Origin of the sequence: Bacillus sp. S71, assembly GCF_016625265.1 — a bacterium.
Classification (GTDB): Bacteria; Bacillota; Bacilli; order Bacillales; family Bacillaceae_G; genus Bacillus_A; species Bacillus_A cereus.
Genome location: NZ_JACVUW010000007.1, coordinates 57,021 through 114,691 on the forward strand (window position 1 = coordinate 57,021; position 57,671 = coordinate 114,691).

Genomic DNA, 57,671 nt, shown 5'->3' on the forward strand with positions numbered 1-57,671 from the left:
GGTTCAGTCGGCACGACAATATTACTGGCTAGAGCATCTAAACCTGAGCAAGATTCTTTTATCGGTAACCAATCAGGCGGTAGAGTTTTTCTTTTCTTAAATACTGACGATTTTTGGAGAGATTATAATGAAATGATCTCAAGAGGAATAGAATTTGTGAGAGAACCGCAAGAGCAAGAATATGGAACAGTTGCAGTATTCAAAGATTTATACGGGAATTTATGGGATTTGTTACAATTAAAAGATGACCATCCAATCGCTCAAAGAATTAAGTAGAATACAGTTTAAAGTTTATTAAATAATCAATTGGAAAATGGGGATTTTGAAGTGTTCTTTGATTTTGTGGAGTGGATTGATATTTTAAAATCCATACAAGAGTAGAGAAAAACAGAGAAGATTTATTCCTATGAATAAAAATAAAGGCATGTCGTGAAAAAAGGAGTGGATTTCCCACCCCTTTTTTAGTTTATTATCATTGTTTAACAATATGTGTTTATTGTTCATTCGAGCCTCGAACTTAATTTTCCTTATCCTTCGGTAAAATATGTGGACTTGGTGTTTTATCTGTAAATTAAAGATCACCTTGCTCCTCATCACCACGAACAACAAGGACATCGCATTTCGCATAGCGAATAATATGTTCAGAGACGCTACCGATTAGGAAGCGTTCAACAGCATTTAAACCAGTCGCACCACACATAATTAAATCTACTTTATGGTTTGGAGCGATTTCTTTTGAAATTTTAGATTTAGGATTACCAAATTCTAATACAGTTTCAATTTTTTCAAGACCAGCTTCAAGCGCAGTTTTTTTGTAGTCTTCTAATAAGTCTTCTGCAAATAGATTTGCACGTTCAGCAATTGCACGGCTATAAGCCTCTACTGCTGAGTACGCTTTTACATCAACGATATGAGCGATTGTTAATGTTGCATTGTTGCGCTTTGCGACTTGAATTGCTTTTTTAAAGGCTTTTTCTGCTTCTTTAGAACCATCCACCGCGATTAAAATATTTGTATATGTATTATTCATAGTCAATTCCTCCCAATCTGTTTTATAACTGTTTACAACTTAATTATAAAACAAATTTTGGTAACGTGCTTGCCAGAAACGTTACAGAATTTTGAAAACTCTGTTTCAATTCATTTTAGTTGTAATTGGAGCGAGAACTTGTTACATATGAAGTATAGCAATTTAAAAGGGGGCAGTTTTGTGAGACATGCGCTCATTACAGCCGGTACGAAAGGTTTAGGAAAGCAAGTAACAGAAAAGTTATTGGCTAAAGGCTATTCAGTAACAGTAACGTACCATAGCGATATCACCGCTATGGAAACGATGAAAGAAACATATAAAGATGTGGAAGAGCGTCTACAATTCGTGCAAGCAGATGTCACGAAGAAGGAAGATTTACATAAAATAGTAGAAGAAGCGATGAGCCGTTTTGGCAAAATTGACTTTTTAATTAATAATGCTGGTCCATATGTATTTGAACGAAAAAAGTTAGTTGATTATGAAGAAGATGAATGGAATGAAATGATTCAGGGAAATTTAACAGCGGTATTTCATTTATTAAAACTTGTCGTTCCGGTCATGAGAAAACAGAACTTTGGCCGTATTATTAATTACGGATTTCAAGGGGCGGATAGTGCACCGGGATGGATTTATCGTTCAGCTTTTGCAGCGGCGAAAGTAGGACTTGTTTCATTAACGAAAACAGTTGCTTATGAAGAAGCGGAGTATGGTATTACTGCGAACATGGTATGTCCTGGTGATATTATTGGCGATATGAAAGAGGCGACTATTCAAGAAGCACGTCAGCTAAAAGAGCATAACACACCGATTGGTAGATCTGGAACAGGTGAAGATATTGCAAGAACCATTTCGTTTTTATGTGAGGACGATTCCGATATGATTACCGGTACAATTATTGAAGTGACTGGTGCAGTGGATGTTATTCATAGACATCGATAGAATAAAATAAGATGAAGTTTCAAATAATTGGACAGTTTATCCATTGTGCTGAGAGGTGCGGATAATACTGTCTTTTAATATAAAATTAAATCTATCGGAAAACTTGTATTATTTTTTGTCAAATATTGAGATATTATGTTAAAATATAAGAGCGTAGAAAGCGCTTTAAAAAATGATTCAGGGGTCATTTCATAACTCAAGGGGGAACTAATCATGCGTATCGGTATTCCAACAGAAATTAAAAACAATGAAAACCGTGTGGCAATGACGCCAGCGGGAGCAGTACATTTAGTACAAAATGGTCATGAAGTTTTTGTTCAAAAAGGAGCAGGTTTAGGATCTGGTTTTACGGATGAAGAATACGTACAAGCTGGTGCGAAACTTGTAGAAACTGCTGAAGAAGCATGGAATCAAGATATGGTTATGAAGGTAAAAGAGCCAGTAGCAAGTGAATACGGCTATTTCCGTGAAGGTTTAATTTTATTCACATACTTACACTTAGCTCCAGAACCAGAATTAACGAAAGCATTAATCGATAACAAAGTTGCATCAATTGCATACGAAACAGTACAATTAGACAATCGTTCTTTACCATTACTTGCACCTATGAGTGAAGTAGCTGGTCGTATGTCTGCACAAATCGGTGCACAATTCCTTGAGAAAAACAAAGGCGGTAAAGGTATTTTACTTGCAGGCGTTCCAGGGGTAAAACGCGGCAAAGTAACAATCATCGGCGGTGGTCAAGCTGGTACAAATGCAGCTAAGATTGCAGTAGGTTTAGGTGCAGATGTAACAATCATTGACTTAAGTGCAGAACGTCTTCGTCAATTAGATGATATTTTCGGTAACCAAGTAAAAACATTAATGTCTAATCCATACAACATTGCAGAAGCTGTTAAAGAATCTGACCTTGTTATTGGAGCAGTATTAATTCCAGGTGCAAAAGCGCCAAAACTTGTAACTGAAGAAATGATTCAATCAATGGAACCAGGTTCTGTCGTTGTAGATATTGCGATTGACCAAGGTGGTATTTTCGAAACAACTAATCGTATTACAACTCATGACAACCCAACTTACGAAAAACATGGCGTTGTTCATTATGCAGTTGCTAATATGCCAGGTGCGGTTCCACGTACGTCAACTCTTGCATTAACAAACGTAACAGTACCATATGCAGTACAAATTGCTAACAAAGGCTATAAAGATGCTTGCCTAGGCAACTCTGCATTATTAAAAGGTATTAACACATTAGATGGATATGTAACATTCGAAGCAGTTGCAGAAGCTCACGGCTTACAATACGCTGATGCGAAAGAGCTACTTGAAAAAGCTCCTGCTTTATCATAATAGAAATACATTTGAGACCTTCCTTTTCATAAGGAGGGTCTTTTTTATATGGGGAAATAATATGTGAATAATTGTTATTTACTGGTGTAAATCGATTTTTATTATGATAATTTAGAATTATATAATAAAAAGGGGGATTCAATGGGGAGTAAAAAAAGGAAGTAAAAGCAAGCTAAAAGACAAAAGTACATAAAGAAAAAACAGGAACAGAACATACCTTTTTCACAAAAAGTAGTCATTATGATAGAAAAAACATTCCGGTATATTTGTATGGCTCTGTATGTAATTTTGTGTATGTATTCATTTGGAGTGTTTTACAGTTTTGGGATAACTCCCAATATTATTGAGAGCATTCTAGAATTTATACTTGTTGTAATAGAATTAGCCTTATTCGTTATACTCTTTGCTACAGTATGGCCTAGTCATGAAAGTAAAAAAGATAGAAAAAGAAGCAAAAAATCTTCATACGCTTCAAGCTCATCAAGTGGATTCGGTCACTACAGTAGTAGTGATTGTAGTAGCTCAAGTGATGGTGGAGGAGATTGCGGAGGTGGTGGAGATTAAGTTAATTTTTCAGAAGAACGACTAACGAAAGGATGGGATGAAATATGGAAACTGTGAACTTAATAGAATTAACAAAAGACATTCAAGATCAACATAAAAACTTCGTCGTTTCAAATATAAACAGTCATTGTTTACGAATCGCTGTATTTACTGGTGAATATGATTGGCACTATCATTCTAATTCGGATGAATTATTTATTGTGCTAGAGGGAGAATTACTTATTGATTTTGAAGATGGAGAAACAGCGGTTTTAAAGCCAAATGATTCTATTTTAATTCCAGCATGTACGATTCATAGAACGAGAGCGTTAAAGAGAACGGTAAATCTTTGTTTTGAACATATAGAGGCTAATACGATTAAAGTGGAGCAATTATGAAAAAATTATCTGTAGCCGATTATAGAAAAGTTCTTCCGGTTTTAGAAGGTAATACAAGAACGACGACGTTTGCTTATGCGGTATGTGATCAAATGATAGATGGCGAGGTTTTTATAAACGGGCAATTAACAGCAGGACTAATCCGTACAGCTAACGGTATCTATTATTTATTTGGTGATACGGATGATCAAAATTATAACGAAGAGTTATTTTCATATTTAAAAACGGCTATTGAAAAAACAGAGAAGAGATTTACACTGTTCACTTCGAGTGAAGAGTGGGAAATGATGATAGAAGAGCGTTTTAGTAATGTACTTCGGAACATCCCGCGAATGAAATTTCAAAGCGTAACCTTTGAAGAGAGTCAACGAGATTTTAACAAAAATACATATGAAGTGAAGCGTATTGATAGAAGAGATATAGAGCGCAGCAGTGAATTTAAAGAGGAGTACTACAAAGAGTATTGGGGATCAAAAGAAATGTTTTTGAACAGTGGTTTTGGATTTTGTATAGAACAAGATGGGATAATTGTAGCTGAATGTGTCTCAATATTTAGCGGGAATGGTTTTGCTGAAATAGATATTGCAACACATGAAGCGCATCAAGGGAAAGGATTAGCTCAAGCTGTTGCAACAAGGTTCATTGAACATTGCATGCAAAATGACATTATACCGAGCTGGGATTGTTATGTAGACAATATTCCTTCGCGAAAATTAGCTAGTAAATTAAGTTTTTATCATCCAATAGAATATAGTTTGTTTGTACGTAAGAAAACGGGGGAATAAAAATGAATGTAGAATTAACAAGATTTAAAGTTAAGCCTGGTAAGAGTCATCGAGTAGATGAATGGATGCAGCTTCTTAATGGCAATTTGAAAGAAGTGCTTTTGACATTAAACGACGAAAAAATGTACGTTGAGACAATTTTCCGGGAAATAAGAGATGGAGAAGAGTACTTATATTGGTATTCTGTGCAAGGAGAAGGTGGTATTTTTGTCGAAAATTCGCATCATGAAATTGATAAAAAGCACTTAGCATTTTGGTATGAATGTATCGATGAAGAAGCACCATCTATTGATATGAAAACAGAAGTTGTTATGATTCAAGATGTTGTGAAGGAAGCGATGAAATAATAGATTGTTATTTTATAACCGTAAAATGATCTTCTTTTTTGTTGGAATATATATTATTGGAGATGCTGTAGGATGAAAATTAGTAATAAATATATCACTCTCGGTGAAATAGAAATAATAAGAGAACCTTTAAATAAATTGCATGAATATCATAATAATAAATCAAAACATTTTTCTGGTGATTATCCAAGAATGACATTTGAGGAACGTATTGAAAATTATAAACAGAATTCAAATTACGGAGAATATAGAATTGAATTATTAGTTGAGGCGGAAACAGATGATATATTAGGGTTTTGTATAGCGTATAGTAAAAGTGTAAGCGGAAAGATTGAAGTTTTATTCGTTGATGAAAAATACCGAAGAAACGGATTTGGCTTAAAATTAATGAATAGTGCAGTGGAATGGTTTAAAGCGAAGAAGATAGATGAAATTGAATTAACAGTAGTGTATGGAAATGAAGCTGTATCGTTTTATGAAAAGTTGGGGTTCTATCCTCGTTCAATTATTATGGCAACTAAGTCATAACGATAGTATGGGGAGAGAGGAGTGGGAGTTTTTGCTTCAAAAAAATGATTCATATTTTACTAAAATATATGTGAAAAGCGCATCAAAATGGATGTGCTTTTTATTATGAAACAATTTATAAAAGCTGCATTTGGATGTCTTTAAGTGAAAATAAAGAGGGATACTGAGAATATTTTAGGATAAACTATAAAGTGAAACTTTAATCAGTGTGGGGTTCATCCCCCATCTAACTTCTTGCTTCCGCTGAATTTTGATGTGAGGTCTTACTGCCCGTTAATGCGGGATAAAGAAATAAAAAACACCAAACCAAAAGACTTACCAATATACGGTATAGTCGTAACAGGAAAAATAGAGGATTTACAAAGTTTACAAGGGTCACCGTATATTAAGGCTGCTGTAAGAGGTGTAACAGTTGAGAAATATTGATTACAAGTAATTAATGTGAATAATCAGAAAATTTATGTTATAATATGGGAAAAGGAGGTTTATATGAGGCAAATACATGGAGCAATTTATATTTACATAACAATGTTTTTCGTGGCGATATCCTATGGATTGGGGCACGTGTATTCGCATCCTATACTAACTTTTTTAAGTGGAGCATGTATGGCGTTTGCGCTTCTTGTCCACCTTTTCTCAGTTTGGATCGTGAAATTTCAATTAAATATTAGTGAAATAGAAGAAGGCACTTTTTGAGTGGCCTTCTTTTTTAATAATATTTTGGAAGCTCTTGTAGCAATTTTTCAATTTCGAATTCGGTTTCTTCACATATAGAAAGTGTGCGTAGTCTGAAAAATAAGCTACGTAAGAAAGATTTTGTATTTCCATATAAAAACTCGTACGATTCAATAGGTAGTGCTTGTTTTTGGACCAGTAATTGAGCTACTAAGTCACGAAGGGCTAATATGAGTATTTCTTCTTTTAGGCCATTTTGCAGCATTGCGACAATCGGATAAACGAGACGCTCGTCTTCTTCATATTTGTAGTAAATAGAATGGACACAAACTTTGTTTAACAAAGTTTTTAATATCTCTTCGTAATGTAAAGTTTCTAGTTTAGGACTATGAACAAGCGCCTCAAATGTATCGGAAGCATGTGCGATACTATGTGCCCAGCCGTGGCCTTGCACATATCCGCGGAAATCATGTTCATTGTGCATATATAGAATTAATTGATCTTTTACAGTTAAAATATCATTCTGTGATAAGAAATTATGAGTTGTATCTGCATCTATAATGAGCGCAATTAATAAGGTCGTAAATGCACGAGTAAATACAGCATCTTCATCATCTGAATGAATCTTATACAATAAATATTTTTCACCGATGCTTTCTAATAATAGTTTCTGTAATTGTGTGTGTGAAAGGTAGCGATTTTTGATGAGATGATAAAAAGTAGAGTAGATGAGTTTGTCCCTTAAGTAGCTATCAGTAACACCGATATGTTCAAGCATACTGGAACTTAAAGAATCAATATGAAGTGTGTTATCTATGATGTAATTATTATTACGAATTTTTTCTAACTGTTGTTGTAACATATAAACCTCCTGTTTTAGAAAATTCTGTATTTTTATAATATAATAAGAGGAAGAAATAGACAATAAATAAGTGCATTTGAATGGAGAGGGCATTATGAAGAGAGCATTATTCTTTTTTATTAGTATTTTCTTTTTAGGAAGCTGTTCCATTTCGTATGTTAATTTTTCTAGCGAGAGCAAAAGTTGGACTGGACAATATAAAGGGCATATTAAGGATGACAGTGAAGATGGAATGTTTACGTTTCAGTACAAGGGCGGAGATGGGAATACAGAATTTAAAAACTTAGAGATTGCTATTAATGGAGCCTTTAGTACAATGACACAAACGTCAGAAGTTCATAAAGGAGCAAGGGTTGAAATAAAATCTTCTTGTGTAAGTTGTGCACCTCTATCTAAAGATGAACCGATAGAAGTTGTAATTAAATGGAATGATAAGTATGAGGAGAAGATGGTGTTAAATTTGAAATAGCCTAAAGTAAGGAGTTAAAAATGAATAGGCATATGAAAATTGTTATGTTTTTAAGTGTATTTCTAGTCATATTATCAGCTTGTACTACAAAACAAGTAGAGCAGGTAACGGTAAAAGAAGTCCCTAAAGAAGGGTATATCATATTAAGAAATGACACGGTATTTTTTGCCGATGATAAAACGTTTAACATAAAAGTAGAGTTGCAAAATTATATAGAACAACAAATGAATAAAGAGCATCCATCACATATAGTCTTGAGCTTTAAGGACAAAGACGCATATAAACAGTTAAAAACAGGGGATAAAATAAAAGTATGGTTTTCTCAAATACTTGAAAGCTATCCAGCAAGAATGATTGTAGAGAAATTTGAAATAGTAGAGGAATAAAAAAAGGCAGCATTCACGCTGCCTTTTTATTATTTTACAAATTGTAATTCTTTCGGGAATTTCGTTAAAATTTCTGATCCGTCTTTTGTAATGTAAATATCATCTTCAATACGAACGCCACCTACGTTTGGTACGTAAATACCAGGTTCGATTGTGAAGACCATACCTTCTTTTAATGGAGACTCGTTACCAGCTTTTACATCTGGATATTCGTGTACGCTAATTCCAAGTCCATGACCAAGTCGGTGCGGGAAGAAGTCTCCGTAACCTGCATCTGCGATAACAGAACGAGCAGCGTTATCGATTGCGCCAAGTGTAACACCTGGTTTACATGCTTCAACTGCTTGTAGTTGTCCAGCAAGTACAGTGTTGTAAATGCGAGTTTGCTCTTCAGAAATCTCACCGAATGCTACTGTACGTGTAATATCAGAGCAATAACCTTCAATGATTACACCTAAATCAAATAGTACGAAATCACCGCGCTTCATTTTGTTTGCGCCAGGAATACCGTGTGGAAGAGCAGAGTTTGCACCCGCTAATACCATCGTATCAAATGACATCTTATGTATGCCTTTTGTTTTTAATTCGTGTTCAATAATTGCTAATACTTCTAGCTCGCTACGGTTTTCTTTAATTGCATTTACACCAACTTCAACAGCGTAGTCCGCCATTTTAGCTGCTTCGCGTAAAATAGAAAGTTCTTTTTCATCTTTAATTAAACGAAGTTCGCGAACTTTCTCCTCAGCTGATTTGAAAGCTGCATTTGGGAATAATTTCGTTAATTCTTCGTAGCGCTCTACGTTTAAATGTTCTTTTTCAATTGCAACTGCATTTGCATTGATGCCGCGGTCTTTAATTGCTTTTGCAATCATATCCCATGGTCTGTCAGTATCAGTAAATCCAATAATTTCATGTGCCCAGCCAGCGTTACGTGCTTGACCTTCTTCCATTTTAGGACAAATTAAAATAGGTTCTTTTTCTTGGAATACAAACATACCAAGTAATCTTTCATGCGGTTCACAGTGGAAGTTCGTCATGTAGAAGACGTTCGGTGTAGAAGTTAAGAACGCAGCTTCTACGTTTTTTTCTTTTAGCCATTGCATTAAATTTTCTAATCTAGCATTCATCGATTGGCACCCCCGAGATATTTAATTACAAATATAACTTTAACTCGGAAGAAAGCGTTATGACAAGTAAATAGATGTTAGAAAAGACAGGGAATTGAAAAATCATGTAGAATAAAAAGTGAGAATGTGAATAGGGGAGGAATGTAATAATGAAAGTATCTTATCATGGGCATTCAGTTGTGAAAATTGAGGCGAATGGAAAAGTTATTTTAATTGACCCGTTTTTAACAGGTAATCCGAAAACAGATTTAAAAGCTGAAGATGTAAAAGTGGATGCAATCCTTTTATCGCATGGACACGGTGATCATGTTGGAGATACAGTAGAACTTGCGAAGAAAAATAATGCAGTTGTTGTAGCGCCATTTGAACTAGCAACATTTTTAAGTTGGCAAGGTGTAAATACACATCCGATGCATATTGGTGGTTCACATGAATTTGACTTCGGAAAAGTGAAGTTTACACAAGCATTCCACGGCTCTAGTTATATTGATGAAGCAAATAAGACGATTACATATACAGGTATGCCAGCAGGTATTTTATTTACAGCAGAAGAGAAAACAGTGTACCACGCAGGAGATACTGCACTATTCTCTGATATGAAGTTAATTGGGGAATTAAATAAAGTTGATCTAGCATTTTTACCAATTGGTGATAATTTCACAATGGGACCAGAAGATGCTGTACTAGCGGCAAAATGGATTAATGCGAAAACTGTTGTACCGATGCATTACAATACGTTCCCAGTTATTGAACAAGATCCATATCAATTTGTAGAAAAGCTACAAAATTGTACAGGGAAAGTATTAGAAGCTGGAGAAAGTATTACACTATAGAAAAGAAACCCTTCATTTGAAAAGAAAAGTGAAGGGTTTTTACGTGTGTAGGACAGCTTTTAATGCTTGTATTTGTTTTGGTGATTCTTTTCTTTTTGTACGTGGTTGTTCAGGTGTTTCATTCAATTCCATTGCAACTTTTTTCCCATCTACGAAAGCTAAAAATACAGCACCTACAACCTCTAAAAATTTTTTCATCATGTGTACGCTCCTTTGTTTTATTTCTTGTCTTCATTGTATAGGGAATCAAGTGGGCGAACTATCGAATGAGATGACAATAGCATTACATTGTTGTAATAGAATGACTGGTGGAATGTAAGAGTCATTTTGTTATAAAAAAAATAGTACAGGTATGCAAAGAGAGAGTGTAACAGTTTTGAAAATATAGTATACTGAAAGTACAACACATGAAGAATTTAGGGAAAAGAAAGTATGGTGAAACCATTTGGCTACCAAGCATAACCAAATTTTAGAACATATTAATAGCCTGCCAGTAGGCCATAAAATTTCTGTAAGACAAATTGCGAAAGATTTGAGTGTAAGTGAAGGGACAGCTTACCGTGCAATTAAAGATGCAGAAAATAAAGGGTATGTTAGTACAATTGAACGTGTCGGAACAATTCGAATTGAACAAAAGAAGAAAGAAAATATCGAAAAACTGACATATGCAGAAGTCGTTAACATTGTCGACGGTCAAGTACTTGGGGGCAGAGAAGGACTACATAAAACATTAAATAAATTCGTAATCGGAGCTATGAAATTAGAAGCGATGATGCGCTATACAGAAGCTGGGAATTTACTCATTATTGGTAACCGTACGAATGCACATCAATTAGCGCTAGAAACTGGAGCTGCTGTATTAATTACGGGTGGATTTGATACGGAAGATCATGTGAAGAAATTAGCAGACGAATTAAAGCTGCCGATTATTTCAAGTAGCTACGATACATTTACGGTCGCAACGTTAATTAACCGTGCAATTTATGATCAACTGATTAAGAAAGAAATTGTACTTGTTGAGGATATTTTAACACCAATTGAAGAAACGTTATATTTAAAGCCACATGATACAGTACAGCAATGGCATGCATATAATGAAGAGACAATGCACGGAAGATATCCAATTGTCGATGAAAATAAAAAAGTGCTAGGAATCGTAACTTCAAAAGACATGATCGGTGTAGCGAAAGAAACACCAATTGATAAAGTAATGACAAAACACCCAATTACAGTGAATGGTAAAATGTCTGTCGCAGCTGCGGCACGTATGATGGTGTGGGAAGGAATTGAATTACTTCCTGTCGTTGAGGAAGGAAATAAACTGCAAGGTATCATTAGCCGTCAAGATGTACTTCAGGCACTGCAAATGATTCAACGTCAGCCACAAGTTGGAGAAACAATTGATGATATTGTAACGAATCAATTTATGACGCCAAAAGAAGCGAAAAATGAGCATCTATATCAATTTTCAGTGACGCCGCAAATGACGAACTCAATCGGAACGTTATCGTACGGTGTATTTGCAACAATTGTGACAGAAGCGACAAATCGCGTCATTCGTGCGCAAAAGAAAAGCGATTTAATTGTTGAAAACTTAACGATTTATTTCGTAAAACCAGTTCAAATTGATAATGTTGTATCCGTTCATCCGAAAGTATTAGAAATTGGACGTAAATTTGGTAAGGTTGATGTAGAAGTGCATCATGAAGGTAATGTTGTTGGAAAAGCATTACTTATGGTGCAGTTAATCGATAAATAAAAAGATGGAACAAATCGTTTTGATTTGTTCCATCTTTTTTTGCTAAAAGGATAGAACTAGTAAGAAGTTTGAAAATATGGAAATGAGAAATCAAAAAACTAGCAGGATATGTATAAGAGTGGGTAGAAAATGGTTTTTGAGTCGGGAAAGTTTACGCTACGAATCATTAAGGGATAATATGCAGCACTATATGAACTAGGGGGAGCAGAATGGATTTTTACATTAAAAATCAGTTATGTAAGCAATATAATTTAAATAGTTGTACGAAAGTTTCATTATTGCATGGGGGAGAAAATCAAACATATATATTCGAATCGGATAAAAATAAATTTGTAGTTAGGCAGTATAGAGAAGGACGTTATAAAGTCGAGCAAATAGAAGCTGAAATACATTGGTTAATAGCGTTACAAAAACAAATGTTAGTACCAGAAGTAGTTGTAAATAAAAATGGTGAATGGATCACATCTGTGATGAAAGCTGAGGGGAGTATTCAGTATTTTGTTGTCTTTCGGTTTATAAACGGAAGTGAAGTCTTAGAACCGAAGAATAGGGATTATGAAAAACTTGGATCATTAATGCGAATGTTTCATGAAAAAACGAATGGAGTTCTCAAGGAAGTGCCGCAAGATTGGATAGGTTATGTAAGGCCCATATATAGTGAACAAAAGACAATTCAAGAGCCTTTGCAACAATTATTAGATGCGTCATTTCTGTCTCATGCGGAGAAGAATAAGTGCTTGAGAATCGCACAGAGAATACAAGAACTTGCAGGCTCAATTTCACTGGGAGAAAAGCAATTTGTTCATGGAGATATGCATTTTGGAAATATTCTTGTAGACAAAGAGGATTGGTATTTACTCGATTTTGATGAATGTGGATATGGATATAAAGAATTTGATATTGGTGTTCCTAGATTACATTTAATTGCTTCAGGACAGTTAAACGAGTGTTGGGAGTATTTTATGATGGGATATGGGGAAAATGTTTCGGAAGCAGTTATCCGACTTGGAACTGCTTCAAGACTTTTTTATATGGCAGGAAAGATTCCAGCAAGGCTTGATATCGATCCTATTAGAAAAAATCCTGGTGCCTTTATTCAGCGGTATATTCAGTATACTGAAAAAGAATTATGTGGAGAGACCGTTATATAAAAAGACAGAATATTGATTTATCTAGATTGCAGACTGTGCTATAATTACATTGTAAGAAAATGGATTTTGGGAAGGTGGTATACATTATGTCGTCAGCCGTACTCTTTTTTGGTAGTATCGCACTATTTTACTTTCTTGTAATGATACCGATCCAATATTTATATTTACAAGGTTTACATGAAAAAAAGGAAAAGACAGGATTATCTCAGCGAGAGCTATATGAAAAAATGTCTTTTGGAGAAGAACAATTACATTTTCACGTACAAGGTAACCCATTTAATATACCATCTGCGTTTGTCGCATATATGATTTTAAAAGTTAGAGGACGTAAAAAAGCATCACAATTTTGATGCTTTTTTACGTTGTTTCATAGACTTCTGCTTCTTTAACTGCTAATGGTAAGAAATGTTTGTATTGGCGAAATCCATTAAATACACTTGCACTACCAAATAGAACGAATAAGATACCAACGATAATACGAGCGGTTGAAAGTTCTAAAAAGAATTGGTTTATCCCGAAGAATAAGACGAATGAACCGAGTGCCATTGCGGATTTTCCAGAGAGCCAACCTTTCTCCATTGGGCGGTTTGTACGAAAGTATTTTGTTTTGTAGAAGAGATACAACATAAATGAGACGATAATACAGAAGACTAATACTGGCATAATGAACACTCCCATCGTTTTATGAAAAAAATAGTGGAGAAAAAAGAAATATCTAAACTTTCTAACTTTTATTATAAAGCAATTGTTCGCATGTATGAAATACTTTCCGTTATAATGAGAGATAAAGTGAAGAAGTTGATTAAAAAGGAGATTATACATATGCATGAGCAAATTTTAGGAGCAATTAAAGAGTTTGATACAATTATTATTCATCGCCACGTGCGTCCGGATCCAGATGCATTAGGTTCACAGGGTGGCCTTGGTACAATTCTAAAAGAATCGTTTCCAGAGAAAAATATTTATACGGTTGGGTACAATGAACCGTCGTTAGCATACTTACGAGTAATGGATGATATTGAAGATAGTATATACGAAAATGCGCTTGTTATTGTTTGTGATACTGCGAATCAAGAACGTGTTGACGATCAACGCTATACAAAAGGGAAGATGTTAATTAAAATTGATCATCACCCAAATGAAGATCCATATGGAGATATTACGTGGGTAGATACGACAGCGAGTTCGACAAGTGAAATGATTTATGAGTTTTATAACTATGGAAAAGATAAAGGATTAAAAATAACAAAAGAAGCAGCCCGCCTTATTTTAGCAGGAATTGTTGGAGATACAGGTCGTTTCTTATTCCCAAATACGACAGCAAAAACACTTCGTTACGTAAGTGAGCTTGTTGACATGGGTGTGAAATTCACAGATTTATACAATGAAATGTATAAGACAAAAGAAAAAATTGCTCGTTTAAACGGTTATATTTTACAAAACTTTACGATGGTAGAAGAAGGAGCAGCTTACATTAAATTAACGAAAGAAGTATTAGAAGAATTTGATGTACTTCCTTCTGAAGCATCTGGTGTTGTTGGAGCGCTTGGCAATATTGATGGATTAAAGGCGTGGGTTCTATTTTTAGAGGAAGACGACGTAATTCGTGTTCGTCTTCGTTCAAAAGGACCAGTTATAAACAAATTGGCAATGCAATATAACGGCGGAGGACATCCGATGGCTTCTGGTGCCAAGGCATCTTCTTGGGAAGAAGCGGATCGTCTTTTTGCTGATTTACGTGAGATTTGTAAATAAGGGACTATATGTTAGAACGAAAAGAAGGAGCGGCGCTAAAGCCCTCCTTCTTTATTTTTCCTTTTCTATAGTAATGCTAATTTCAAGCACTGTATCAAAAGATATTGTATCGACTTTAAAACGGTATAGTCGATCGTAATGTTTGTACGTTTTGTTTTCGATTACCTTTTTGAGTAGATCTTTATTTTTTGCGATACTTTGAATGTTTTTCGTTAAAAGATGCTGGAGATCATTATGGATAGATGTAGTCATATTTTCGAGTGTAAGATTGTCTAAATCGTATTTTTCTCGATTGATAAGTTTTATTTTAATCTCTTGAATGGTTAAGAGCCGTTTATTTTCAGTGTTCAATTTTTCTTGATCTTCGAGAAGGACGTGGAGTTTTGCTTCTTGTTTTTCTATAATTTCTCTTTGTTCTGCTATTTTACTAGCTTGTTCTTCTTGAAAAACACCGTATATGTACAAAAAAATAAACCAGCTCAACACGCCTCCAACAGCAGCACCAGCTAATACTAAGTACCATCTTTTTGCTGTATTGGCACTTGGTACTCTCATACATGTTCCTGCGTTAGCCATTTAATAATAATGAGACCTGTTTGCATACCACCAGTCGCGAAAAAAATAAGGAGAATTTGTTTTACGATATCTTTCATATCTCCGCCAAAGAAACTTCTTTCAAAGCTATAAAAGGTATCGAATGTTCCACCAATTGCTGCAACGAGTGCCCAAATTCTTAAATTTTGGGCGAATTGATTAATGTAAGTTAGAGCTGGTTTTCCGATAAGAAACGCACCAAATCCACCAATTAATGAACCGCCAAGTATAACCCCAAAGGCAATAAAATAACTAATAATAAGCAGAGAGAAAAAAGTATGTTCTCTTACATCCATCGTCATTCCCCTTTCTTCTTCATATATATGGACAAAGTATAAGAAGTATGTTTTGATTTCCGCTTTCCTCATCACCTATAATAAAAGTAGTCAAATAGGTAAAGAGAGGGTACAACAGTGAAGTTTGTGCATTTACAATGTCAAACCGTTTTTAGTTTATTAAAAAGTGCTTGTAAAATTGATGAGCTTGTAGTCAGGGCGAAAGAACTTGGTTTTTCATCGCTGGCTATTACGGATGAAAATGTTATGTATGGCGTTATTCCGTTTTATAAAGCATGTAAGAAACATGGTATACAGCCTGTTATTGGATTAACCGCTTCTATTTTTAGTGAAGAAGAAGAAAGGTCTTATCCGCTTGTATTACTTGCTGAGAATGAAATAGGCTACCAAAATTTATTAAAGATTTCTAGCAGTATTATGACAAAATCCAAAGAAGGTATTCCTAAGAAGTGGCTTGCGCATTATGCGAAAGGATTAATTGCTATTTCACCAGGTAAAGATGGCGAAATTGAGCAATTATTACTAGAAGACAATGAGAGTCAGGCTGAAGAAGTAGCTCGCACATATCAAAATATGTTCGGCCATTTTTATATGAGTTTGCAGCATCATGCGATTCAAGATGAGTTGCTTTTACAAGAGAAACTACCTGAATTTATTAGTAGGGTTAATATTCCAGTCGTTGCAACAAACGATGTGCGCTATATCAATCAAAGTGACGCACTTGTTCACGAATGTTTACTATCTGTTGAAAGTGGAACGAAAATGACTGATCCAGATAGGCCGAGGCTGAAAACAGATCAATATTATTTAAAGTCATCGGATGAAATGGAAGCACTATTTTCCCATGCGCCGGAAGCAATCCAAAATACAATGAAAATTGCAGAGCGTTGCCAAGTAGAAATACCGTTCCATGTAAATCAACTTCCGAAGTTTCCTGTTTCGTCTAATGAAACGAGTGATATATACTTGCGTCGTGTTTGTGAAGAAGGTTTACGGAAACGATATGGTGCGCCGAAAGAAGTGCATATAAAGCGTTTAAATCATGAATTAAATGTTATTTCTCGTATGGGATTTAGTGATTATTTCCTCATCGTATGGGATTTTATGAAGTATGCACATGAAAATCATATTTTAACAGGACCAGGTCGTGGATCGGCAGCTGGTTCACTCGTCTCATACGTATTAGAAATTACAGATATTGATCCGATTGAATACGATCTATTATTTGAAAGGTTTTTAAATCCTGAACGTGTGACGCTTCCCGATATTGATATTGATTTTCCAGACGTAAGACGTGATGAGATGATTCGCTATGTGAAAGATAAATACGGTCAGCTCCGTGTTGCGCAAATTGTAACGTTTGGTACGCTTGCAGCAAAAGCGGCAATTAGAGACATTGCCCGCGTAATGGGGCTTCCGCCGCGAGATATTGATATATTTTCAAAACTTATCCCATCAAAGCTTGGTATAACGTTAAAAGATGCATATGAAGAATCACAATCACTTCGTGAGTTTATACAAGGGAATCTTCTGCATGAGCGTGTGTTTGAAATCGCAAAACGTGTAGAAGGTTTACCACGTCATACGTCTATTCATGCGGCTGGCGTTATTATGAGTCAAGAACCGCTAACAGGCAGTGTAGCAATTCAAGAAGGACATAACGATGTTTATGTTACGCAATATCCAGCCGATGCGCTAGAAGAACTTGGGTTGCTTAAGATGGACTTTTTAGGATTACGTAATTTAACGTTACTTGAAAATATTATAAAATTTATCGCGAACAAAACAGGGAAAGAAATCGATATAAGAAACTTACCTCTTCAAGATGAAAAGACGTTCCAATTATTAGGGAGAGGGGATACAACAGGTGTATTCCAGCTTGAGTCAGGTGGTATGCGAAATGTACTTCGCGGGTTAAAACCGAATGAGTTTGAAGATATCGTAGCTGTTAACTCATTATACAGACCGGGACCGATGGAACAGATACCGACCTTTATTGAATCGAAACATGGAAAAAGAAAAATTGAATATTTACATCCGGATTTAAAGCCAATTTTAGAAAGAACATACGGCGTCATTGTATACCAAGAACAAATTATGCAAATTGCATCGAAGTTAGCAGGGTTTTCGCTTGGTGAAGCAGATTTACTGCGCCGTGCAGTGAGTAAAAAGAATCGTGATATTTTAAATCAGGAACGTAAGCATTTTGTCCAAGGTTGTTTGCAAAATGGTTACGATGAGACGTCTGCTGAGAAAATTTACGATTTAATTGTAAGATTTGCGAATTACGGTTTTAACCGAAGTCACGCTGTAGCTTACAGTATGATCGGATATCAACTTGCCTACTTAAAAGCGAACTATACGCTGGAATTTATGACGGCACTATTATCAAGTGCAATTGGAAATGAAGATAAAATTGTACAGTATATACGAGAAACGAAGCGAAAAGGTTTTCATGTTTTGCCGCCGTCTCTTCAAAAAAGTGGTTACAACTTCCAAATAGAGGGGAATGCGATACGTTACAGTTTACTTTCGATTCGAAATATTGGAATGGCTACAGTGACGGCATTATTAGAAGAACGAGAGAAAAAAATGTTCGAAGATTTGTTTGAATTTTGTCTCCGTTTGCCGTCAAAGTTTGTAACGGAGCGCAATTTAGAAGCTTTCGTCTGGTCGGGATGTTTTGATGATTTTGGTGTTTCGAGAACGAATTTATGGAAAAGTATTAAAGGGGCATTAGAGTACGCAAATCTCGCACGTGATTTAGGAGATGCTGTTCCAAAATCAAAATACGTACAAGGAGAAGAGCTATCTTTTATTGAACAACTAAATAAAGAGAAAGAAGCACTTGGCTTTTATTTATCAAGTTATCCGACAGCGCAGTATGTAAAGTTAGCAAAAGAATTAGAAATTCCATCTCTCGCTCAGGCGATGCGACACAAGAAAAAAGTACAAAGAGCTATTGTGTACATAACAAGTGTGAGAGTGATTCGTACGAAAAAGTTTCAAAAGATGGCATTTATTACATTCTGTGATCAAAATGATGAAATGGAAGCAGTCCTCTTCCCGGAAACGTATATACATTTCTCGGACAAGTTACAAGAAGGAGCAATTGTTTTAGTTGACGGCATGATTGAGCTAAGAAATCATAAGCTGCAATGGATTGTAAATGGGCTATATCCGCTAGAGGAAATGGATGTTTATGAAGAAAAGAAAGACGCATCTGTTTACGTGAAATTGCCGTCTCAGTATGAGAAAAAGCTTTTAAATCAGGTTACGAAAATATTGTTCGACTATTCAGGTTTTGCGAAAGTACTAATTTATTATGAAAAGGAACATAAAATGGTACAATTATCTCGGAGTTTATCGATTCATCCAAGTGAAGAATGTTTAGGAGCACTTCGTGAAATTGTCGGGGAAGAAAATGTAGTTGTGAAAATATAATGGACAATTTCCCTACACTTCGATTATTATAGTAGTAGTGTTCGTGGTCAGACCACTTGGAGAAATTGATATCAGCAAGAATAATTTGAGGAGAGTGGATAGTTTGTCAACACTTCGTGAAGAAGCACTTCACATGCATAAAGTGCATCAAGGAAAATTAGAAACTGTATCAAAAGTAAAAGTAGAAAATGCAAAAGATTTAAGTCTTGCATATTCTCCAGGGGTTGCAGAACCTTGTAAAGAAATTTATGACGATAAAAGTAAGGTATATGAATATACGATGAAGGGAAATATGGTAGCAGTTGTGACAGACGGAACGGCTGTACTTGGTCTTGGTAACATTGGACCTGAAGCATCTCTTCCAGTAATGGAAGGTAAAGCTGTATTATTCAAGAGCTTTGCTGGTGTAGATGCATTCCCGATTGCCTTAAATACAAACGATGTAGATAAAATTGTTGAAACTGTAAAATTAATGGAGCCAACTTTTGGCGGCGTTAACTTAGAAGATATCGCAGCACCAAACTGCTTCATTATTGAAGAGCGTTTGAAAAAAGAAACAAATATTCCTATCTTCCATGATGATCAACACGGAACAGCTATCGTAACAGTAGCAGGTCTTGTAAATGCACTGAAATTAGTTGGAAAGAAAATGTCTGACATTAAAGTTGTCGCAAATGGCGCAGGTGCAGCAGGTATTGCAATTATTAAACTTTTATATCGCTATGGTGTACGCGACATTATTATGTGTGACCGTAAAGGGGCAATCTATGATGGTCGTCCTACAGGTATGAATCCGGTGAAGGATGAAGTTGCAAAATATACAAATAAGAATCGTATAGAAGGTTCTTTAGCTGATGTTGTACAAGGTGCGGACGTATTCATTGGTGTATCTGCAGAAGGTGCATTAACAGAAGAGATGGTTCGTACAATGAATGACAATGCGATTATTTTTGCAATGGCAAATCCAGTTCCAGAAATTATGCCAGAATTGGCAAAAGCAGCGGGCGCAGCTGTTGTTGGAACAGGTCGTTCTGACTTCCCGAACCAAGTAAATAATGTACTGGCGTTCCCTGGTATTTTCCGCGGTGCACTTGACGTACATGCGACACAAATTAACGAAGAAATGAAGATGGCAGCTGTACAGGCTATTGCTGAGCTTGTAGCAGAAGATGAGTTGAATGCAGACTATATCATTCCAGCACCATTTGACGCGCGTGTAGCGCCTCAAGTAGCGGCTTACGTTGCAAAAGCAGCAATGGAGACAGGAGTAGCTCGCCGTCAAGTAGATCCAAATGAGATCGCTGAAAAAACAAAACAATTAGCGCTGATTGGTAAAGAATAAGCGAGGAATTTCCATTGACATCATCAAATACAAAAGTATATCTCGAAATTGTAAAAAAAATCCGTTCCATTATGGAAGAGGATGGATTGGTAGCGGGGGATCGTTTGCCGTCTGAGCGCGAGTTAAGTTCACGCTTAAACGTAGGACGTTCCTCTGTAAGAGAAGCATTGCGTGCTTTAGAACTGGTAGGATTGATTGAAACGAGACGTGGTGAAGGGACGTTTATTCGAAACTTTTATGATAACGGTCTTGTACAATTAATTGCTCCGTTCTTACTGCAAGATGAGAAAACAATTCGTGATTTATTACAAACAAAACGATTGCTTGAGAAAGATATGATTCGAATTGTATGTAATTTACCGAAAGAAACGTTTTCTAAAGTACTAAGTAGATTACACCAAGTACTTGAAGAAAATGAAAGCTCAATCCCAACGCTTCATCAAACGTTCTTTAAAACACTTATTGAACAAGTCGATAATTATTTACTATATCGCATTTGGATGATCGTAAATGATTACGTAGCAACTCTTTCTTGTAAAGTTTCAAGAGATTCTATTGATATGTATAGAAAGCTTTATGCTACTTTGGAAGAAAAACAAGAAAATGATGCACTAAAAATTTACGATGAATTAGTAGAGAATATACAGTTTCACTCGTAATGTATAAAATTTGTCGAAATGACCATGACACGTTATGACAAACATTCTACCGCGTAGCGGTTAAAGTTAAACGTAAAGAGTGAGGTTATTAGACAGATTGAGAAGATAAGGCTAACATCAAACTTTGGTGTTAGCCCCATTTTCTTCTTACGCTAACCTTAGCTCTCAACGAAGGGGGTCAAATTGTGCTAAGAGATTTATTCGTGAAAAAGAAAAAGTACGCTGCAATACCTTCAGAACAAGTACGAAAAGATGTGCCAGATGGCGTTATGACAAAATGTCCGGAATGTAAAAAAATCATGTATACGAAAGAACTTCTAAAAAATTTAAAAGTATGTGTGAATTGTGGATATCATCATCCTATGAATGCATGGGAACGTCTTGATAGTATATTGGACGAAGGGTCATTCCGTGAGTATGACAAAGAAATGGTTTCATTAAATCCACTCGAGTTTCCAGGTTATGAAGAGAAACTAGAGAGCGATCGTAAGAAGACTGAATTGAACGAAGCGGTTGTAACTGGTGAAGGAACAATTGATGACATGCTTGTTGTTGTTGCAGTAATGGATTCTCGTTTTCGAATGGGGAGCATGGGCTCTGTAGTAGGAGAAAAAATCGCCCGTGCGGTTGAAAAGGCGTACGACTTACAAGTTCCATTTATTATCTTTACTGCTTCGGGTGGTGCCCGTATGCAAGAAGGGATATTAAGTTTAATGCAAATGGCAAAAACAAGCGTAGCTTTGAAAAAGCATAGTAATGCAGGAGGGTTATTTATTTCTGTTATGACTCACCCAACGACGGGCGGGGTTTCAGCGAGTTTCGCTTCACTTGGTGATTATAATCTTGCAGAACCAGGTGCACTTATCGGATTTGCTGGTAGACGTGTAATTGAACAAACGGTGCGTGAGAAACTACCGGAAGATTTCCAAACGGCAGAATTCTTACTAGATCATGGTCAATTAGATGCGGTGGTGCATCGTGATGATATGAGAGAATCGCTTCGCAAGATTTTAGAAGTTCATCAAGGAGGGGAAATGGCTGTATGGCAGAGCTAGAATTTGAAAAACCAGTTGTTGAGCTAAGAAATAAGATTCGTGAACTGAAAGACTATACGAAAAACAGCCAGATGGACTTCAGTGAGGAGATTCGTATTTTGGAAGAAAAGCTAGAAAATTTAGAGGAAGATATATACGGCAATCTAAAAGTATGGGACCGTGTTCAAATTGCTCGTCATGCAGAACGACCGACAACGCTCGATTATATTGAGCACTTATTTACTGATTTTTTCGAATGTCATGGAGATCGTCTATTTGGCGATGATGCAGCGATTGTCGGCGGCATTGCGAAATATAAAGGGATGCCTGTAACTGTAATTGGGCATCAGCGCGGAAAAGATACGAAAGAAAATATTCGCCGTAACTTTGGAATGCCTCATCCAGAAGGATATCGAAAAGCACTGCGTCTCATGAAACAAGCGGAAAAGTTTAATCGTCCTATTATTTGTTTCATCGATACGAAGGGAGCTTATCCTGGTAAAGCAGCTGAAGAACGTGGACAAAGTGAAGCTATTGCCCGCAACCTATTTGAGATGGCAGGTTTAACGGTACCAGTTATTTGTATCGTTATCGGTGAAGGCGGTAGTGGTGGTGCGCTAGGTCTTGGAGTAGGAGATTACATTCATATGCTAGAAAATTCCACTTATTCTGTTATTACACCAGAGGGTGCAGCGGCAATTCTTTGGAAAGATGCAGGAAAAGCAAAGGAAGCTGCAGAAGCAATGAAAATTACAGCAGCAGATTTGAAAGAATTAGGTGTAATTGATGAAATTATTCCAGAGGCAAAAGGTGGAGCTCACCGTAATCTTTTAAAACAGTCAGAAAATATAGACTTAATGATTAGAAAAACTTTTGAACAATTAAACGGAATTTCGAAAGATGAATTAATCGAAAAACGTTATGAAAAATATATGAAAATTGGGCAAGTTTCGTTTTCAAACGCTTCCATTGGGATAAAATAAGAAAAGCGTGCGTTCCTCTTCGCGAATGCACGTTTTTATTATGAAAAGACACATCTTCTCCATTGTGTTTTTATATTTTTTCGTGTTATTTTATTATAAGGCAAATAATCTTTATGAGGTGAGTACAAATGAAACGTATTGGTGTATTAACAAGTGGTGGAGATTCACCTGGTATGAATGCTGCCATTCGTGCAGTTGTTCGTAAAGCGATTTTCCATGATATTGAAGTATATGGTATTTACCATGGATACGCTGGATTAATTTCTGGTCACATTGAAAAATTAGAACTTGGTTCTGTTGGCGATATTATCCACCGCGGTGGTACGAAATTATATACAGCAAGATGTCCTGAGTTTAAAGACCCAGAAGTACGACTAAAAGGTATCGAGCAATTAAAGAAACATGGTATCGAAGGACTTGTTGTTATTGGTGGAGATGGTTCTTACCAAGGCGCTAAAAAATTAACTGAACAAGGATTCCCATGTGTTGGTGTACCAGGTACAATCGACAATGATATCCCTGGAACAGACTTCACAATTGGTTTCGATACAGCTTTAAACACTGTTATTGATGCAATTGATAAAATCCGTGACACAGCTACATCTCATGAACGTACATATGTTATCGAAGTAATGGGACGTCACGCTGGTGATATCGCATTATGGGCTGGTTTAGCTGATGGTGCAGAAACAATCTTAATTCCAGAAGAAGAGTATGACATGGATGATGTTATCGCTCGTCTGAAGCGCGGTAGTGAACGTGGTAAAAAACACAGTATTATCGTTGTAGCTGAAGGTGTTGGAAGTGCAATTGACATCGGTAAGCACATTGAAGAAGCAACAAACTTTGATACTCGTGTAACTGTATTAGGTCACGTACAACGTGGCGGATCACCAAGTGCACAAGACCGTGTATTAGCAAGTCGTCTTGGCGCAAGAGCAGTTGAATTATTAATTGCTGGTAGAGGTGGACGTTGTGTAGGTATTCAAGATAACAAACTTGTTGATCATGATATTATCGAAGCGTTAGCTCAAAAGCATACAATCGATAAAGATATGTATCAATTATCTAAAGAATTATCCATCTAATCGGCGTAATGTCAGATATTTGGGAACGGTTTCATAATTTTCGGAGGTGCAATATGCGTAAAACTAAAATTGTATGTACTATAGGTCCTGCTAGTGAAAGTATTGAAAAATTAGAGCAATTAATCGAAGCAGGTATGAACGTTGCTCGTTTAAACTTCTCTCATGGTAGCCATGAAGAGCACGGAGCTCGTATTAAAAACATTCGTGAAGCTTCAAAGAAAACTGGTAAAACAGTTGGTATCTTACTTGATACAAAAGGTCCAGAAATCCGTACTCACGACTTCGTAGACGGACAAGCTGAGCTTGTAACAGGTGCAGAAGTAGTTCTTTCTACTGAGCAAGTATTAGGTACTGCAGAGAAGTTCTCTGTATCTTATGCTGGTCTTTATGACGATGTAGACCCAGGTTCTCGCATTCTAATCGATGACGGTCTTATCGAACTAGAAGTAATCGAAAAAGCTGATGGAAACATCCGTACAAAAGTTCTTAACAGCGGAACTGTAAAAAATAAAAAAGGTGTTAACGTACCAAACGTAAGCATTAAGCTTCCTGGTATCACTGAAAAAGACGTAAAAGATATCATCTTCGGTATCGAGCAAAAAGTTGATTTCATCGCAGCTTCATTCGTACGTAAAGCGTCTGACGTATTAGAAATCCGTGAATTATTAGAAGAGCATGGCGCTCAATACATCCAAATCGTACCGAAAATCGAAAACCAAGAAGGTATCGACAACATCGATTCAATCTTAGAAGTTTCTGACGGTTTAATGGTAGCTCGTGGTGATATGGGTGTAGAAATTCCACCAGAAGAAGTACCATTAGTACAAAAACGTCTAATCAAAAAATGTAACGTGTTAGGTAAACCAGTTATTACTGCGACACAAATGTTAGACTCTATGCAACGTAACCCACGTCCAACTCGTGCTGAAGCAAGTGACGTAGCTAACGCAATCTTCGATGGTACAGATGCAATCATGCTTTCAGGTGAAACAGCTGCTGGTCAATATCCGGTAGAAGCAGTAACAATGATGGCTAACATTGCAGTACGTGTTGAAAAATCATTACAATACGAAGATATGTTCAAAAAACGTATTAAAGAGTTCACTCCAACAATTACAGATGCAATTAGCCAATCTGTTGCGCATACAGCACTTGCTCTTGATGTAGCTGCAATCGTAGCTCCAACAGAAAGTGGACATACTGCGAAAATGATCTCTAAATACCGTCCAAAATCTCCAATCGTAGCTGTAACATCTGACGAGCAAGTAGGACGTCGTCTTGCACTTGTTTGGGGTGTACAAGCATTTATGGCTGAGAAGCGCGCAGCTTCAACTGACGAAATGTTAGATACAGCAATTCAAACAGGTATGGATGCAGGTCTAATCGGCCTTGGAGATACTGTAGTAATTACTGCTGGTGTTCCAGTTGCTGAAACTGGTACAACAAACTTAATGAAAATCCACGTTGTTGGTGAAGAAGTTGCTAAAGGACAAGGAATCGGTCGTAAAGCTGCAAAAGGTAAAGTAGTTGTAGCAAAAACAGCTGCTGAAGCTGTAGCGAACGTAAACGAAGGTGATATCCTTGTTACAACAAGCACTGATAAAGATATGATTCCTGCAATCGAAAAAGCTGCTGCTTTAGTTGTAGAAGAAGGTGGCTTAACAAGCCATGCTGCTGTTGTAGGCGTATCAATCGGTATTCCTGTTATCGTTGGTGTAAACGGCGTAACAGCAACTTTAAAAAATGGCCAAGAAGTAACAGTTGATGCAGCACGCGGAATTGTTTATAATGGACATGCGGAAGTGCTATAAGTAATACGGAGAGAAGGATCGGAGTCCTTCTCTTTTTTTTTACACAAAAACGAGATAGAGTTAGCTTAAAGCGCCTAGAATTGCTTTTAAAAGCTGTTTGTTATGGGTTTTAATATGAAAGGGTATTATATTTCATATGATGTATATAGGCGTTGTGAGGGCGTTAAAAGTGAGTTGTGAGAGAGGTGTAGAACTATGAAGTGGTTACTATTCTTGTTTATTTTAATACCGGCGATTGAGATTACGGTCTTAATCGGATCAAGTCATGTAATAGGTTTATGGTCTACGTTCGCTATGATTGTATTTACAGGTGTAGTAGGTGTGTATTTGGCGAAAAGACAAGGATTTAAAGTGCTTGGAGAGATTCAATCTAAGTTGAATAGAGGGGAAATGCCAGGTGAGGCAGTACTAGATGGTATTTTTGTATTTGTAGGAGGTATTCTCTTAGTGCTTCCTGGTTATGTGACAGATGTGCTAGGGTTTATCTGCGTGATCCCTATTACGAGAGCTTTATTGAAGCCGCTTGTTATGAAGTGGATGGAATGGAAGTTTAGAAAGAACTCTACTATTATCATTCAGAAGTAGCGCTTAGATTATAACGATCTAAGTGCTATTTTTTGTCTTGTAAGAGGAGGGGAGCTTTCTGATTGAGGCTTTGCTTTACCGCACTATTTGTGGGGGGGATGATGAGTGGGGATGAACAAAATGTCCGCTTATTATATTTGCTATATAATTTTCGTTTGAACTCTTGTTGTGCTTCGATTAAACGTGTGATTTTTTAGTGCTATTAATTTGGATGAATAAGATGGTGCGAAATGCAGCCAAATTAAAGTTTTGCTTTTGTATATAAAGGAGCGATTGGTGTAAAGAATTCATATAAAAGGTGGTGATTGTTAGTTGAAGCCTTATTTTATGCCATTTTGTATATTTATTCATTTACATAAAAAGTAATAAATGTAAGTAATAATTATAGAGAAAATAGAATAAAAATGTATTTTTAGCTAGAATATGTGTTTTTTTATACAAAAAAACAAGAGGATTATCCTGTTTCTGGGTAATGCTCTTGTTGCGTGTGAGTAGTGTGAAAAATAGGTAAAAGGAATAATCAGTGGGAATTTCCCACTGATTATAGCTTGATTTTTTGTATGAATTAGAAACTGTTATTTTGAAGGTGAACCTTTAATATATTTCCACAAGTCATGGAAGACATTGGCTTTGTGTAATGTATTAAGTAGTACTAAGGTGACTGGACCGATGATTAATCCTAAAAAGCCAAAAAGTTTAAAGCCGACAAATAGAGCGACGAGTGTTGCTAATGGATCGAGACCGATGTTAGATGAAAGTACTTTCGGTTCCATAATTTGTCTTTGGACAATCACGACGATGTATAAAATGAGAAGACCAATGGCGAATGCGGTATCGCCAGTGAAAAATACGTATATAACCCATGGAACGAAGACTGCGCCTGTTCCTAAATATGGTAGTAAATCTACAACTCCTGTAATAATCGCAATAGTAATGGCGTATGGTACGCGTAATATTAAAAGTCCGATCAGTACAATAACGGTTGTCATAGATACGAGTGTAAGTTGTGCTTTCACAAAACCAAATAAAGCTTTTTTTAAGTCGACAAAAATAGTTTTTCCGTAGCCGTGTACACGATTTGGTAGTAATTTTCTTGCTTTTTGAGCAAGACGGTGCCAATCGTAACTAATGAAGAAAGTGGCTAATAAAATGAATACAAGGACAGTTAAAGTTGTTGGCAGTGCACTAATGAAATTCGTTAACCCGCTTATAATGGCGGTTAAAATTTCTTTCATTTGTGTTGTTGCCTCTGTTCCTAAGTTTTGAATGTTTTGTGTAATTGTATAGCGCTGTGGTTCTCCAAGATGATTAAATTTAGAGATTAAATCATCGTAGAGAGGCATAATATGATTAAGTGCAAATTGCTGAGCGAATGTAACGATATCTGGAAACTTTACTGTAACAAGTTGTAGTAAGTATGTTGTGGCAGATATTGCTTCAGTCACAAGATATGTAACAAGTCCAACGATAGCTCCAAATACGAGAATTAAGCTAACGAGTACTGCTAGTGCGCGAGGAAATTGTAGTTTTTGATTAAGGAAATTGACGACAGGATTAATCAAATAAGCAAATGCAAAAGCGATAATAAAAGGATAGATAAGCCCTGACATGTATAGTAATACATAGAACCCAGCTACCGTTGCTACAATGACAAATATGAGTCGCAATATCATATATAGTAAGTTTCGGTTCAAAGATGTATACCTCCCATTCCAATTTGGATTATCCTAATTCGTTCAACTTATAACGAGTGTGCCCCACTGATTAAAGTTTCACTTTACCCCGCATTAACGGGCAGTAAATCTCCTACCCGAAGTGCGGCTGGATCAAAGGAGTTAGATGGAGATAAACTGCCCGTAAAAGCCCGGTTGGTTCAACTAATAATCAGTGGAAAATGCCCCACTGATTAAAGTTTCACTTTATGTTATAGTGGAATGATGGATTTTTCCTGCTTTTTCAGTATGTGAGTGACTGTGAAAGCTTGGTGTTGATGCTTCTACTATATGGTAAAAACTTCATTTTCTCTTCTTTTTATTTTACCTGTTTCTAATTAGAAAAGAAAGAAGAGACGCCTGTTTTTTAAAATGTATACATGCTTAAATTTTTATGGTGAAAGTCTCAATTTATCATTTTAAAATACATAAAAAATGAAGTGATTCATGTTGAATAGGCATCGATATATCATGTATAACGATAGGTTTAAAGGTATTTTTGTTTGGAAATGAGTTCATTATTTTCAGAAAGGAAGTGCAAACATGATTAGTCAGTCAACGTTATTTTTATTCATACTACTTATTATAGGACTTATTGCTAAAAACCAATCGCTTACTGTAGCTATTGGTGTGTTATTTTTATTGAAGTTTACGTTTTTAGGAGATAAGGTCTTTCCTTATTTACAAACGAAAGGAATTAACCTAGGTGTAACAGTCATTACAATAGCGGTGCTCGTACCGATTGCGACGGGGGAAATAGGTTTTAAACAACTTGGAGAAGCGGCAAAATCTTATTATGCGTGGATTGCTTTAGCTTCAGGTGTAGCGGTCGCTTTGTTAGCGAAAGGCGGCGTACAATTGTTGACAACGGATCCTCACATTACAACTGCGCTTGTTTTTGGGACAATTATAGCGGTTGCGCTATTTAATGGGGTTGCTGTTGGTCCGTTAATTGGGGCTGGAATTGCCTATGCGGTTATGAGTATTATACAAATGTTTAAATAAGGAATTTTATAGTAATATAAAATTTTTGAATTCTTTCTGTTCACAAAAGTCAGATAATTGTTTATAATAGGATTAGAAACTTTGAAAAGTTACATAACAGCAGAGACTTTACACCAGATAAAATAAAAACAACATAAAACAATTTTATAATGATATTGTTTTATGTTGTTTTTATCATAAAACTCTTCGGAATGTATTTTCCTCACTAACTTGTTGTTTTGAGCGTGAGGATTCGGGGAGACATTCACGCTCATGCTTTCCATGTAAACAATGGACAATAAGAGGGGAACATCGCAACAAATTTGCATGATCGTGCATTTTGCTTGCCTAAAGAGTGAACGGGCGTTCATAATTCATAAGGGGAGCAAATAGATATAAGGAGCAAGGTTGGGAGAATTTTCAGGAAAAGGAGAGAATGTCATGACTGTTATTCGAGGTTTAGAAGGGGTAGTAGCAACAACATCATCTGTGAGCTCTATTATTGATGATACATTAACTTATGTTGGGTATAATATTGATGATTTAGCTGAGAATGCTACGTTTGAAGAAGTAGTGTACTTATTATGGCACCGCAAGCTTCCTAATGAAAAAGAACTAGCGGAATTTAATGAAATTGTATCTGAATACTATAAAGTTCCAGGTGAGATTTTAACATATTTGAAACAAGTAGATTTAAAAATTGCACATCCGATGTCTGTTTTACGAACTGCAATTTCCATGCTATCATTATACGATGAGAGCGCTGAAATTATGGATGAAAAGTCTAATTATTTGAAAGCGGTTAAATTACAGGCTCAAGTGGGAACTTTAGTTGCTGCTTACGCGAGAATCCGTAAAGGTTTAGATATTGTTGAGCCAAGAAAAGATTTATCATTAGCTGCAAACTTCTTGTACATGTTAAATGATCGCGAGCCAAATGAAGTTGAAATTGAAGCTTTTGATAAGGCGCTTGTACTTCATGCGGATCATGAGTTAAACGCTTCTACATTTACTGCACGTGTTTGCGTGGCTACACTTTCAGATGTATATTCTGGTATTACAGCAGCAATCGGTGCATTGAAAGGTCCTCTTCACGGTGGGGCGAATGAAAATGTAATGAAGATGTTAACTGAAATTGGCGAAGAAGAAAATGTAGAATCATATATTCATAATGCTCTTCAAAATAAAGTGAAAATCATGGGCTTTGGTCACCGTGTGTATGAGCAAGGTGATCCGCGTGCAAAACACTTACGTGAAATGTCTAAGAGATTATGCGTGCTTTTAGGAGAAGACAAATGGTATAATATGTCTATCAAAATTGAAGACATTGTAACAAAAGAAAAAGGTCTTCCACCAAATGTCGATTTCTATTCAGCTTCTGTATACCATTGTTTAGGAATTGACCATGACTTATTTACACCTATTTTTGCAATTAGCCGTATGTCAGGCTGGTTAGCTCATATTCTAGAACAATATGAAAATAACCGTTTAATCCGTCCGCGTGCTGATTATAATGGACCAACGCATCAAGTGTATGTTCCAATCGCACAAAGATAAGCGAAAAACACTATTTCGATAGTGAAAATACGCTTTCAAAAGTCTGATTTTTTCGGAAAGATGTAATGATTAGAATATTTTAATTTGACTAACGGTTTGAACTGAGGGGTTATTCCCTCAGTTTCATACATATGAAATTTCAAACATGGGGGTTATCACATTGACGACAGGTGAAAAAATTACTGTAACTAATGGTGTTATGAATGTACCGAACAATCCGATTATTCCATTTATTGAAGGAGATGGAATTGGTCCTGATATTTGGGCAGCTGCATCTCGCGTAATAGAAGCAGCAGTTGAAAAAGCTTATGATGGTGAGAAGAAAATCGTTTGGAAAGAAGTGCTTGCAGGGGAAAAAGCATTCAACCAAACAGGCGAGTGGTTACCAGAAGAAACTTTAAATTTAATTCGCGAATATTTAATCGCAATTAAAGGTCCACTTACAACTCCAGTTGGCGGTGGTATTCGTTCTCTAAACGTAGCACTTCGTCAAGAATTAGATCTATATGTATGTCTACGTCCAGTTCGTTATTTTGAAGGTGTTCCTTCACCTGTAAAACGTCCGGAAGATACTGATATGGTTATTTTCCGTGAAAATACAGAAGACATTTATGCTGGAATTGAATATGCACAAGGATCTCCAGAAGCAGAAAAAGTTCTTGCTTTCTTAAAAGAAGCAATGGGTGTTAATAAAATCCGCTTCCCAGAAACATCTGGTATTGGTATTAAACCAATCTCAGAAGAAGGGACAAAGCGTCTTGTTCGTGCTGCAATTCAATATGCAATTAATGAAAAACGCTCTTCTGTTACATTAGTTCATAAAGGAAACATTATGAAATTTACAGAAGGTGCTTTCAAAAACTGGGGTTACGAAGTAGCGGAACAAGAATTCGGCGACAAAGTATTTACTTGGGCTGAATATGATCGCATTGTTGAAAAAGATGGTAAAGATGCAGCAAATAAAGCGATGGCAGACGCTGAAGTGGCTGGAAAAATCATCGTAAAAGATTCTATTGCAGACATCTTCTTACAACAAATTTTAACTCGTCCACGTGAGTTCGATGTTGTTGCAACAATGAACTTAAATGGTGACTATATCTCTGATGCACTTGCTGCACAAGTAGGTGGAATTGGTATTGCACCTGGTGCAAACATTAACTATGTGACTGGACATGCTATCTTTGAAGCTACACACGGTACAGCTCCAAAATATGCAGGTTTAGATAAAGTAAACCCATCTTCAGTTCTTCTTTCAGGTGTATTATTATTAGAACACTTAGGATGGAATGAAGCAGCGAAATTAGTAACAGATTCAGTTGAGAAAACAATTGCATCAAAAGTAGTAACATATGACTTCGCTCGCCTAATGGAAGGCGCAACAGAAGTGAAGTGTTCTGAGTTTGCTAATGAGCTTATTAAAAACATGGATGTAGCGATAATCAAAAACGCATAATTAAAGCGGGGGGTAAATTATGACAATCAAACGCAAGAAAGTTTCAGTCATCGGTGCAGGATTTACAGGAGCAACAACGGCATTCTTATTAGCACAAAAAGAACTTGCAGATGTTGTATTAGTGGACATTCCACAACTGGAAAATCCAACAAAAGGGAAAGCGTTAGATATGTTAGAAGCGAGCCCAGTACAAGGTTTTGATGCTAACATTATTGGAACATCTGATTACGCAGATACTGCTGATTCTGACGTTGTCGTTATTACAGCAGGTATTGCACGTAAGCCTGGTATGAGCCGTGATGACTTAGTAGCAACGAACTCTAAAATTATGAAAAGTATTACGCGCGACATTGCAAAACATTCACCAAATGCAATTATTGTTGTGTTAACAAATCCAGTTGATGCAATGACATATTCTGTATTTAAAGAAGCAGGATTCCCGAAAGAGCGTGTAATTGGCCAATCGGGCGTATTAGATACAGCTCGTTTCCGTACATTCATCGCACAAGAATTAAATCTTTCTGTGAAAGACATTACAGGATTTGTTCTTGGTGGACACGGTGACGACATGGTACCTCTTGTGCGTTATTCTTATGCAGGCGGTATTCCGTTAGAAACGTTAATTCCGAAAGAGCGTTTAGAAGCAATCGTAGAACGTACACGTAAAGGTGGCGGTGAGATTGTAGGCTTATTAGGAAACGGTAGTGCATATTACGCACCAGCAGCTTCTTTAGTTGAAATGACAGAAGCAATCTTAAAAGATCAACGCCGTGTATTACCAGCTATTGCGTACCTTGAAGGTGAGTATGGTTATAGTGACCTTTACTTAGGGGTACCAGTAATTCTAGGTGGTAACGGAATTGAAAAAATTATTGAATTAGAACTTCTTGCAGATGAAAAAGAAGCGTTAGATCGCTCTGTAGAATCTGTACGTAACGTAATGAAAGTTCTTGTTTAATAATTGAATAGTAGTGAAAAAGATTCGGGATTCCGAATCTTTTTCTACTATTTACCGAATTGTTTTTTTGAAATAATATGAAAACGCTATCATTTGTAGTATCCTATAATGAAACTATAGATTTATACTATACATTGCCCTCATCATAGTAAATTTCGGATAAGGTATCGCTTTTAGTAGGATAATAAGGTGAAAAAATCGGAGGGGGTTGTAACATGTTAAAGAAAAAAGTTCAAATTGGTCGTAAAATGGATGAAATTACAGTAGGAGAGAAATTATCTATCACTGAAAAAATTGAGGATAAAGATTTGTTATTGTACTTAGGGTTAACGAATGATGCCAATCCATTATATATTCAGCATGATTACGCATCCCAAACTCCGTATGAAAAGCCGATTGTACCAAGCATTATGCTAACGGGAATGATTACAACGGCAGTTACGAAATATTTACCGGGTCCAGGAAGTCATATTACTAGGAAGGACCTTACGTTCGTGAAGCATGTTCACCATTATGAAACGTTACAAATCCACTTTGAAGTTGTGGCTGTTTCTGAGGAGGAACATACAATTGATATGCTTGTATCTGCTCATGATGAAAAAGGAGAAACTGTTGTAAAAGGTTCATTAACAGTCACGCCGCCTTTTAAATCTGTTTCCATTATGGAAAAAGCATTAGATAATTTTTAAAAGATGAAAATATGAATAGCGCTAGCATACCTTGAATAAGGATGCTAGCGCTATTTTTAGTTGAAAAATCCTTCTTTGAACCCTTCAGCAAATTCTGAGCACCCCGTTTTAATCGTATCCCAGCTCGGTACGTTAAAAGTAAGGAAACATGTTACTACTAAAGTTAAAATAGGTAGTAATAGTCGCATAATAGACCCCTTTTTATATTCGGATTATTGGATTAACAATATTTACTATATTATAATTTGATAATTTAAGTCAATGGAAGGAGTGATTCTTTAAGATGAGATGGAAAGGAGAAAACGTTATCTTTGAAACGGTAAGAGAAGCTGAAGTGTGGGCAGACGGGGTTGCGAATGAAATGTACGGGAGAGTATTTGATGGATATGAAACACCGGATTATAAAATAGCGTATGCTCTTTCGTTTTTCCTAGCACAAAATCAAGATTTTATAGTTCATACGGAAGTGAGCTTTAAAGAAGAGAGAGTAATCTATAAAGTTTGGCAAAATCCTGTGTAGTTGCAGGTGAATCGTAATTACTTCTATTTTCTCAATTCTACACAAACGATCTCCATGAATAGACAATTATATTGAGAGGGACCTTGTTTTCTAGTATGATGAGAATAACGGGGAAAATACTAGGATGAAGAAGGTTTCAAGTCTATAACTTGGAGGAAAAGAATGAACAATCGTATTTTAGTAGTTGATGATGAGGAATTTATCTTAACTTTAATCGAATTTAATTTACAACAAGCTGGGTTTGAAGTTATAACAGCGATGGATGGAGAAATGGCGCTTCAAAAAGCGACAACAGAACGCCCAGATTTAATTATATTAGATTTAATGCTTCCGAAAATGGATGGTATGGAAGTGTGTAAAGAATTACGATTGCAGCGCGTTATGACGCCGATTTTAATGTTAACGGCAAAAGATGATGAGTTTGATAAGGTGCTAGGCCTTGAACTTGGGGCAGATGATTATATGACGAAGCCATTTAGTCCAAGGGAAGTTGTTGCTCGTGTGAAGGCGATTTTGCGCCGCACGAAATTACAACAAGAAGAACAAGTTGCAGAAGCGCCAGATGAAGATAGCATCACAATTGCAGAACTTAAAATTTTACCGGAGTTTTATGAGGCTTATTTCCAAGGAAGAAAGCTTGAATTAACACCAAAAGAATTTGAACTACTTGTGTATCTTGCGAAAAATAAAAGTCGCGTGTTGACGCGTGATCAATTATTAAGTGCTGTATGGAATTACGATTTTGCTGGTGATACACGAATTGTTGATGTTCATATTAGCCATTTGCGCGATAAAATTGAACAAAATACGAAAAAACCGACGTACATTAAAACGATACGTGGTTTAGGATATAAATTAGAGGAGCCAAAAGGGAATGAATAAATTTCGTTCCAGGCTTCTTTTTACATTTGTTTCTCTTATTGTATTTATTTTAGTTGGACTAGGTTTATTGCTAGAAACTGTGTTTGAAAACTACTATATAGATCATGCTAAAGAGAGAATGGTAAAAGAGACGGAGTATGTTGCGGCGTTAGCAGAAGAGCAAGGTTTTGATAATGTCTTAAAAAATCCATACGTATTTGAAAAGTTAGAAGAAAAAATACCAGCTTCTATCGTATTTGTGGATGAAAAAAAGAAAGTTCAATATAGAAAAGGACAAGAATTGGCATTTAGTCCAGAGACGATTAAAGAACTTACTTCGGAATTGGCAAAACAACGAAGTAAAGTGATTACGAAAGAGACAGATCGAAAGAATGAATTTTATCATGCGGTGTTCGTTCAAGATGTAGAAGGAAAACAAGGATACGTTTTGGTGAAAAGTACAATCGATCCTTTAAAAGACGTACATCAAAAAACGTGGGGATTATTAATTATCGGATTTGTTATTGCTTGTCTCGTAGTTGTATTTTTAGGTATGAAAATTACAGGGCAATATATTAGGCCGATTGAATCGGTTACAAAAGTTGCAATTGAATTGGCAAAGGGTAATTATAAAGCACGTGCATACGAAAGTCATTCGGATGAAACAGGAATGCTGAGTAAAGCGATTAATATTTTAGCTCGTAACTTACAAGAGATGACACTTGAACAAGAAATGCAGCAAGATCGTCTGCATACGTTAATTGAAAATATGGGAAGCGGAATGATTTTAATTGATAGCCGCGGGTATATAAACCTTGTAAACCGCTCTTATAAGGAAACTTTCCACGTAACAGATGAAGAATATTTAGATCGCTTATATTATGAATCGTTTCATCATACAGAAATTATTGAGCTTGTAGAAGAAATCTTTATGACAGAAGTGAAAGTGCGTAAACAAATGTTATTGCCACTTGGAATTGAGCGGAAGCATTTCGAAGTATATGGAGCGCCGATTATCGGGACAAACCATGAATGGAAAGGGATTGTTCTCGTATTCCATGACATAACAGAGTTAAAGAAATTAGAACAAATGAGAAAAGACTTTTTAGCGAATGTTTCTCATGAATTAAAGACACCGATTACTTCTATTAAAGGTTTTTCAGAAACACTCTTAGACGGAGCGATGGATAATAAAAAATTCTGCGAACATTTCTTGCACATTATTTTAAAAGAAAGTGAGCGCATGCAAGGATTAATTGAAGATTTATTAGATTTGTCAAAGATCGAACAACAAGGATTTAAATTAAATATGGGAACCGTTGACATGAAGGGGCTGCTTGAAGATATTCATATGGTGCTTGATAATAAAGCAGGAGAAAAAGAAATCTCTTTACAAGTGAATGTATTAAAACGTGCTTCTGTTATTGGAGATCCAAGTCGTTTGAAACAAATCTTTATTAATTTAATGAATAACGCGATCGTATATACACCGGCTGGAGGCGTTGTTTCAGTAGAGTTAGCGGAAGATAAGTATAATGCTTATATAAAAGTATCGGATACTGGAATTGGTATTAGTAAAGAGGAAATTCCGCGTATTTTTGAACGCTTTTACCGAGTGGATAAAGCGAGAAGTAGAAATACTGGTGGTACAGGCCTCGGATTATCAATTGTAAAGCATTTAGTAGAGGCGCATCACGGTACAATTACAGTGGATAGTGAAGTTGGGGAAGGGACAACATTTACAGTTGTTTTACCAAAATCAGCAACTGAAAAATAGGATGAAGGATGTTTACAATATATTAACAATGGCTTAATTAAATATTAATAAAGCTCTGTTAATATAATACATGAAAACCCCTTCATCCAAGGAGTAATTTTGGACGAGAATAGTTAAGCTGTTCTCGTCACTTCCCTTTATGCCAATATAAGTCTGTTTTATATATGAAAGAAAATAACCGTTATTTTTCTTCTCTCTATTAGTCATGTTAATATAGAGAGAGGAAAGGAACGGTTTTTTTCTGTGAAAAAAATCATTTCAAATTTGTATGGGGAGGTTTCAATTTTGGAAAAAAAGGTCGTATTAGTAGATGGTAATAATATCGCGTATCGTGCTTTCTTTGCACTACCGCTTTTAAATAACGACAAAGGTATACATACGAACGCAATTTACGGTTTTACAATGATGTTAATGAGAATATTAGAGGAAGAAAAGCCAACTCATATGTTAGTGGCGTTTGATGCAGGCAAAACAACCTTCCGTCATAAAACGTATAGTGAGTATAAAGGAGGACGTCAAAAGACTCCACCTGAATTATCAGAGCAGTTCCCGTTTATTCGTGAGATGCTGGATGCATTCAACGTACCGCGTTATGAATTAGAAAATTATGAAGCGGATGATATTATGGGAACGCTAGCAAAAGAAGCGAGTGAACAAGGAGCAAGTGTAAAAGTTATTTCAGGAGATAAAGATTTACTTCAACTTGTTTCTGATAACACGCTTGTATGTATTCCGCGAAAAGGGATTACGGAAGTAGATGAATATACGAAAGAAGCTTTATTTGAAAAATATAGCTTATCACCAAAGCAAATTATCGATATGAAAGGTTTAATGGGAGACCAATCAGATAATATTCCGGGTGTACCAGGAGTTGGTGAAAAAACGGCGATTAAATTGTTAACACAGTTTGGAACGGTTGAAGAAGTGTATGAAAATCTAGATCAAGTAAGCGGGAAGAAATTAAAAGAAAAACTAGAAGAAAATAAAGAACAAGCTCTTATGAGTAAAGATCTTGCGACTATTATTACAGATGCACCGATTACAGTTCATGTGGATGATATGGCGTATAAAGGATATGAAGCAAGTGATGTGATTCCAATGTTCGAGAGTTTAGGATTTACATCTCTTTTAAATAAATTAGGCGTTACGCCAGAAGAAACAGCTCCAGCTGAATTAGATGATATTACATTTGATATTGTGGAAGAAGTTACAGAAGAAATGCTTCAGCAAGATAGTGCGCTTATCGTAGAAGTGCAAGAAGATAATTATCATAAGGCGGACATTCAAGGCTTTGGTATTCAAAATGAAAATGGTTGCTACTTTATTCAGAAGGATATTGCTCTTGCATCGGATGCATTTAAAGCATGGCTTGCAAATGGAGAAATGAGAAAGCATACATTTGATGCGAAGCGAGCAATCGTTGCACTGAAATGGAATGGGATAGATATGCAAGGGATTGACTTTGATCTATTAATCGCTGCTTATTTACTTGACCCGGCTGATACAGATAAAGATTTCCGTACTGTAGCGAAAATGAAAGAAACGCATGCTGTGAAATCAGATGAAGAAGTTTACGGAAAAGGTGCGAAGCGTGCTGTTCCAGAGTTAGAAGTAGTAGCGGAGCATGTGGCTCGTAAAGTGCATGTATTATATGATGTAAAGCAAACATTCGTTGAAGAGTTAAAGAAGAATGAGCAATATGAACTGTTTACAGAGTTAGAATTGCCACTTGCGCGTGTATTAGCTGATATGGAAGTAAAAGGTGTAAAAGTTGATACGGAGCGTCTTCGTAATATGGGAGAAGAACTCGCAGGTAGATTAAAGGAAATGGAACAGGAAATTTATAAGCTTGCGGGAACAGAATTTAATATTAATTCACCGAAGCAGCTTGGTGTAATTCTGTTTGAGAACTTAAACTTACCGGTTATTAAAAAGACGAAAACAGGTTATTCTACGTCAGCTGATGTATTAGACAAGCTTATGGATCGCCATGAAATTATTCCAAACATTTTACATTATCGTCAATTAGGGAAGCTAAATTCAACTTATATTGAAGGTTTACTGAAAGTTGTACATGAAGATTCATCTAAAATTCATACTCGCTTTAATCAAGTGTTAACGCAAACAGGTCGATTAAGTTCAACGGATCCGAACTTGCAAAATATCCCGATTCGATTAGAAGAAGGAAGAAAGATTCGTCAGGCATTTGTTCCATCAGAAGAAGGTTGGATTATGTATGCGGCTGACTATTCACAAATCGAACTGCGTGTATTAGCTCATATTGCAAATGATAAAGGGCTAGTTGAAGCATTCCAGCATGACATGGATATTCACACGAAAACAGCTATGGATGTATTTGGCGTTGAAAAAGATGAAGTCACTTCAAATATGAGACGACAAGCGAAAGCTGTTAACTTCGGAATTGTGTATGGTATTAGTGATTATGGTCTTTCACAAAACTTAGGGATTACAAGAAAAGCAGCAGCGGAATTTATTGAAAAGTATTTAGAAAGTTTCCCTGGTGTACAAGAATATATGGAGGACATCGTAAAAGATGCGAAACAAAAAGGATATGTGGCTACATTATTAAATCGTCGCCGTTATATTCCAGAAATTACGAGTCGTAATTTCAATTTACGTAGCTTCGCTGAGCGTACAGCGATGAATACACCAATTCAAGGTACTGCAGCAGATATTATTAAAAAAGCGATGATTATTATGGCAGATCGTTTAGAAGAAGAAGGATTACAAGCGCGTCTTCTTCTGCAAGTACACGATGAATTAATATTTGAAGCACCAAAAGAAGAAATTGAAAAATTAGAGCAGCTTGTACCTGAAGTAATGGAGCATGCAATTGAACTCGCAGTTCCGCTGAAAGTTGATTATTCTTACGGTCCAACTTGGTACGACGCAAAATAAGGAAGTGATGAAATGCCTGAATTACCAGAGGTTGAAAACGTCAGACGGACACTTGAAAATCTTGTAACAGGAAAAACGATTGAAGATGTTATTGTTACTTATCCAAAAATAGTGAAACGACCGGATGATGCAGAAATCTTTAAAGAAATGCTAAAAGGCGAGAAGATTGAAAATATAAAGCGAAGAGGAAAGTTTTTGCTTCTATATGTAACAAATTATGTTATTGTTTCACATTTGCGTATGGAAGGTAAGTTTTTACTACATCAAGAGGATGAGCCGATTGATAAACATACGCACGTCCGTTTCTTATTTACAGATGGAACTGAATTACATTATAAAGATGTGAGAAAGTTTGGTACGATGCATCTCTTTAAGAAAGGTGAAGAGATGAGCCAAATGCCTCTTGCTGACTTAGGTCCGGAGCCGTTTGATGCTGAATTGACACCACAGTATTTACAAGAAAGATTGCAAAAGACAAATCGTAAAATAAAAGTTGTGCTATTGGACCAGCGTCTTTTAGTAGGGCTTGGAAATATATATGTAGATGAAGTTTTATTCCGTTCTCAAATTCATCCGGAACGAGAAGCTTCGTCTTTGACAATAGAAGAAATTGAGCGAATTTATGAGGCTACCGTTACAACGCTAGGCGAAGCAGTGAAGCGTGGCGGAAGTACAATTCGAACGTATATCAACTCACAAGGGCAAATTGGTTCGTTCCAAGAACTCCTAAATGTATACGGAAAAAAAGGAGAACCGTGTGTAACTTGCGGTACGATATTAGAAAAAACAGTTGTTGGCGGAAGAGGAACGCATTACTGCCCAATTTGTCAGCCAAGAATATAGAAAAGAGATAACATCGGATAGGCATTTGTCATATACATACAGCAGAGCTATGTATAAGGGAGGAGCTTACCGATGTACCTTTATTTATCTCTTATTTTATTAGCTTTTACATTAAGCTTAGATAGCTGTAGTGTAGGGCTAACATATGGTTTAAGAAGCGTAAGAATTCCACTAAGATCAATTATAATTATCGGAATGTGTTCAGCGGCTGTTATGCTTGTTTCAATGGGAATTGGACATATGATCGCGAAAGTATTTTCACCTGTTATCGCAACGCGTATCGGTGGGCTTGTTCTTATTGGAATAGGGATTTGGGTATTGTATCAATTTTTTCGAAGTGAGAAAAAAGAAGAACCGAAGCAAGAGGAGAAGGTCTGGAAATTAGAGATTGCCTCGCTAGGGCTAGTGATTCAAATTTTACGGAAACCGACTGTAGCAGATTTTGATAAATCGGGTACTATTTCTGCAGGAGAAGCATTACTTCTCGGTATCGCTCTTTCTGTAGACTCATTTGGTGCCGGAATTGGTGCATCTTTATTAGGGTATGCACCCGCTATGATGGCGATATTAGTTGCAATTATGAGTTCTTTGTTTTTATTTATTGGAATGAAACTTGGAACGGTTTTATCGAATATGAAGTGGTTACAAAAATTTACATTCCTGCCTGGAGTATTACTCATCATTATTGGAATTTGGAAAATGTAAGTATGGGCGTGGAACATTAGTTTCGCGCCTTTTATTATGAGGAGGCTTATTATGACAGTAGTAATTGGATTAACAGGAGGCATTGCAAGTGGAAAAAGTACAGTATCTCAAATGTTTCGTGAACTCAGCATACCGGTTATTGATGCAGATATTATTGCACGAGAAGTTGTAGAGCAAGGAAAACCAGCATATAACAAAATAGTAGAAGTATTTGGAACGGAAGTGTTACAAGAAGATGGAGAACTAGATCGTCCAAAACTGGGAAGTGTCGTTTTCTATAATAAAGAAAAACGATTGCAGTTAAATAAAATTGTTCATCCTGCAGTGCGTGAGGAAATGAATAGGCAAAAGGAAATGTACATAAAAGAAGATATGCAAGCGGTTGTGTTAGATATTCCTCTCTTATTTGAAAGCAAATTAACAAGTCTTGTTGACCGCGTTTTAGTTGTAGCAGTTAAGCCGCATACGCAATTAGAGCGTTTAATGAAACGAAATAACTTTTCAGAAGAAGAAGCAACAGCTCGTATTCAATCTCAAATGCCGTTAGAAGAAAAAGTGAAAAATGCAGATGAAGTGATAAATAATGATGGCACAATTATGAGAACGAAAACACAATTGCAGGTAATTTTAAAGAAGTGGAACATTATTGACTAAAAAATTGTGAAATTAATGAAAATGCTTAGTGACATATCTCCTTTTTGTGTTATACTATTATTGGGATTGGAGATAAATAGTATAACGCATTCAAGGGGGATAACATATTATGACTCGTGTGGCAATTAATGGATTTGGACGTATTGGGAGAATGGTATTTCGTCAAGCAATAAAAGAAAGCGCATTCGAAATTGTAGCAATCAATGCAAGCTATCCATCTGAAACGTTAGCACACTTAATTAAATATGATACAGTTCATGGCAAGTTTGACGGAACAGTAGAAGCATTTGAAGATCACTTATTAGTTGATGGAAAAATGATTCGCCTTTTAAACAACCGCGATCCAAAGGAATTGCCTTGGACAGATTTAGGTGTTGAAGTTGTAATTGAAGCAACTGGTAAATTTAATTCAAAAGAAAAAGCAATTCTTCACGTTGAAGCTGGAGCGAAAAAAGTTATTTTAACAGCGCCTGGTAAAAATGAAGATGTAACAATTGTAGTTGGTGTGAACGAAGACCAATTAGATATTACAAAACATACTGTTATTTCAAATGCATCTTGTACAACAAACTGTTTAGCGCCTGTTGTGAAGGTGTTAGATGAGCAGTTTGGAATTGAAAACGGTTTAATGACGACAGTTCACGCTTATACAAATGACCAAAAAAATATTGATAACCCACATAAAGATTTAAGAAGAGCACGTGCTTGCGGACAATCAATCATTCCGACAACGACAGGTGCTGCGAAAGCGCTAGCAAAAGTTCTTCCGCACTTAAACGGAAAACTTCATGGTATGGCACTTCGTGTACCAACACCAAACGTGTCTCTTGTTGACTTAGTAGTAGATGTAAAACGCGATGTGACAGTTGAAGCTATTAACGATGCATTCAAAACTGTTGCAAACGGTGCTTTAAAAGGTATTGTAGAATTCAGCGAAGAGCCTTTAGTATCTATCGACTTTAATACAAATACACATTCAGCTATTATCGATGGTTTATCTACAATGGTAATGGGTGATCGTAAAGTGAAAGTACTTGCTTGGTATGATAACGAGTGGGGCTACTCTCGTCGTGTTGTAGATCTTGTAACGTTAGTTGTTGAAGAGTTAGCGAAACAAGAAAATGTGCAACACATTTAAGTGAATAAGGGAGGAGAGGGCAAGGCAATATTTGCCCTCTTTTTTTATTTTTTTCTGAAAAGGAAAAAAATTATATAAGTATATTTTAAAAAGTGGACATACCACGAAACGTTGTGATTACTGCATTTGTGAATCGTTTATTTTTTTTAGGGAAAAGTAAAGAGGAAAATATGACAGAAAATCGAAAAAACTGTTGTTGCAAAATGAAAATAAACAAAGTATACTAACACTCGTAAACTTAAGAGCTGAGGTACGTAGTCACTACTTAAAGGGTTAGGACCTCTCTGGACTAACTTTCCCCCGTGGTAGTGGAGCAAGCCAAATTGCAAATTAGTTTTCAATTCGAACAGTTAGAATAAATTTACAAGGGGGAACTGTAGAATGGATACTATGGATACGATGGGTCGTCACGTGATCGCTGAACTTTGGGATTGCGATTTCGACAAGCTTAATGACATGCCGTATATTGAACAATTATTTGTGGATGCAGCACTAAGAGCTGGTGCTGAAGTGCGTGAGGTTGCTTTCCATAAATTTGCACCACAAGGTGTAAGTGGAGTAGTAATTATCTCAGAATCACATTTAACAATTCATAGCTTTCCGGAGCACGGTTACGCAAGTATTGATGTTTATACTTGTGGGGATCGTATTGATCCAAATGTTGCTGCAGAATATATTGCAGAAGGTTTAAACGCGAAAACGCGTGAGAGCATCGAGCTTCCTCGAGGCACTGGTAGCTTCGAAATTAAGCAGAGAGAAACAAAAGCTCTTTAAAAAAGAACATAATTGATTTAAAATGTAAAGAGGTGTATAATGCACCTCTTTTTTAGTTTATAAAAAAGGAAAAATATAACGTACTCGTTAGTTGAATACATTGGACTCTTGCAAATGAGGTAGTGCCCTATATACCATCTTATTTTTAAGTATGAGATGATAAAGTGATGCGCTGAAACTTAAAGTGGTAAGAGAGTTAGAATGAGTTATATAATATTGTATATATATTTTAGGTGAATTGAGTAGAGAAAAATAAAGAGTATAGTGTAAAGGAGTGAATGAATTGCGTTGTCCATCCTGTTCTCATAATGGTACAAGAGTGTTAGATTCGCGTCCGGTAGACGAGGGGCGCTCTATTCGAAGAAGAAGAGAGTGTGAAAGTTGTTTAAGTCGCTTTACGACCTTTGAAAGGGTAGAAGAGTCACCTCTTATCGTTGTTAAAAAAGAAGGCACACGAGAAGAGTTTAATAAAGAAAAGATTTTACGCGGTTTAATTAAAGCGTGTGAAAAAAGACCAGTATCTTTAAGACAATTAGAAGAAGTAACACAAAGCGTGGAACGTGAACTGCGTAATTTAGGTATATCAGAAGTGAAAAGTGATATGATTGGTGAAATTGTTATGGAAGAACTTCGCGATATTGATGATGTTGCTTATGTACGTTTTGCTTCTGTATATCGTCAATTTAAAGATTTAAATGTATTTATTGAAGAATTAAAAGATATACTGCAAAAAGAAAGAGAGTAGAAGTTGTATTTTATTCTCTTTACATACCGTAAGTAATAGGATAAGAGAGCTAGAAGCGAAAGCTAATAGCTCTTTTTCACTAAGAATTTATATAATGAAGATAGAAGGAATGAAGTAGAGGATAGATTGGATGAGAGAAAGGAAAAGCAAGAATGGAAAAACAGTCATGGATGGAGCTATTGCCGATTGATCGTTATAAAGTAAGTGCGAAAGGGCTACTGCATAATTACGACCGAAAAGTATTGACGATGTTGTATCAGCCGTTAATAGGTAGTAGAGCTTTTAGCTTATACATGACACTATGGGGGGAGCTAGAGCAAGATCGTGTATTTGGAAAAGAGAATACACATCATTCCCTTATGGTGACTATGCAAATGCAACTTCCTGAAATATATGAGGAACGAGTAAAGTTAGAGGCAATTGGGCTTTTGAAGGTATATATTAAGAAAGAAAAAGATATTCGAATGTTCATATATGAGTTGCAACCACCTTTATCTCCGAAGCAGTTTTTTGATGATATTGTTTTAAGTATCTTTTTATACAATCGATTGAGTCGGACAAAATATAATCAAGTAAAGCAATATTTCTTAGAAGAAGAATTTGATTTTGCTTCTTATGAAAATGTTACGCGCTCTTTCAATGATGTGTTTGGTTCGTTTAATCCAGGACAGCTTGAGCATGCGCAAGAAGACCTTCGTATTCCAAAAACGACAACTATGCCAAGTAACGAGAAGGGAGACGCTCCGAAAGTTTGGAATGATTTCTTTGATTTCTCTTTATTTGTAGATGGATTGTCCGCTCTTGTTCCTAAAAAGGCGATTACAGATCAAGTAAGAGACTGCGTTATAACACTTGCTTACGTGTATGGTGTAGATGTGTTATCGATGCAAAATATCGTTCTTGGTGCGGTGACAGAGATGCAAACAATTGATATGGAAAGGCTTAGAAAAGGAGCGCGAGATTGGTATCAATTTGAAAATGGTCAAGCATTACCGGTACTAAGTGAAAGAGTACAGCCTCATGCTGCACGTACGATGAAAGAGAAAGAGCCTTCATCACAAGAGGAGATGTTAATAAAGCAGCTAGAGGAAATCTCGCCAAAACAACTATTGAAAGAGATTTCTGGTGGTGCAGAGGCAACGAAAGCGGACTTGCAAATCGTTGAAGATGTCATGATTAATCAAAAATTGACACCAGGAGTTGTGAATGTACTTATTTATTACGTTATGCTACGCTCAGATATGAAACTTGCGAAAACGTATGTCGAGAAGATTGCTGGGCATTGGGCACGTAAAAAGGTCGGTACAGTAGCGGACGCGATGGCGTTAGCGAAAGAAGAGAACCGTCAATATCAAGAGTGGGCTGAGACGAAGAAAAAAGGCCGTACGGCGAAGAAAACGGTACGAAAAGAAATGGTGCCAGATTGGCTTAAGGAAGAAGAGCCGAAAGAACAAGAGAAAGAAACGGCGAAGAAAGATGTAAGTGTAGAAAAAGATGCAAGTACGCTAGAAGATGAACGAAAACGATTAGAAGAAGTGTTAAAAAAATATAAGCGTGATTAATAGAAGAGAATGAACGCTCTTTGAGGTGAGAAAATGGAGCATATTCAAAATTCATTTACAAAATTAATGGAAAATGAAAACTTTAAAAATAGATATGAAGTATTAAAGGCAGAAGTAATGGCGCACCCGCGTGTGAAAGAATTTATAGACGAACATAAAGGTGAAGTAACGACTTCTATGATTGAGCGCAGTCTTGTGAAGTTATATGAATATATTGGACAAAGTGTAGGTTGCGTGGATTGTCCGGATTTAGGTGCATGTAAAAATATGCTGCAAGGATACGAGCCAAAGCTTGTTATTCAAGGGAAGATGATTGATATTCAATACGATCGTTGCGTTAGAAAAGTAGCATATGACGAGAGAAAGAAATATGAAAAACTCGTTCAAAGTGTATATATGCCAACGGATATTTTACAGGCAACTATGGAAAACTTAGACCCTTCTGACTTAAATGCACGTATCGATGCAATTGGCGCAGCGAATGAATTTTTAAGTACATATGAACCAGGTAAAAAAGCACAAGGTTTATATTTGTACGGTAAATTTGGTGTAGGAAAAACGTACCTTTTAGGAGCAATTGCGAACGAGCTTGCTCGAAAGAAAATAAGTTCGATGCTCGTATACTTCCCGGAATTTTTACGTGAAATTAAAAGTTCGATTCAAGATAATTCGATTGGCGAAAAGATTGATGCGGTTAAACGCGTGCAAGTTTTAATGTTAGATGATATCGGGGCAGAAGCGATGTCGAGCTTTGTGCGTGACGATGTGCTTGGTGCAATCTTGCAATTCCGTATGTTAGAAAACTTACCGACGTTCTTTACGTCTAATTTTGATTTTAAACAATTGGAACATCATTTAACGTATACACAACGTGGTGAGGCTGAAGAAATGAAGGCAGCACGTATTATGGAACGAATTAAATATTTAGCGAAACCAATTCCAATTGGTGGGAAAAACCGTCGTCATAAGTAAAAGAGCAAGCTGAGAAGCTTGCTCTTTTGTATTATAGTGATATTTTCTTTTCAAATATGAGATCGAAATATTCAGGTTGTCCAGAACTGCCAATCGTAGGGGCAACAATCTGTACGAACCTCCAGTCATCTCTAGCATGTTCTTGAATAATTTCTTGGTAGTCTTCAGCTAGTTTTGAGCGAGTGAGCCCCCAATGAAATTCGACTTTTACGAATTTATATTCAAACATTCAGATACCTCCCTTTAGTAATAAATAAAGTATGCAATAAAAAAATTCATAGTAGCTTGTATCATTTTTTTCTCCCTCCCTTAATATATATAAAATTAGCAAGCCATATTGAGTGGATTTTCTAACGATAGGAAATGTAATTCTACTAAGAGTGAACTTCACGCGGGACGGACTCTTATAGGATTTGTAACGTATAGATACAGTCCTTTAGAGCAGGGATAAAAGGGGGGACAAAAGTGATTGAAATTTGCTTCGAAGAAAAAAATGATGCTATGCACGTATATAGACAATTGCTGAAAAGAGCGGAAGTATTATATAAGGAAACGAGTGTGTATTTACAGGGACAAAAAGTGGTGATTCACATACCAGTACGTGAATCAAATTATATTGAAAAGATCTTATTGCCGGTAATGGTGTATTTTATTGTGAATGTGAAACAAAATGAGTGGATTTATACGATCTTAAAAGAAAAGTTTTTTTATGAAGAACAAGAAGAGTGTCATCAAATATTGCACATGGCACATGAGATTTTAAAGGGAAGAAGAAAAGGGGTAGCTCAGGATTTAACGCGTAACGCATTTGAGTCATATATTAAGTCTTCTTTAAATAATTGGCTTTGTGATCCGCTCTCATTCTCGTTTTCATCATATATCCGTTTTCGTCTTCGTACATATAGGGAAATGGTGGCTAAACTTGCGGAAGTGGCAATTGATGAATATAAGATGGAGCAAGAATACCAAATGTTCATTGAGACGCTTCGGCAACAAGTAAGTAGCCGTAAATCACGCTTGTCCTGCGTGCATCTTATTTTTGATGAAAGCTTTATCTTTTATGATGATAAAGGTAGACGTTTAAAACAGGAGAAGTTGGTCCAATATATAGATGAGGAATTGTTAAAGCAAAATGATGTATATATTGATACGAAAGTAATTGCGCCGCTTCTTTCTATTTCGCCCAAAAAGATTTATTTATATACGAAAGAACAAGACCATAATATGATTATTACTTTGCGAAATGTGTTTCAAGAACGGGTCCAATTACATGGATTACATGATTTTGAGCGCAATGTGAAAAATTTAAAAAATAAAGGTAACGCCCTTGATTTTCTAAGTTTTTGAGCATATAATTACCTACATAAATGAAATATATCGAAATGTTATGATGAGGACATGAGTAGTTTTCTACGATTTTCAGAGAGGGAAGCCTTAGGGTGTGAGCTTCCTAGTACGGGATTATTACTTACCACCTCTAAACTTTAGCAGTGAACGGTTTTTCTAGTAATTGCTAACGGACAACACCGTTATGTTGAACTTGAGCAATTAACAATTATGTTAATTGGAACAAGGGTGGAACCACGAATTCAACACTCGTCCCTTTTTACGGGATGAGTGTTTTTTATTTTGAGAAAAAGAGGAGTGACCAGTGATGGCAGATGTAGTTAAAATTACTTTCCCTGATGGAGCTGTGAAGGAGTTTCCAAAAGGCGTAACAACTGAAGAAATCGCAGCTTCTATTAGCCCAGGCTTAAAGAAAAAAGCTGTAGCTGGAAAATTAAACGATGAGATGATCGATCTTGTTACACCAATCGAAGAAGATGGTGCAGTTTCTATTATTACATTAGATTCTGAAGATGGCTTATATATTTTACGCCATTCAACAGCCCACCTTTTAGCACAAGCGTTAAAACGTTTATATAAAGATGTTAAGCTTGAGCTTGGCATTGGTCCAGTAATTGAAAATGGCTTCTATTACGATATCGATATGGAAGAAGCAATTACAGTTGAAGACTTCAAGAAAATCGAAAAAGAAATGCAAAAAATCGTGAACGAAAACTTAGAAATCGTTCGTCATGAAGTACCACGTGCAGAAGCACTTCGTCGCTTTGAAGAAATTGGTGATGAGTTAAAATTAGATTTAATTAACGATCTTCCAGAGGATGCAGTTATTTCAATCTATGAGCAAGGCGAATTCTTCGACCTTTGCCGTGGTGTTCACCTTCCATCTACAGGGAAAATTAAAGTATTTAAATTATTAAGCGTTGCAGGTGCTTACTGGCGCGGCGATAGCAATAATAAAATGTTACAACGTATTTACGGTACTGCATTCGTTAAGAAAGCAGAATTAGATGAGCATTTACGTATGCTTGAAGAAGCGAAAGAGCGCGATCACCGTAAATTAGGTAAAGAATTAAAACTATTTACTAATAGCCAAAAAGTAGGACAAGGTTTACCACTTTGGTTACCAAAGGGTGCAACAATTCGTCGTATTATCGAGCGTTACATCGTTGATAAAGAAGCAAGCTTAGGCTATGATCACGTATACACTCCAGTATTAGGAAGTAGAGAGTTATATGAAACTTCTGGTCACTGGAATCACTACCGTGATGGCATGTTCCCATCAATGGAAATGGATAATGAAGAATTAGTTCTTCGTCCAATGAACTGTCCTCACCATATGATGGTTTATAAAAATGATATTCACAGCTACCGTGAATTACCAATCCGTATTGCGGAACTTGGAACAATGCACCGTTATGAAATGTCAGGTGCGTTATCTGGGTTACAACGTGTACGCGGAATGACTTTAAACGATGCGCACATTTTCGTTCGTCCAGATCAAATTAAAGAAGAGTTAAAACGTGTTGTAAACTTAACTCTAGAAGTGTACAAAGATTTCGGTTTAGAGAACTACTCATTCCGTCTATCTTATCGTGATCCAGCAGATACTAAAAAGTATTATGCGGATGATGAGATGTGGGAAAAAGCACAAGGTATGTTAAAAGAAGCTATGGATGAAATGGGTCTTGATTACTATGAAGCTGAAGGTGAAGCGGCATTCTACGGTCCAAAACTTGATGTTCAAGTTCGTACTGCTCTTGGAAAAGACGAAACACTTTCAACTGTACAATTAGACTTCTTACTTCCAGAACGCTTTGAATTAACTTATGTTGGCGAAGACGGTAAGCAACATCGTCCAGTTGTAATTCACCGTGGTGTTGTATCAACTATGGAACGCTTCGTAGCCTTCTTAATTGAAGAATACAAAGGTGCATTCCCAACTTGGTTAGCTCCAGTTCAAGTACAAGTAATTCCAGTTTCTCCGCAAGTACATTTAGACTATGCGAAGAAAGTACAAGACGAATTGCGTCGTGCTGGTATCCGTGTTGAATTAGACACTCGTGAAGAGAAGATCGGTTACAAAATCCGTGAAGCACAAATGCAAAAAATTCCGTACATGCTTGTAGTAGGTGACAATGAAGTAACTGAAAACGGCGTAAACGTACGTAAATATGGTGAACAAAAATCAGAAACAATCGCATTAGATGCTTTTGTTGACATGATTAAAGTAGAAGGAAAACGATAAGAAAAAGCCGCGGTATACCGCGGCTTTTCTTTGTAATATAAAAGAGAAAAACTAGAAAAAATAACCATGTAACACTTATCATAAAAAAGTATTGCAAGTATGTTAGTTGTTTGTTACAATATTTCTTGTTGTTAGTAAAACACATCGCGTCTTCTTGACAGACGTCATGTCCTATGATAAACTCATCAAGGATAATAGAATATTGTTTTGTGGAACAAGTAGAAGCACCCGCTTCTCACCTGATGGACGCATTCGCAGTTAGCAGGTAAATGTATTTCTTACTTAAGATTTTACAAGTGTGGGTGTCGTATGCCCGCACTTTTTTTGTCGGGTTCTATGACTACAAAATATGTTCTGAGAAAACCTTGGAGGTGGCTTACTATTAGCAAGGATATGATGATTAACGAGCAAATTCGTGCACGTGAAGTACGTTTAGTTGGCGCAAATGGCGATCAACTTGGAATCAAGTCTCGTAATGACGCTTTAGACTTAGCTGCAAATCTTAATCTTGATTTAGTATTAGTTGCTCCAAATGCGAAACCGCCAGTATGCCGCATTATGGACTACGGTAAATTCCGCTTTGAGCAACAGAAGAAAGAAAAAGAGCAGCGCAAAAATCAAAAAGTAATTAGCATGAAAGAAGTTCGTTTAAGTCCAACAATTGATGAACACGACTTTAACACAAAACTTCGTAATGCTATCAAGTTTTTAGAGAAAGGCGACAAGGTTAAAGCGTCAATTCGCTTTAAAGGACGTGCCATTACTCATAAAGAAATCGGTCAACGTGTTTTAGATCGCTTCTCAGAAGCTTGTGCTGAAGTTAGTACAGTTGAATCTAAGCCTAAAATGGAAGGACGCAGTATGTTCTTAGTTTTAGCACCGAAAAACGATAAGTAATAGATAGAGGAGGAAATACCTATGCCTAAACAAAAAACTCATCGCGGCGCTGCAAAGCGTTTCAAAAAGACTGGATCAGGTAAACTGAAACGTTCTCACGCTTACACAAGCCATTTATTCGCTAACAAATCTACAAAAGCTAAACGTAAACTACGTAAAGCTGGTGTAGTAAGCGCTGGTGACTTCAAACGCATTCGTCAAATGCTTGACAACTTAAAATAAGTTCGGCTGATATATAGAACAATTAGGAGGTAATATTATGCCAAGAGTAAAAGGTGGTACAGTTACTCGTCAACGTCGTAAAAAAGTAATTAAATTAGCAAAAGGTTACTACGGTTCAAAAAATACATTATTCAAGGTTGCTAACCAACAGGTTATGAAATCTCTAATGTATGCATTCCGTGACCGCCGTCAAAAGAAACGTGACTTCCGTAAATTATGGATTACACGTATCAACGCAGCAGCTCGTATGAATGGTCTTTCTTACAGCCGCTTAATGCACGGTCTTAAAAATGCTGGCATCGAAGTTAACCGCAAGATGCTTGCTGACTTAGCTGTTCATGACGAAAAAGCTTTCGCTGAATTAGCAACAGTTGCAAAAAACAACATTAACTAATTAATTAGTTGAAACCTTAGAAGAATTTTCTTCTAAGGTTTTTTTGTTTGTGTTCAGAGAGAAGTTTGAAGTTCTAAAGATTAACGGATGTGTTGTTATCGATATGACAAAATCAACATAAAAACTATAGTGATATAGAAGAATATATATATGAAGTCAGGAGAATCCTCCTGGCTTTTTTTAATTATGCACGTTTGGAAAGAAGAGTATCTTTCCTAGCCGAAACGACACTGCTATAATGGAAAGATGATATGGAACTTTCATCAGATGAACAATTTAAGAGTGATGACTGAAACGTATTTGCAAATTAAGGACAAGCTATTTTATAAAGAGGTAGATAGCTGACTTATTCATAAGAACTGAAACATAATAATGAACTTTGAGATGAAACAACATTGTTGCGTAAAATGCGATGTTGGAGGAGGACAATAGAATGGACTTACTACAACTATTTAAATTACAAAAAGAATTAGATGACCGTATTGCAAAAGAACATGACTTACAACCGAAAAAATTGTTAAAAGAAAAAATGTTAGCTCTTCTTGTAGAAATTGGTGAACTTGCAAATGAAACACGTTGTTTTAAATATTGGAGCAACAAACCAGCTTCGGAACGTGAAGTAATATTAGAAGAATACGTAGATGGTTTGCATTTTATTTTATCAATCGGAATTGATTTAGGTATTGATAAAAACTTCTTATTCTATAAATGTGCACAAACGAATAAAACACAAGTGGAAATTTTCTTAGACACATATGCGAAAGTAATTCGTTTTACAGATCAACCATCTATTACAAACTATATTGAATTATTTACGAGCTATCTTCGACTTGGACAAGCACTTGAATTTGAGCAAGAAGAGATTGAAAAAGCATATTTAGATAAAAATGAGGTAAATCATCAGCGTCAAACACAAGGATACTAATTTAATTTTTGAATATTTCAATTTAATTATTGTATAATGAATTGACTGAAGAAAAAGGAGGGTGTTGGCAATGACAAAATTAGACGCGACATTGACAATGCTAAAAGAATTAACGGATGCACGTGGTATTGCTGGTAACGAACGTGAACCACGTGAAGTAATGAAGAAATATATCGAGCCGTTTGCGGACGAACTTTCTACTGATAATTTAGGGAGTTTAGTTGCGAAAAAAGTAGGGGAAGAAAACGGTCCGAAAATTATGGTTGCAGGTCATTTAGATGAAGTTGGATTTATGATTACACAAATCGATGACAAAGGTTTCCTTCGCTTCCAAACGGTTGGTGGCTGGTGGTCACAAGTTATGCTTGCACAGCGCGTGACGATTGTAACGCGTAAAGGAGATGTAACAGGTGTAATTGGTTCAAAACCACCGCACATTTTACCTCCAGAAGCTCGTAAAAAGCCAGTTGAAATTAAAGACATGTTCATCGATATCGGTGCTTCTAGCCAAGAAGAAGCGATGGAGTGGGGCGTACGACCAGGAGATCAAGTTGTACCGTACTTTGAATTCCAAGTGATGAAGAATGAAAAAATGTTACTTGCAAAAGCGTGGGATAACCGAATCGGTTGTGCAATTGCAATTGACGTATTAAAACAACTAAAAGATGAAAAGCATCCAAACGTTGTATACGGCGTTGGAACTGTACAAGAAGAAGTTGGTCTTCGTGGCGCAAAAACATCTGCGAATTATATTAAACCAGATATCGCGTTCGCAGTAGATGTTGGTATCGCTGGAGATACACCGGGTGTAACGTCAAAAGAAGCGCAAAGTAAAATGGGCGATGGACCACAAATCATTTTATATGATGCTTCTGTTATTGGACATACAGGTTTACGTGATTTCGTAGTTGATGTTGCTGATGAATTACAAATCCCGTATCAATATGATTCAGTAGCGGGCGGAGGAACGGATGCGGGTGCGATTCACATTGCTGTAAATGGTATTCCTTCTATGGCAATTACAATTGCAACGCGCTATATCCATTCTCATGCGGCAATGTTACATCGTGATGATTATGAAAATGCAGTGAAGTTAATTGTAGAAGTTATTAAACGTCTTGATAAAGAGGCTGTACATAACATTACATTTAATTAATAGAAAAAGCGAAGGAGATTCTCCTTCGCTTTTTTATGTTTTAAAAAGGCCGTTCTAATCCCGCTGCAGTATGAGCGCCTAAAATAATTAAACGAGTTAATTGCATCGCCATAAAATGCGGGGTATATATCATTCCTCTTTTAAGCCATGACATAATCATCCCTAGATGGGCACCAGTAACATAACTAATGAGAATATCGCGTGGAACCATTAGTTTTTCATCGTTAGGTTGTGAAATAGAGAGGCTTAATGTTAAATGCGTTTGAATTGCTTTCATCATCTTATACGTATAGTTTCCGGCAGCTTTATCACCAAGCATGACGTTATAGAAGTTAGTGTTTTCTGCAATATGTTCGAACAAGGCCAAAAAACTTGGATGTGGCGAATCAAATGTTAGTTGGAAATCTTCTTTATTTCTATTTCTCGGTTTAATTACTTCAGTTAGCTTTTCTAACATTTCTTCAATGCTTTTGTCTAGTAAGTCATATTTATCGTGGTAATGGCTATAAAATGTAGCGCGGTTTACAGGAGCGCGTTCTGCAATATGTTGAACAGTAACATTTTCAAAACCTTTTTCGCCTACTAAAGCGACAAAAGCATCCTGTATGAGTTGTCTCGTCCGTTTTACACGTGGATCATTTGTATTTTTAATAGACATTTTTATTTCCCCTCGTTTAATTTTCTGTACTTAAACAACATATTGGTATTATATTGTTGTTTAAACGACATTTCATACGTAAATTGTCGGTTGTAGATTCAAAATAATTATTTATAATTATAAACGATAGTCCTTCAGAAATCAGCACCGCTCGCAGGTAGATAAATTTCGATTTACGCTGCAGATGGTGTGATTTTTTTGTTAAAAGGTTAATATAATTAACAATTAAACAATCTAAACAATAAGGACATAAATAGTTTAGAAAAAAATTATATGCGATATAAGGAGAGGAATGCAATGAATCAGTTTCGAAGAATGGTAATTATCAACATTATCACATTAATTGTACTAGTTGGCGGCGGTATTGGCGGTTATTACTATTACAATCAAACGGAAAATTACTTAAAAACAGACAATGCAAAGATTGATGGAAAGGTAATTCCGGTTGCTTCACCAGTAGCAGGTAAACTAACTGACTGGAAAGCTGAAGTAGGAAAAAATTATAATGAGAACGATAAATTAGGTACTGTTACTGTAGCGGCAGCTAATGGAGAACAAACAGTAGATGTAACAATTCCACAAAATGCAACAGTTGTACAATCAAACGCAACAACAAATGCTTTCGTTGGAGCAGGTAGCCCGATTGCTTATGCATTTGATATGAACAATTTATGGGTAACAGCAAACATTGAAGAAACAGATGTTGATGATGTTCAAAAAGGTCAAGATGTAGATGTGTATGTAGATGCATACCCAGATACAACGTTAACAGGAAAAGTAGAACAAGTTGGCTTAACAACAGCGAATACATTCTCTATGTTGCCATCAAGCAACGCAACAGCGAACTATACGAAAGTAACACAAGTAGTACCAGTTAAAATTTCTTTAGATCATAGCAAATCAGTAAATATTGTTCCTGGCATGAATGTGACAGTTCGTATTCATAAGTAAGGGGGAGATGAGATGTCCTCAATTGTAATTGCAGGATATGCACTATTTTGTATAATCGTCTTCTTCCTTGTAAATCGTCTTTTACGAAAGAAAAAAACGAAAATGGGAGAAGAACAAGTCCCAGCCGTAAGTAAAATAGAAGTAAGTAAAGTTGAAACAGAAGAGAAAGAAATTGAACGAAAGCAAGAATCGGAAATTTCTAATGTAGTTGAGTTAGAAACAGGAAAGCAAGAAGAAGTAAAACAAGAAAAAGAAGTGCCGAAAAAACAAATGTCTATGCCTGTAGAGAATGTGAACGTAAAAGCAGTTGTAGCTGTATTAATTCTCGGCATGTTCGTTTCTATTTTAAACCAAACAATCATTAACGTTGCATTACCTCCGTTAATGAATGAATTTAATGTATCAACTTCAACAGCACAATGGTTAATTACAGGCTTCATGCTTGTAAATGGTATTTTAGTACCGATTAGTGCCTTTTTAGTTTCACGATTTACGTATCGTAAATTATTCGTAGCAGCAATGTTATTCTTCACGGTAGGATCTATCATTTGTGCTACTTCAGGAAACTTTACAATGATGATGACAGGTCGCGTAATTCAAGCAGTTGGTGCGGGTATTTTAATGCCGGTTGGTATGAATATCTTTATGACGTTATTCCCGCCTCATAAACGCGGAGCGGCGATGGGATTACTAGGTGTAGCGATGATTTTAGCGCCAGCTATCGGACCAACTGTAACAGGTTGGGTGATTGAAAACTATAGCTGGAACTTAATGTTCTATGCGATGTTTATTATAGGTTTAATTATTACGTTCCTATCTTTAAAATTCTTTACACTAGCTCAGCCAGTGTCTAAAACGAAATTAGATATATTCGGTGTGGTTAGTTCAAGTATTGGACTAGGAAGCTTATTGTACGGATTTAGTGAAGCTGGAAATAATAGTTGGACTAGTGCAGAAGTCATTATTTCACTTGTTATCGGTGTAATTGGTTTAGCGTTATTTATTTGGAGAGAGTTAACAACGGACAATAAAATGCTTGATTTACAAGTATTTAAATATCCAGTATTTACTTTTACTTTAGTAATTAACGCAATCGTTACGATGGCATTATTCGGAGGTATGTTATTGCTTCCAGTATATCTGCAAAACATTCGTGGCTTTACGCCAATTGAATCTGGTTTACTACTTCTTCCAGGATCATTAATTATGGGGATCATGGGACCAGTAGCGGGTAAATTATTCGATAAATATGGCATTCGTCCATTAGCGATAATTGGATTGGC

At 36.3% G+C, this 57,671-nt stretch carries 61 protein-coding genes, 1 pseudogene and 2 other annotated features (2 of these 64 cut by a window edge); of the genes and pseudogenes, 51 read left to right on the plus strand and 11 right to left on the minus strand.

Translation table 11 applies throughout. The features are described from left to right. On the plus strand, positions 1-276 hold the 3' portion of the coding sequence (locus IBT51_RS16830) for a VOC family protein (protein ID WP_000250791.1). 147 nt of this gene lie to the left of the window's left edge; the window shows 276 of its 423 coding nt (coding positions 148-423); its start codon lies off the left edge, out of view; it ends in the stop codon at positions 274-276. Between the two features lie 295 nt (positions 277-571). Here IBT51_RS16830 and IBT51_RS16835 read toward each other — a convergent pair whose 3' ends face one another. After that, entirely contained in the window at positions 572-1,030 is a 459-nt protein-coding gene (locus tag IBT51_RS16835) for a universal stress protein (RefSeq protein ID WP_001066672.1), read from the minus strand. Between the two features lie 147 nt (positions 1,031-1,177). On the opposite strand from IBT51_RS16835, the gene IBT51_RS16840 reads away from it, so the two are divergent. The 9 genes and pseudogenes from IBT51_RS16840 to IBT51_RS16880 all read left to right on the plus strand — a co-directional run bounded on the left by IBT51_RS16840 (position 1,178) and on the right by IBT51_RS16880 (position 6,613). Beyond that, entirely contained in the window at positions 1,178-1,969 is a 792-nt protein-coding gene (locus IBT51_RS16840) for an SDR family oxidoreductase (RefSeq protein ID WP_002024902.1), read from the plus strand. A 213-nt stretch (positions 1,970-2,182) separates the two neighbouring features. Beyond that, the gene (gene ald, locus IBT51_RS16845; RefSeq protein ID WP_200458493.1) at positions 2,183-3,316 is read left to right on the plus strand and encodes an alanine dehydrogenase; all 1,134 of its coding nucleotides are present in this window, start codon (positions 2,183-2,185) and stop codon (positions 3,314-3,316) included. A gap of 189 nt (positions 3,317-3,505) precedes the next feature. Beyond that, positions 3,506-3,880 carry a hypothetical protein gene (locus IBT51_RS16850; RefSeq protein WP_249275610.1) on the plus strand — a complete coding sequence of 125 codons (375 nt, stop codon included), beginning with the start codon at positions 3,506-3,508 and terminating at the stop codon, positions 3,878-3,880. Between the two features lie 44 nt (positions 3,881-3,924). Continuing rightward, a complete protein-coding gene (locus IBT51_RS16855; RefSeq protein ID WP_088024360.1) occupies positions 3,925-4,257 on the plus strand; it encodes a cupin domain-containing protein in 333 nt (110 codons plus the stop codon). After that, a complete protein-coding gene (locus tag IBT51_RS16860; RefSeq protein WP_088024365.1) occupies positions 4,254-5,042 on the plus strand; it encodes a GNAT family N-acetyltransferase in 789 nt (262 codons plus the stop codon). The genes IBT51_RS16855 and IBT51_RS16860 overlap by 4 nt, the downstream gene beginning before the upstream one ends. A 2-nt stretch (positions 5,043-5,044) precedes the next feature. Further along, positions 5,045-5,389, plus strand: coding sequence for a DUF6176 family protein (locus tag IBT51_RS16865; RefSeq protein WP_088024368.1), 345 nt, complete (start codon positions 5,045-5,047; stop codon positions 5,387-5,389). A 72-nt stretch (positions 5,390-5,461) separates the two neighbouring features. After that, positions 5,462-5,917 (plus strand): GNAT family N-acetyltransferase, encoded by a 456-nt coding sequence (locus tag IBT51_RS16870; RefSeq protein WP_000703678.1) that lies wholly within the window; start codon positions 5,462-5,464, stop codon positions 5,915-5,917. A gap of 285 nt (positions 5,918-6,202) precedes the next feature. Then, positions 6,203-6,343: pseudogene (locus IBT51_RS16875) on the plus strand (anti sigma factor C-terminal domain-containing protein); the annotation flags it as partial. A gap of 63 nt (positions 6,344-6,406) precedes the next feature. Further along, positions 6,407-6,613 carry a hypothetical protein gene (locus IBT51_RS16880; protein ID WP_001248905.1) on the plus strand — a complete coding sequence of 69 codons (207 nt, stop codon included), beginning with the start codon at positions 6,407-6,409 and terminating at the stop codon, positions 6,611-6,613. Positions 6,614-6,626: 13 nt separating this feature from the next. Here IBT51_RS16880 and IBT51_RS16885 read toward each other — a convergent pair whose 3' ends face one another. Then, a complete protein-coding gene (locus IBT51_RS16885; protein WP_088024370.1) occupies positions 6,627-7,454 on the minus strand; it encodes a DUF2785 domain-containing protein in 828 nt (275 codons plus the stop codon). Positions 7,455-7,548: 94 nt separating this feature from the next. Here IBT51_RS16885 and IBT51_RS16890 point away from each other — a divergent pair, with 94 nt between their 5' ends. Together IBT51_RS16890 and IBT51_RS16895 are read left to right on the plus strand one after the other, a co-directional pair. Further along, positions 7,549-7,923, plus strand: a complete 375-nt coding sequence (locus IBT51_RS16890) for a hypothetical protein (RefSeq protein ID WP_140155676.1) — start codon at positions 7,549-7,551, stop codon at positions 7,921-7,923. Between the two features lie 20 nt (positions 7,924-7,943). Further along, positions 7,944-8,309: a DUF3221 domain-containing protein gene (locus IBT51_RS16895; RefSeq protein ID WP_088024373.1), complete on the plus strand. Its 366-nt coding sequence runs from the start codon at positions 7,944-7,946 to the stop codon at positions 8,307-8,309. A 29-nt stretch (positions 8,310-8,338) separates the two neighbouring features. Here the strand turns inward: IBT51_RS16895 and pepQ are convergent, their stop codons facing one another. Further along, positions 8,339-9,436, minus strand: coding sequence for a Xaa-Pro dipeptidase (pepQ, locus tag IBT51_RS16900; protein ID WP_000994037.1), 1,098 nt, complete (start codon positions 9,434-9,436; stop codon positions 8,339-8,341). Between the two features lie 149 nt (positions 9,437-9,585). Between pepQ and IBT51_RS16905 the strand changes: the two genes are divergently transcribed. Beyond that, the gene (locus IBT51_RS16905) at positions 9,586-10,269 is read left to right on the plus strand and encodes a metal-dependent hydrolase (RefSeq protein WP_000868922.1); all 684 of its coding nucleotides are present in this window, start codon (positions 9,586-9,588) and stop codon (positions 10,267-10,269) included. Between the two features lie 39 nt (positions 10,270-10,308). On the opposite strand, the gene IBT51_RS16910 is transcribed toward IBT51_RS16905, so the two are convergent. Then, entirely contained in the window at positions 10,309-10,470 is a 162-nt protein-coding gene (locus IBT51_RS16910) for a hypothetical protein (RefSeq protein ID WP_000976017.1), read from the minus strand. 244 nt (positions 10,471-10,714) lie between these two features. On the opposite strand from IBT51_RS16910, the gene IBT51_RS16915 reads away from it, so the two are divergent. From IBT51_RS16915 to IBT51_RS16925, 3 genes are all read left to right on the plus strand, one after another. After that, on the plus strand, positions 10,715-12,028 hold the full coding sequence (locus tag IBT51_RS16915) for a CBS domain-containing protein (protein WP_000201579.1): 1,314 nt from the start codon (positions 10,715-10,717) through the stop codon (positions 12,026-12,028). A gap of 209 nt (positions 12,029-12,237) precedes the next feature. Next, positions 12,238-13,179 (plus strand): phosphotransferase enzyme family protein, encoded by a 942-nt coding sequence (locus tag IBT51_RS16920; protein WP_200458494.1) that lies wholly within the window; start codon positions 12,238-12,240, stop codon positions 13,177-13,179. 86 nt (positions 13,180-13,265) lie between these two features. After that, entirely contained in the window at positions 13,266-13,529 is a 264-nt protein-coding gene (locus IBT51_RS16925; RefSeq protein ID WP_000093046.1) for a DUF3949 domain-containing protein, read from the plus strand. Positions 13,530-13,536: 7 nt separating this feature from the next. Here IBT51_RS16925 and IBT51_RS16930 read toward each other — a convergent pair whose 3' ends face one another. Further along, positions 13,537-13,842 carry a YtpI family protein gene (locus tag IBT51_RS16930; protein WP_001144766.1) on the minus strand — a complete coding sequence of 102 codons (306 nt, stop codon included), beginning with the start codon at positions 13,840-13,842 and terminating at the stop codon, positions 13,537-13,539. A gap of 159 nt (positions 13,843-14,001) precedes the next feature. Here IBT51_RS16930 and IBT51_RS16935 point away from each other — a divergent pair, with 159 nt between their 5' ends. Next, on the plus strand, positions 14,002-14,934 hold the full coding sequence (locus IBT51_RS16935) for a DHH family phosphoesterase (protein ID WP_053563565.1): 933 nt from the start codon (positions 14,002-14,004) through the stop codon (positions 14,932-14,934). Between the two features lie 51 nt (positions 14,935-14,985). On the opposite strand, the gene ytrI is transcribed toward IBT51_RS16935, so the two are convergent. Both ytrI and IBT51_RS16945 read right to left on the minus strand, forming a co-directional pair. Further along, complete coding sequence (ytrI, locus tag IBT51_RS16940; protein WP_001265736.1) at positions 14,986-15,489, minus strand: sporulation membrane protein YtrI; 504 nt, start codon at positions 15,487-15,489, stop codon at positions 14,986-14,988. After that, the gene (locus IBT51_RS16945) at positions 15,486-15,899 is read right to left on the minus strand and encodes a YtrH family sporulation protein (RefSeq protein WP_002005839.1); all 414 of its coding nucleotides are present in this window, start codon (positions 15,897-15,899) and stop codon (positions 15,486-15,488) included. Before IBT51_RS16945 ends, ytrI begins: the two co-directional genes overlap by 4 nt. Positions 15,900-15,941: 42 nt before the next feature. Here IBT51_RS16945 and dnaE point away from each other — a divergent pair, with 42 nt between their 5' ends. From dnaE to IBT51_RS16985, 8 genes are all read left to right on the plus strand, one after another. Beyond that, entirely contained in the window at positions 15,942-19,268 is a 3,327-nt protein-coding gene (gene dnaE, locus IBT51_RS16950) for a DNA polymerase III subunit alpha (protein ID WP_200458495.1), read from the plus strand. A gap of 133 nt (positions 19,269-19,401) precedes the next feature. Then, complete coding sequence (gene ystJ, locus IBT51_RS16955; protein ID WP_161114790.1) at positions 19,402-20,610, plus strand: NADP-dependent malic enzyme; 1,209 nt, start codon at positions 19,402-19,404, stop codon at positions 20,608-20,610. A 14-nt stretch (positions 20,611-20,624) separates the two neighbouring features. Further along, complete coding sequence (locus tag IBT51_RS16960; protein WP_000204444.1) at positions 20,625-21,269, plus strand: FadR/GntR family transcriptional regulator; 645 nt, start codon at positions 20,625-20,627, stop codon at positions 21,267-21,269. 185 nt (positions 21,270-21,454) lie between these two features. Beyond that, complete coding sequence (accD, locus tag IBT51_RS16965; RefSeq protein ID WP_000942856.1) at positions 21,455-22,324, plus strand: acetyl-CoA carboxylase, carboxyltransferase subunit beta; 870 nt, start codon at positions 21,455-21,457, stop codon at positions 22,322-22,324. Beyond that, positions 22,312-23,286: an acetyl-CoA carboxylase carboxyl transferase subunit alpha gene (gene accA / locus IBT51_RS16970; protein WP_000818801.1), complete on the plus strand. Its 975-nt coding sequence runs from the start codon at positions 22,312-22,314 to the stop codon at positions 23,284-23,286. Before accD ends, accA begins: the two co-directional genes overlap by 13 nt. Positions 23,287-23,414: 128 nt before the next feature. Beyond that, complete coding sequence (pfkA, locus tag IBT51_RS16975) at positions 23,415-24,374, plus strand: 6-phosphofructokinase (RefSeq protein WP_000821158.1); 960 nt, start codon at positions 23,415-23,417, stop codon at positions 24,372-24,374. A gap of 53 nt (positions 24,375-24,427) precedes the next feature. Next, positions 24,428-26,185 carry a pyruvate kinase gene (gene pyk, locus IBT51_RS16980; RefSeq protein ID WP_001232667.1) on the plus strand — a complete coding sequence of 586 codons (1,758 nt, stop codon included), beginning with the start codon at positions 24,428-24,430 and terminating at the stop codon, positions 26,183-26,185. 195 nt (positions 26,186-26,380) lie between these two features. Beyond that, entirely contained in the window at positions 26,381-26,770 is a 390-nt protein-coding gene (locus IBT51_RS16985; RefSeq protein WP_000871631.1) for an FxsA family protein, read from the plus strand. 575 nt (positions 26,771-27,345) lie between these two features. Here the strand turns inward: IBT51_RS16985 and ytvI are convergent. Then, the gene (ytvI, locus tag IBT51_RS16990) at positions 27,346-28,464 is read right to left on the minus strand and encodes a sporulation integral membrane protein YtvI (protein ID WP_078400661.1); all 1,119 of its coding nucleotides are present in this window, start codon (positions 28,462-28,464) and stop codon (positions 27,346-27,348) included. Positions 28,465-29,025: 561 nt separating this feature from the next. On the opposite strand from ytvI, the gene IBT51_RS16995 reads away from it, so the two are divergent. The 5 genes from IBT51_RS16995 to IBT51_RS17015 all read left to right on the plus strand — a co-directional run bounded on the left by IBT51_RS16995 (position 29,026) and on the right by IBT51_RS17015 (position 34,123). After that, on the plus strand, positions 29,026-29,487 hold the full coding sequence (locus tag IBT51_RS16995; protein ID WP_000625507.1) for a DUF441 domain-containing protein: 462 nt from the start codon (positions 29,026-29,028) through the stop codon (positions 29,485-29,487). A gap of 387 nt (positions 29,488-29,874) precedes the next feature. Further along, positions 29,875-31,023 carry a citrate synthase gene (citZ, locus tag IBT51_RS17000; protein ID WP_000503651.1) on the plus strand — a complete coding sequence of 383 codons (1,149 nt, stop codon included), beginning with the start codon at positions 29,875-29,877 and terminating at the stop codon, positions 31,021-31,023. A 160-nt stretch (positions 31,024-31,183) separates the two neighbouring features. Further along, positions 31,184-32,476 (plus strand): NADP-dependent isocitrate dehydrogenase, encoded by a 1,293-nt coding sequence (gene icd / locus IBT51_RS17005; protein ID WP_000206893.1) that lies wholly within the window; start codon positions 31,184-31,186, stop codon positions 32,474-32,476. A 19-nt stretch (positions 32,477-32,495) separates the two neighbouring features. Beyond that, positions 32,496-33,434 carry a malate dehydrogenase gene (mdh, locus tag IBT51_RS17010; protein ID WP_000153232.1) on the plus strand — a complete coding sequence of 313 codons (939 nt, stop codon included), beginning with the start codon at positions 32,496-32,498 and terminating at the stop codon, positions 33,432-33,434. 215 nt (positions 33,435-33,649) lie between these two features. Further along, entirely contained in the window at positions 33,650-34,123 is a 474-nt protein-coding gene (locus tag IBT51_RS17015) for a MaoC family dehydratase (protein ID WP_000914180.1), read from the plus strand. 56 nt (positions 34,124-34,179) lie between these two features. Here IBT51_RS17015 and IBT51_RS27235 read toward each other — a convergent pair whose 3' ends face one another. After that, positions 34,180-34,311, minus strand: coding sequence for a hypothetical protein (locus tag IBT51_RS27235; RefSeq protein ID WP_001238014.1), 132 nt, complete (start codon positions 34,309-34,311; stop codon positions 34,180-34,182). A 95-nt stretch (positions 34,312-34,406) separates the two neighbouring features. On the opposite strand from IBT51_RS27235, the gene IBT51_RS17020 reads away from it, so the two are divergent. The 12 genes from IBT51_RS17020 to dnaI all read left to right on the plus strand — a co-directional run bounded on the left by IBT51_RS17020 (position 34,407) and on the right by dnaI (position 47,593). Next, positions 34,407-34,643, plus strand: a complete 237-nt coding sequence (locus tag IBT51_RS17020) for a hypothetical protein (protein ID WP_053563568.1) — start codon at positions 34,407-34,409, stop codon at positions 34,641-34,643. Positions 34,644-34,805: 162 nt separating this feature from the next. Beyond that, positions 34,806-35,525, plus strand: a complete 720-nt coding sequence (gene phoP / locus IBT51_RS17025; protein WP_001065220.1) for a two-component system response regulator PhoP — start codon at positions 34,806-34,808, stop codon at positions 35,523-35,525. Then, complete coding sequence (phoR, locus tag IBT51_RS17030; RefSeq protein WP_053563569.1) at positions 35,518-37,281, plus strand: sensory box histidine kinase PhoR; 1,764 nt, start codon at positions 35,518-35,520, stop codon at positions 37,279-37,281. Before phoP ends, phoR begins: the two co-directional genes overlap by 8 nt. A 285-nt stretch (positions 37,282-37,566) precedes the next feature. Then, entirely contained in the window at positions 37,567-40,200 is a 2,634-nt protein-coding gene (polA, locus tag IBT51_RS17035; RefSeq protein ID WP_053563570.1) for a DNA polymerase I, read from the plus strand. Positions 40,201-40,212: 12 nt separating this feature from the next. Continuing rightward, complete coding sequence (gene mutM, locus IBT51_RS17040; protein ID WP_053563571.1) at positions 40,213-41,043, plus strand: DNA-formamidopyrimidine glycosylase; 831 nt, start codon at positions 40,213-40,215, stop codon at positions 41,041-41,043. A 72-nt stretch (positions 41,044-41,115) separates the two neighbouring features. After that, positions 41,116-41,748 (plus strand): sporulation membrane protein YtaF, encoded by a 633-nt coding sequence (ytaF, locus tag IBT51_RS17045; protein WP_000281743.1) that lies wholly within the window; start codon positions 41,116-41,118, stop codon positions 41,746-41,748. A gap of 51 nt (positions 41,749-41,799) precedes the next feature. Continuing rightward, complete coding sequence (coaE, locus tag IBT51_RS17050) at positions 41,800-42,402, plus strand: dephospho-CoA kinase (protein WP_200458496.1); 603 nt, start codon at positions 41,800-41,802, stop codon at positions 42,400-42,402. Between the two features lie 109 nt (positions 42,403-42,511). Then, positions 42,512-43,540, plus strand: coding sequence for a glyceraldehyde-3-phosphate dehydrogenase (locus IBT51_RS17055; protein WP_000198974.1), 1,029 nt, complete (start codon positions 42,512-42,514; stop codon positions 43,538-43,540). A gap of 390 nt (positions 43,541-43,930) precedes the next feature. Next, complete coding sequence (gene speD / locus IBT51_RS17060) at positions 43,931-44,314, plus strand: adenosylmethionine decarboxylase (RefSeq protein ID WP_002003660.1); 384 nt, start codon at positions 43,931-43,933, stop codon at positions 44,312-44,314. A gap of 283 nt (positions 44,315-44,597) precedes the next feature. Beyond that, positions 44,598-45,059, plus strand: a complete 462-nt coding sequence (gene nrdR, locus IBT51_RS17065; RefSeq protein ID WP_001203687.1) for a transcriptional regulator NrdR — start codon at positions 44,598-44,600, stop codon at positions 45,057-45,059. Between the two features lie 152 nt (positions 45,060-45,211). Continuing rightward, a complete protein-coding gene (locus IBT51_RS17070; RefSeq protein ID WP_000415025.1) occupies positions 45,212-46,621 on the plus strand; it encodes a replication initiation and membrane attachment family protein in 1,410 nt (469 codons plus the stop codon). Positions 46,622-46,654: 33 nt separating this feature from the next. Then, complete coding sequence (gene dnaI, locus IBT51_RS17075) at positions 46,655-47,593, plus strand: primosomal protein DnaI (protein WP_000400120.1); 939 nt, start codon at positions 46,655-46,657, stop codon at positions 47,591-47,593. Positions 47,594-47,624: 31 nt separating this feature from the next. Here dnaI and IBT51_RS17080 read toward each other — a convergent pair whose 3' ends face one another. Next, positions 47,625-47,822 carry a DUF4177 domain-containing protein gene (locus tag IBT51_RS17080; protein ID WP_000464454.1) on the minus strand — a complete coding sequence of 66 codons (198 nt, stop codon included), beginning with the start codon at positions 47,820-47,822 and terminating at the stop codon, positions 47,625-47,627. 236 nt (positions 47,823-48,058) lie between these two features. Here IBT51_RS17080 and ytxC point away from each other — a divergent pair, with 236 nt between their 5' ends. The 7 genes from ytxC to IBT51_RS17115 all read left to right on the plus strand — a co-directional run bounded on the left by ytxC (position 48,059) and on the right by IBT51_RS17115 (position 54,779). Next, complete coding sequence (gene ytxC / locus IBT51_RS17085) at positions 48,059-48,940, plus strand: putative sporulation protein YtxC (protein ID WP_044796478.1); 882 nt, start codon at positions 48,059-48,061, stop codon at positions 48,938-48,940. Positions 48,941-48,971: 31 nt separating this feature from the next. Continuing rightward, positions 48,972-49,200, plus strand: a binding site (T-box leader). Positions 49,201-49,247: 47 nt separating this feature from the next. After that, positions 49,248-51,185 (plus strand): threonine--tRNA ligase, encoded by a 1,938-nt coding sequence (thrS, locus tag IBT51_RS17090; RefSeq protein ID WP_000786077.1) that lies wholly within the window; start codon positions 49,248-49,250, stop codon positions 51,183-51,185. Positions 51,186-51,395: 210 nt separating this feature from the next. After that, positions 51,396-51,516 (plus strand) — a sequence feature (ribosomal protein L20 leader region). 62 nt (positions 51,517-51,578) lie between these two features. Further along, complete coding sequence (gene infC, locus IBT51_RS17095) at positions 51,579-52,082, plus strand: translation initiation factor IF-3 (protein ID WP_000973215.1); 504 nt, start codon at positions 51,579-51,581, stop codon at positions 52,080-52,082. Between the two features lie 21 nt (positions 52,083-52,103). Beyond that, positions 52,104-52,304, plus strand: a complete 201-nt coding sequence (gene rpmI / locus IBT51_RS17100; RefSeq protein ID WP_001125945.1) for a 50S ribosomal protein L35 — start codon at positions 52,104-52,106, stop codon at positions 52,302-52,304. Positions 52,305-52,341: 37 nt separating this feature from the next. Beyond that, on the plus strand, positions 52,342-52,698 hold the full coding sequence (gene rplT / locus IBT51_RS17105) for a 50S ribosomal protein L20 (protein WP_001138362.1): 357 nt from the start codon (positions 52,342-52,344) through the stop codon (positions 52,696-52,698). A 433-nt stretch (positions 52,699-53,131) separates the two neighbouring features. Continuing rightward, positions 53,132-53,623 (plus strand): dUTP diphosphatase, encoded by a 492-nt coding sequence (locus IBT51_RS17110; protein WP_000365050.1) that lies wholly within the window; start codon positions 53,132-53,134, stop codon positions 53,621-53,623. 70 nt (positions 53,624-53,693) lie between these two features. Then, positions 53,694-54,779 carry a M42 family metallopeptidase gene (locus IBT51_RS17115; protein ID WP_000163555.1) on the plus strand — a complete coding sequence of 362 codons (1,086 nt, stop codon included), beginning with the start codon at positions 53,694-53,696 and terminating at the stop codon, positions 54,777-54,779. Positions 54,780-54,819: 40 nt separating this feature from the next. Here IBT51_RS17115 and IBT51_RS17120 read toward each other — a convergent pair whose 3' ends face one another. Then, entirely contained in the window at positions 54,820-55,437 is a 618-nt protein-coding gene (locus IBT51_RS17120) for a TetR/AcrR family transcriptional regulator (RefSeq protein WP_000023672.1), read from the minus strand. Between the two features lie 297 nt (positions 55,438-55,734). Here IBT51_RS17120 and IBT51_RS17125 point away from each other — a divergent pair, with 297 nt between their 5' ends. Further along, positions 55,735-56,388 carry an HlyD family secretion protein gene (locus tag IBT51_RS17125; RefSeq protein ID WP_001071419.1) on the plus strand — a complete coding sequence of 218 codons (654 nt, stop codon included), beginning with the start codon at positions 55,735-55,737 and terminating at the stop codon, positions 56,386-56,388. A gap of 12 nt (positions 56,389-56,400) precedes the next feature. Next, positions 56,401-57,671: the 5' portion of a DHA2 family efflux MFS transporter permease subunit gene (locus IBT51_RS17130; RefSeq protein WP_069356282.1), read on the plus strand. Its footprint extends 529 nt past the window's final position; the window shows 1,271 of its 1,800 coding nt (coding positions 1-1,271); the start codon lies at positions 56,401-56,403; its stop codon lies off the right edge, out of view.

Bases quoted from the DNA above. Each gene is read 5' to 3' on its own strand.
- rplT (WP_001138362.1), top strand. From the start codon at position 52,342: ATGCCAAGAGTAAAAGGTGGTACAGTTACTCGTCAACGTCGTAAAAAA.
- IBT51_RS16840 (WP_002024902.1), top strand. From the start codon at position 1,178: ATGAAGTATAGCAATTTAAAAGGGGGCAGTTTTGTGAGACATGCGCTC.
- IBT51_RS16885 (WP_088024370.1), bottom strand. From the start codon at position 7,454: ATGTTACAACAACAGTTAGAAAAAATTCGTAATAATAATTACATCATA.
- ald (WP_200458493.1), top strand. From the start codon at position 2,183: ATGCGTATCGGTATTCCAACAGAAATTAAAAACAATGAAAACCGTGTG.
- IBT51_RS16910 (WP_000976017.1), bottom strand. From the start codon at position 10,470: ATGATGAAAAAATTTTTAGAGGTTGTAGGTGCTGTATTTTTAGCTTTC.
- dnaI (WP_000400120.1), top strand. From the start codon at position 46,655: ATGGAGCATATTCAAAATTCATTTACAAAATTAATGGAAAATGAAAAC.
- IBT51_RS16995 (WP_000625507.1), top strand. From the start codon at position 29,026: ATGATTAGTCAGTCAACGTTATTTTTATTCATACTACTTATTATAGGA.
- IBT51_RS17020 (WP_053563568.1), top strand. From the start codon at position 34,407: ATGAGATGGAAAGGAGAAAACGTTATCTTTGAAACGGTAAGAGAAGCT.
- IBT51_RS17070 (WP_000415025.1), top strand. From the start codon at position 45,212: ATGGAAAAACAGTCATGGATGGAGCTATTGCCGATTGATCGTTATAAA.
- accA (WP_000818801.1), top strand. From the start codon at position 22,312: ATGGCAGAGCTAGAATTTGAAAAACCAGTTGTTGAGCTAAGAAATAAG.
- IBT51_RS16855 (WP_088024360.1), top strand. From the start codon at position 3,925: ATGGAAACTGTGAACTTAATAGAATTAACAAAAGACATTCAAGATCAA.
- IBT51_RS16925 (WP_000093046.1), top strand. From the start codon at position 13,266: ATGTCGTCAGCCGTACTCTTTTTTGGTAGTATCGCACTATTTTACTTT.
- pyk (WP_001232667.1), top strand. From the start codon at position 24,428: ATGCGTAAAACTAAAATTGTATGTACTATAGGTCCTGCTAGTGAAAGT.
- IBT51_RS17015 (WP_000914180.1), top strand. From the start codon at position 33,650: ATGTTAAAGAAAAAAGTTCAAATTGGTCGTAAAATGGATGAAATTACA.
- coaE (WP_200458496.1), top strand. From the start codon at position 41,800: ATGACAGTAGTAATTGGATTAACAGGAGGCATTGCAAGTGGAAAAAGT.
- IBT51_RS16880 (WP_001248905.1), top strand. From the start codon at position 6,407: ATGAGGCAAATACATGGAGCAATTTATATTTACATAACAATGTTTTTC.
- IBT51_RS16985 (WP_000871631.1), top strand. From the start codon at position 26,381: ATGAAGTGGTTACTATTCTTGTTTATTTTAATACCGGCGATTGAGATT.
- IBT51_RS16870 (WP_000703678.1), top strand. From the start codon at position 5,462: ATGAAAATTAGTAATAAATATATCACTCTCGGTGAAATAGAAATAATA.
- mdh (WP_000153232.1), top strand. From the start codon at position 32,496: ATGACAATCAAACGCAAGAAAGTTTCAGTCATCGGTGCAGGATTTACA.
- IBT51_RS27235 (WP_001238014.1), bottom strand. From the start codon at position 34,311: ATGCGACTATTACTACCTATTTTAACTTTAGTAGTAACATGTTTCCTT.
- pfkA (WP_000821158.1), top strand. From the start codon at position 23,415: ATGAAACGTATTGGTGTATTAACAAGTGGTGGAGATTCACCTGGTATG.
- mutM (WP_053563571.1), top strand. From the start codon at position 40,213: ATGCCTGAATTACCAGAGGTTGAAAACGTCAGACGGACACTTGAAAAT.
- ytrI (WP_001265736.1), bottom strand. From the start codon at position 15,489: ATGAGAGTACCAAGTGCCAATACAGCAAAAAGATGGTACTTAGTATTA.
- IBT51_RS17110 (WP_000365050.1), top strand. From the start codon at position 53,132: ATGGACTTACTACAACTATTTAAATTACAAAAAGAATTAGATGACCGT.
- IBT51_RS16890 (WP_140155676.1), top strand. From the start codon at position 7,549: ATGAAGAGAGCATTATTCTTTTTTATTAGTATTTTCTTTTTAGGAAGC.
- IBT51_RS16835 (WP_001066672.1), bottom strand. From the start codon at position 1,030: ATGAATAATACATATACAAATATTTTAATCGCGGTGGATGGTTCTAAA.
- phoR (WP_053563569.1), top strand. From the start codon at position 35,518: ATGAATAAATTTCGTTCCAGGCTTCTTTTTACATTTGTTTCTCTTATT.
- IBT51_RS16895 (WP_088024373.1), top strand. From the start codon at position 7,944: ATGAATAGGCATATGAAAATTGTTATGTTTTTAAGTGTATTTCTAGTC.
- infC (WP_000973215.1), top strand. From the start codon at position 51,579: ATGATGATTAACGAGCAAATTCGTGCACGTGAAGTACGTTTAGTTGGC.
- IBT51_RS16930 (WP_001144766.1), bottom strand. From the start codon at position 13,842: ATGCCAGTATTAGTCTTCTGTATTATCGTCTCATTTATGTTGTATCTC.
- IBT51_RS17080 (WP_000464454.1), bottom strand. From the start codon at position 47,822: ATGTTTGAATATAAATTCGTAAAAGTCGAATTTCATTGGGGGCTCACT.
- IBT51_RS16905 (WP_000868922.1), top strand. From the start codon at position 9,586: ATGAAAGTATCTTATCATGGGCATTCAGTTGTGAAAATTGAGGCGAAT.
- pepQ (WP_000994037.1), bottom strand. From the start codon at position 9,436: ATGAATGCTAGATTAGAAAATTTAATGCAATGGCTAAAAGAAAAAAAC.
- rpmI (WP_001125945.1), top strand. From the start codon at position 52,104: ATGCCTAAACAAAAAACTCATCGCGGCGCTGCAAAGCGTTTCAAAAAG.
- IBT51_RS17120 (WP_000023672.1), bottom strand. From the start codon at position 55,437: ATGTCTATTAAAAATACAAATGATCCACGTGTAAAACGGACGAGACAA.
- IBT51_RS17125 (WP_001071419.1), top strand. From the start codon at position 55,735: ATGAATCAGTTTCGAAGAATGGTAATTATCAACATTATCACATTAATT.
- IBT51_RS17115 (WP_000163555.1), top strand. From the start codon at position 53,694: ATGACAAAATTAGACGCGACATTGACAATGCTAAAAGAATTAACGGAT.
- IBT51_RS16865 (WP_088024368.1), top strand. From the start codon at position 5,045: ATGAATGTAGAATTAACAAGATTTAAAGTTAAGCCTGGTAAGAGTCAT.
- speD (WP_002003660.1), top strand. From the start codon at position 43,931: ATGGATACGATGGGTCGTCACGTGATCGCTGAACTTTGGGATTGCGAT.
- phoP (WP_001065220.1), top strand. From the start codon at position 34,806: ATGAACAATCGTATTTTAGTAGTTGATGATGAGGAATTTATCTTAACT.
- IBT51_RS16920 (WP_200458494.1), top strand. From the start codon at position 12,238: ATGGATTTTTACATTAAAAATCAGTTATGTAAGCAATATAATTTAAAT.
- IBT51_RS16935 (WP_053563565.1), top strand. From the start codon at position 14,002: ATGCATGAGCAAATTTTAGGAGCAATTAAAGAGTTTGATACAATTATT.
- ystJ (WP_161114790.1), top strand. From the start codon at position 19,402: ATGCATAAAGTGCATCAAGGAAAATTAGAAACTGTATCAAAAGTAAAA.
- IBT51_RS16860 (WP_088024365.1), top strand. From the start codon at position 4,254: ATGAAAAAATTATCTGTAGCCGATTATAGAAAAGTTCTTCCGGTTTTA.
- IBT51_RS17055 (WP_000198974.1), top strand. From the start codon at position 42,512: ATGACTCGTGTGGCAATTAATGGATTTGGACGTATTGGGAGAATGGTA.
- ytaF (WP_000281743.1), top strand. From the start codon at position 41,116: ATGTACCTTTATTTATCTCTTATTTTATTAGCTTTTACATTAAGCTTA.
- thrS (WP_000786077.1), top strand. From the start codon at position 49,248: ATGGCAGATGTAGTTAAAATTACTTTCCCTGATGGAGCTGTGAAGGAG.